Source organism: Streptococcus sp. SCPM-O-B-23252 (M501), from assembly GCF_058200355.1.
Genome location: NZ_JBYQGS010000001.1, coordinates 230,687 through 287,738, shown reverse-complemented (window position 1 = coordinate 287,738; position 57,052 = coordinate 230,687). Strand labels below are relative to the sequence as shown.

Below are 57,052 nucleotides of genomic sequence, written 5' to 3'. Positions count from 1 at the left end.
ATAGTCCAACTGTCTTTATCTCCCTATTTGCTACCATTGCCATCCTCCTCATCCTTGGAGGAATTGGTACCTTATTCAAGCCCAAAGATTTTCACATCTACGCCAAAGAAGGCGTTCTCATTGTGGCTTTGTGTTGGATCCTCTGGTCCTTCTTCGGAGCCCTTCCCTTTGTCTTCTCAGGACAAATCCCAAACATTATTGATGCCTTTTTCGAGATTAGCTCTGGTTTTACGACCACAGGGGCGACTATTTTAAATGACGTCTCTGTTCTCAGCCCTTCTCTTCTCTTCTGGCGTAGTTTTACCCACTTAATCGGAGGGATGGGGGTGCTGGTTTTTGCCCTAGCAATTATGGACAACAATAAGAACGGCCACCTCGAAGTGATGAAGGCAGAAGTTCCTGGCCCAGTATTTGGGAAAATTGTATCCAAACTCAAGAATACAGCTCAAATCCTTTATTACCTCTATCTGGCCCTCTTCTTCCTCTTTGTCATTATCTACTTCTGTGCTGGCATGCCCCTGTATGATAGTTTTATCATTGCCATGGGAACAGCAGGAACTGGTGGATTCACTGTCTTTAACGACGGGATTGCCCACTACCATTCAACTCTCATCACCTATCTGGTCAGTTTCGGAGTCTTGGTCTTTGGGGTTAACTTCAACCTTTACTACTACATCATGCTTCGCAAGTTCAAAGCCTTTTTCGGCGATGAAGAACTTCGTACCTATTTGATGATTGTCGGTGTTTCTTCCCTACTGATTGCCTGCAACATTTTGCATCTCTATCACAATTTTGCAGATAGTTTTGAAATGTCCTTTTTCCAAGTGTCCAACGTCATTACCACGACTGGATTTGGTTTTGGCAATACTGTTGATTGGCCGCTCTTTTCTCAGTTCCTCCTCCTCATGCTCATGGTGATTGGTGGATCGGCTGGGTCAACTGCCGGGGGGCTGAAAGTCATTCGTTTCTTAATTCTAGCTCGAATCGGGAAGAATCAAATTCGTTCGACCCTCTCACCCAATCGGGTGATGACCCTGCATGTGAATGGCACAGCCTTGGATAAGGATACCCAGCACAAAATCTTAAAATACTTCGTAGTCTATACCTTGATTATGATCTCTCTCATTGCGATTGTCAGCTTTGATAGCAATAATTTTATGACGGTCGTCAGCGCTGTCTTTAGTTGCTTTAACAATATCGGACCGATGATTGGAACAACGGATACCTTTGCTATCTTTAGCCCAATCTCTAAGCTCTTACTATCGATCGCCATGATTGCAGGACGGTTGGAAATCTACCCTATGTTACTGCTCTTTATGCCACGCACTTGGTCAGACCGCTAAAAAAACAAAAGAGGCTGGGACAAAAGTCCTAGCCTCTTTATTGTCTTTGGATTGTCGAGCAAGACGCAGTGGTTGTGTGGGCTCTACTACGCTGATTTCATCAGCTTTTACAGCCCTACTCAACTGTGCGGAGGTGGGACGACGAAATCGAATTCTAACCAATGACCGATTTCTGTCCCACTCTCTTTTTCTTTGCTCTGAGTGAGACTTTTGATTAAAGTATGTTCGATCTTAATTTTTGCCTTTCTCTTCCTCTTCTAGGTGGCTTTTCAGACTGAAATGATCTGGAACTGGATCCACTCCCGTCTTGCTCCAGGGATGGCAACGGAGAATTCGAGCAAGCCCCATCAGAATCCCTTTTAAACCATGCCGTTCAATAGCCTGAATCATATAGTTGGAACAGGTAGGATTATAGCGACAGGAAGGCGGAAAGAGGGGCGAAAGAAAGCGTTGATAGAGACGAACAAGTCCGATTGCACATTTCTTCATTATTTTTTCGTCTTTGTCACCGCAAGAGTATGCAATTGGCTGATTTCTTTTTTATTGAGTCGGCGGTATTCACCAGGGCGAAGTCCAGAAACGTCTAGATTTCCAAATTGGGTCCGAGACAATTTATCCACCAAAAGGCCAACAGCTTCAAACATCTTCTTGACCTGGTGATTGCGCCCTTCATGGATAGTCAATTGGACAACTGAGCGATTCTTTTCTGGGTCAACTTTTAGAATTTCATAAGTTGCTGGCTTGGTTTTTTTCCCATCAATGGTCACACCACGTGTCAAAGGACGCAAGTTTTCTTTATTCGCCAATCCCTTCACACGCGCAACATAAACCTTATCAATCTCATTACGCGGATGGATCATTTCATCCGTAAAATCACCATCATTGGTCAAAATCAGGACACCTGAAGTATCCCAGTCCAAACGACCGACAGGATAAATCCGTTCCTTGACTTGCGGTAATAAATCAATAACAGTTGGTCTCCCTTTATCGTCTGATACACTGGAAATGACACCTCTTGGTTTATTTAAGAGATAGTAAACCTTCTCTTCGTTGTAGATCGGTTGACCTTCTACTTCTACCTTGTCTCCAGACTTGATCGTCGTCGCCAATTCACGGACCACTTGACCATTTACAGTGACAAGGCCTTGCTTAATCAATTCCTCTGCTTTGCGGCGGCTTGCGACACCAGCATGAGCAATATATTTGTTAATTCTCATCAATTTCCTCAGTTCTTTCTGTAAATAATTGGCTTTCTTGACCGATTAACTCAGTCTCTTCAACAATTGGTAGCTCGTCTAAGTGGTTAATCCCCATGTAATCCAAAAAGTAATCTGTCGTCACATAGAGATTGGGTCTCCCAATGACTTCTTTCTTCCCATCTTCTCGAATCAACTCAAAAGAAAGTAATTTTGAAATAGCCCCACTAGAGTTCACTCCACGAATATCATCGACTTCAATCCGAGTAATCGGCTGTTTATAAGCAATGATAGACAGAGTTTCTAAGGCAGCACGAGAGAGACTTTGATTCATTGGTGACTTTGAATACTCGCGTAACAGCTCTGCATATTGGGACTTGGTCACTAATTTATAGGTTGACGCTGTCTCCAACAAAGCCATACTAGAATCCTGATCCTGCTCATACTTTTGGGCCATTTTTTCTAAACTTTGAATCACCCCTGTGGGAGGAAGGGATAGGAGGTCTGCAATCTGCCTCACCGTTAAACCATCTTCTCCTGCAACAAACAAGAGAGCCTCCATCTCTGCAATTTTACTCATTCTTTAATCCTACTAAAATAATATCTCCAAATGGTTCGTCTTGAAGAGCCTCAACTTCTTGTACTTTAATCAACTCCAAAGTTGCCAAAAAGACAGTAATCAGTTCGTTCACATCCTTGGCTTCTTCAAAAATATCTTGGAGCAAGATTCTCTTGCCAGGCTGACACAAGCGACGAACCTCATTCATCAGGTCTTCAATTTTATACTCATCTCGAACAATGGTCGTATGATTTTGTCGAAATTCTTCCTTCTTTTTCGTCAACAATTTTGAAAAGGCTAAGAAAAGATCAATCGTGGTCTTATCATGGACCAATTCTGCATCATCATAGACTAATTCCGTTTTGGGTTTTGAAAAGTACTGGGCTCTCTCCTCGTGTTGAAGGGCCATCTTTTCACCCAATAATTTAAACTTCCGGTACTCTTCGATTTGAGACAGGAGGTCCTGTTCTAAATCTTCTTCATCAGCTACTTGCTCCGCAATTTTTGGAAGGAGACGCCGACTCTTAATCAAGGTCAACTGACTGGCCATCAGCATGTATTCACCAGCGACCTCTAGGCGCATTGCTTGAAGGGTCGTCAGATAGGCCAAGTACTGCTCGATCACCTCAATCAGAGGAACCTCATAAATATCCATCTGGTATTTTGAAACGAGGTGTAAGAGAAGATCCAAGGGACCTTCAAAATCCTTTATTTTAATATCCATTACTTATACTTTTCTAAGGTTACTAGGGTTTTTAAACCTAGCTCTCGGGCGATGCTAAACAGATCCATCCCCTGTTCTCTTTGTTTTAAAATATATTGTTCCCGTAAGGATTGCGCCGAAAGATTTTCAAACCCTTTTTCCAATAGGAAAGACTCTAATTGACGGAAGCCCCACTGACGCGAATAGGCCTTGCCCTTGTTATCAAATAAATAAGTCCCAGTCATCAAATCTGTCAACTCTCCTAGAAGAGCATCCGGAATGCGCAAGACCCGTTTCTGTCCTTCTTTCCCTACTCGTAAAACCTGAAAATCGAGTTCAATATCAACGATTTTCAACTGAAGAATTTCACTAGGCAACAAGCCCATCTCGACAATCAAGAGGGCAATCAAGCGTCCTTGGGATTGGTCTGAGCCTTCCCACAAAAGGGATAAATCCAATAGCTCTTGATCGTGGCTCTTGGATACAGAGACTTTTGGAAGGACCAAGCGATGGTAATCCTCAATAACCTGATGTTGATAAAGATAAAATAGAAATTGATTGACGGCAGAAAGCTTCCGTTTTTGAACAGCTGGTTTAAAATCCTTAATCGAAGCTTGATAAATTCGAAGATTGGTATCTGAGACATGGTTATGAATCGTATCCACGAACTGATCCAAATCATAAGAATAGGCCGCCTGCGAATTTTCACTTAAGTCTTTTTCTTTGATAAAACTAGCTATGTATTCTTTCATATTTTCCTCATCTCATATTCATTTGAGAAATTGTGCATGAGGGAGTTGATGGCTTTTAAAATGGATTTTCGAGTAATGATTCCTTCAAAGACTCCATCCTCTGAAACAACCGGTAGAAAGGATTCCTCTACCAACTTATGCAAGACTTCTGTCACAGTATAATCTTTCCCTAAGCGCTCTCCATCCATTTTTGTCATATGAACGATGTCCATGGATGAAAAGACTTCATCAGAATAATCATGTTTCATTTGGTAAGAAAGAATGTCTGTTAAAGAAATCGTCCCTACGTACTTCATCTGATCGGTCACAACAGGAACACGAGTGTAGCTAATTTGACTGAGCACCAAGATGGCATGATCCACATTGTGCGTATCAATCAAGACAGCCAAATTGCGCGCTGGAGTCAAAAAAGTCTTTTCTTCTCGAAGAATAAATTCCTCAAATTCCTTAGCGATCATCGATCGAACTCCTTTGTAAGAGGTTCATAGACCTCATGTTTCCGATTTAAAAACTCAACTCGATAGGAATCTGCATCAATTTCCACTTTAGCATAGAGGCACTCTTGAATAGGCCCCCGCGGTAAACTGACTGACCCAGGGTTCAGAAAAAGGGTACGCCCCTCCTTCCAAGCATCCGGAATATGCAGATGGCCATAGAGGCAGATATCTGCATCTTCTTCCTGAGCCCACAAATCTAACTTTTGAAAACTAAAATTAATTTGGAAAAGATGGCCATGGGTTTGAATGATCCGAGTAGGACCCAATTGCGTCACCAGACGTTCAGGGTACTCCCCATAAAAGTCCATGTTCCCTTTGACAACATGAATGCCTTCCCATACAGGATCGGTACTTTCTAACTCAGAATCCCCGTTGTGAAAAATGGCATCGACCTTTCCTTTATAGTGGTTTTTGATCTCTTCTACGATCTGACGATCACCATGAGAATCACTCATGACGATGATTACTTGTTCTGCCATGCTGGGAATACCTCCACTAATTTCTTCACGGCTAAAGCTCGATGCGATTGTTGATTCTTTTCCTCTAGAGTTAGTTGGGCAGATGTCTTACCTGTTTCTCCAACTAGAAAGAGGGGATCATAGCCAAACCCGTTTTCACCTTTTGGTTCAAAATTGATATATCCTGGCCAATCCGCCTCAACAACCAGGCTTTCCTTACCAGGACTGGCAACGACTAAGGTTGTGTGAAATTTAGCTGACCGATCCTTCAATTCAAACACCATCGCCAGCTCATGTAAGAGCTTGGCATTGTTCTCTAAATCAGTCGCTCCCACACCTGCAAAGCGAGCAGACCAGACACCTGGTAAGCCCCCAAGGATGTCAACCATAAGGCCTGAATCATCCGCCAAGACCATTTTCCCTGTTAGCTGTGAAATCGTCTCAGCTTTTAGGCGGGCATTTTCTTCAAAAGTCATTCCTGTTTCAGCTACTTCTGGAAGATCAGGATAATCATTGAGATTCTCCACTTCAAAGCCCATTTGCTCAAAAATCTGACGAAACTCTTTTGTTTTTCCTTCATTCCGAGTAGCGATTAACAAGCGATCCTTGAGGCCTTCCTGGCCCAAAAAATCTGCAAGTGGAAGACCATTTTTGGGCAGATAAACGGAGAGCAATTGTTCTCCTTCTACAATGAGAAGGGCTCCTTGGCGTTGCACGATTTCAATTTTCCGGCCTAGTGTTTCCTCCACGATTTGAAAGAGGAAGGTTAAAAACTGCAAACTAGAGGCGTAACGGACAACTGTAACATTCAGCGGGAAACCCAAGTCTGTGTCTCCAACTAGTGATTCTACTAGGTCAACAAGCTCAGAAGCTTCTGAAGAGACTTCACTATATTCGTTATAGTCACTCCGCTCTCCCCATTCAGCTAGAAACCAATTTAAGGCATCTTTGTATTCATATATCTTTTGGTTCATAATTCTACATGCTCCACATGAACAACTTGCTGCAACCAAGTCTTGGCAATCGCTGCAAAACTGGCTGCATTGGCCGTTGTATAAAATTGATGGTGGCAATCCTCCAATTGACGACTGCGATTAATCTCAAAGTAGTTGAGTAAGACCGAGATATCCCGGACACACTCTGCCCCGCTATCAATTAATTGAACCTCTGGCCCCATGACATTTTGGATAATAGGGCGAAGGAGAGGATAATGGGTGCAACCCAAAACCAGCGTATCTACCTTCCCGGCAAGGGGTTTCAAGGTTTCATAGACGACTTTTTTTGTAACACTGGACTGCAACTCATTGGATTCAACCAAAGGGACAAATTTCGGACAAGCTAAACTCTCTACTGCCATTTCTGGTGACAGGCTTTGAATCTTCTTACGATAAATATCTGAGGCGACTGTCATCGGTGTCCCAATTACGCCAATTCGTTTGCTTCTCGTCGCCTTGATCGCTGCGGAAGCACCTGGTAAAATCACTCCTAAAACAGGGATATCCAAGGCTTCTTTTACCTCTTCCCATACAACAGCTGTCGCTGTATTACAGGCCAAAACAATCATCTTCACATTTTTCGTTAGGAGAAAACGAACCATCTCCCAAGTATAATCACGAATTTGATCTGCTGGTCTCGGGCCGTAGGGTGCTCTGGCGGAATCACCAATATAGACGACCTCTTCATGGGGTAGTTGTCGCATCAATTCGCGTACAACGGTTAACCCTCCGACACCCGAATCCAAAAAACCAATTGGTCGATTGTCCATCTGCCTTCCTTTCAAAACAAGGGACTAAGAAAAATCTTAAAGTCCCCCTACTTATTTTATTGTGTAATCAGTCTTGCTTTTATTTCTTCTTCGTATTCAAAGATGCTTTTTGTTGGTTCAAAATTTGACGGTAAACCTGTTGTACCTTCGCTTCACTTGGACGTTGACCGCTAGCTCCCAATAAGGTACGAACCGCTTCAACATTCAAACGTGGGTTTGATGCAAATTCTTTTTCAAACTGCTTGCGAAGTAGGTACATACCTGCCAACATCCCACCAAAGAAAGCAAGGATAATCAATAAAATTGTCAAAAATGTAGACATAAGTGTTTTTCTCCTAAATTCAATATTTACACATTTTCTATTATACCAAAAAGGCCCTATTTTTCAAAGTCAAAGCCATACAATGTTGCAAAGTAATCCTCTGGTTTTTCGGCCCGTCGGATGAGACGAGTTTGGCCCGATTCTTCTAATAAAATCTCGGCAGAGCGAAGCTTGGCATTGTACTGATAGCCCATGGAATAACCATGCGCTCCTGTATCATGGATGACCAAGAGATCCCCAATCTCAGAGATAGGAAATTCCCGATTCTTGGCAAATTTGTCATTGTTTTCACACAAACTACCAACAATGTCGACTACTTCTGTCTCACCTTCTGGACGATCGAGATTGGTGATATGGTGGTAGGCCCCGTACATAGCAGGACGGAGGAGGTTGACAGCCGAAGCATCTACTCCTAGATAGGTCCGATAAGTCTGCTTCTTATGGGTGACATGGGTGACTAACAAGCCATGTGGTGCCAACATGAAGCGGCCTAATTCCGTATAGATTTTCACTTGATCTAAACCAGCAGGAATTAAAATAGCCTCGTAAGCACGACGGACACCCTCTCCAATCACAGCGATGTCATTCGGCTGGTCTTCTGGTTTGTAGTTCACTCCAACCCCTCCAGAAAGGTTGACAAAATCCAAAGTCACCCCTGTCTTTTCAACAACTTCTACAGCCAACTGGAATAATTGCTTAGCCAATTCTGGATAGTAATCATTAGAGACGGTATTCGAAGCCAAGAGGGCATGGATTCCAAAGCGCTTAACCCCCAAGTCTTTTAACTCACGGAAGGCTTGGATCAATTGCTCCTTGGTCATGCCGAACTTAGCCTCCTCAGGGTGATCCATGATATCCGTTCCCAGTTCAAACACCCCTCCTGGATTATAGCGGCAAGAGATAACCTCCGGTAGAGTCGCAACTGACTGTAAAAAAGCTACATCTTCGTAGGCATCCAAGTTGATAGTCGCTCCTAGTTGACGAGCAAAAACCATCTCTTCAGCCGGCGTATTGTTGGAGGAAAACATGATCTCTTGACCTGTAAATCCTAATTTTTGTGCCATCAGCAACTCCACATAGCTAGCACAGTCCACGCCACAGCCTTCTTCTTTGAGGATTTTTAGGATGGCTGGATTCGGGGTCGCTTTGATAGCGAAATACTCCTTAAATCCTGGATTCCAAGAAAAAGCTTGATGGAGGGCACGGGCTGTCTGCCGGATACCAGCTTCATCATATAGGTGAAAGGGAGTTGGATAGGTTTCCGTAATTTGTTTTAATTTCTCTCTGCTAATAAATGGACGTTTCATGTGAAGCTTCTCTTTCTATCAATTTTCTTTAGTATATCACAAGTTTTCCAACAAAAAAAGCCGGTTCCCCGGCTCTTTTTCTTAATCGTTGCGTCCAAAAATACGTAGAATATTGATGAACAAGTTGATGAAATCAAGATAGAGTTCCAAAGCCAAAGCAACAACCCATCCATTGATTGGCTGACCATTGGATTGTTCATAGACATAACGAATCTTTTGGTTATCCCAAGCAGTCAAACCTGCAAAGATAATCACACAAAGAATGCTAAGGACATAATCCATACCAGAGCTTTGTAAGAAAATGTTCGCAATCGAAGCAATGATAATTCCAATCAAGGCTCCCATAAATGCTCGGCCCATTCCAGACAAGTCTTTTTTGGTCACACGACCAATGGCTGACATGATAAAGAACATCAAGGCACTAACGACGAAGGCTTTATAAACTGTCGCTTGAGCATAGCGTGCAATGATAAAACTCAAGGTAAACCCATTCAAAGCTGAATAAGTTAAAAAGAGAGGCAAGGCCATAGGATTGTTTTTCACTGATTGTCTAGAAGCGACAAGGACCAAAATCAATTCAACGGCAATAGCAATATAGTAGACCCATGGAGCCTGAGTTAGTATATATATGAAGGTTTCTTGGAAAAGGGTCATCATCAAAGCTGAAACAACAGCTGAGATTCCAACTCCAACTCCAACTAGAGAATAAATTTTGCTATAAAAGCTATTAATCCCACTTTGTTCGTGGATAACGGTTTGTTGATTCATGATCAATTATTCCTTTCAAACTTAAATTATTATGATTTTAACATTTTTCGATGGAAAAGTCTCCTCTTTGACCACTTTTTTCTCATTGGTTCTGAGGCTTCTTTGATAGCCCAGTACTTATCGACCATGGTCACGAGGAAAGATTCTTTGTAGCGTGGTGGAGCAAGCGTCAAGCCCCACATATGTTTGAGGATGATATCCTCTTCTTTTTTATTGAGGCTTGTTATCTTTTTTGCGTTTCGGACAGCTATCCGAGGATGTACCCAGGCATGGCTCTTGTTAAATTTGACCTGTCGCCAATCGTAGTAAAAAAGATCGTGTAAGAGTGCTCCCCTTGCTGTACTTTTGGTATCCCAGCCCATCTTCTTAGAAATACGGTAGCTGGTGTAGCTAACATGAATGGAATGCTCCAAGCGGTTGGAATGAATATGGTGGGGAATTTCCTTTAATTTTTGAAGTTTGGGATGCTGGATCAAATGTCCGACCTCAGCCATATATTCTTTGTCTTGTCGATACATGCGTCTCACCTCCTCACATCTGACTAGCGCACTATTCTTCAATCATAGAAAAGATCAAAATCCCAGCAGCAACAGCGACATTCAGGCTCTCTGCCTGACCTGGCATGGTGATATGAACTAGCTGATCTGCATTCTCAGCCATCTTGGAACTAATTCCTTGTCCTTCATTTCCCATGACCAGTACAAAAGCAGGGACTTTCTCCACTTGCTTATAGTCAACGGAGTTTTGGGACAAGGTGGTCGCATAGATAGGTAGCTGACTTTCTTCAATGGCTGTTAAGAGTTGCTCCTTAGGTAAACGGATAACAGGAAGATGAAAATGACTCCCCTGCATAGAGCGCAAGGTTTTCATATTATACAAATCTGCCGATTGATCGGTTAAAAGCACCCCGTCAAAACCTGCTGCATCGGCAGTCCGAATCATGGTGCCGACGTTGCCTGGATCTTGAACATCCTCTAACAATAAATACCGCCCTTGAGTCAGCTGAAGATGCTGGATGGGCTGTATCTTAATTTCTGCCACGATTCCTTGAGGGCTTTTGGAATCAGTAATTTCTGATAAAACCTCCGGAGTTACGATGGTTACCTTCGTATCGACCTTGATTTTATCAACAAACTCTTCCAGAACAAAGACTTGTTCAATCGGAGCCTGATGATTGACAGCTTCTTCATAAAGATGCCAGCCTTCAATCAGGTATGAGTCTGTTCGGTATTTTTTTTGATGAAGTTTTTTAACTTTTTTAATCCCATTATTGGACTTAGAGGTTATAATATTCATAAGACTATTATACCACATTCACAGGAGGAGCTTCTCCGTCCTGAGTAGGAATTCCATCACAAGGAGAACAAGCATGCAAAAAGTTAAAATGACAGCCCAAGGTCGGGTTCAAGGTGTTGGCTTCCGTTGGGGAGTTTATAGCTTAGCGTTAGAAATCGGAGGTATTACAGGTCGGGTCTGGAACAATGATGACGGCACCGTCACTATCCTTGCGGCCTGTGAAGACAATGCCCACATGGCCAAATTTATCCAAGAAATACGAAAAGGTCCTACTCCTTTTTCAAAGGTTTTTTATTTAGATGTTCATCTGGCAAACTTCGAATCCTATAAAGATTTTAAAATTTCAAATTAAGTCCAGAGAACTATTGTTAATTTGATAAAAAAACAGTAGAATAGAAAGGTATTATTTAAAATTAAAGGATTAAAACTCGTGAAAAAATATAAACGTTATTTACTTGCTGCTCTCAGCTTGTCTGCTCTCCTCCTCTTAACAGGATGTGTCAGCATCGACAAGACAACCAAACAACCAACCGGTTTCGTCTGGAATCTGATTGGAAAACCGATGGGGGAAGCCATCAATTTCTTTGCGACAGATCTTGGCCTCGGCTTTGGTCTAGGGATTATCCTCGTAACAGTGATCGTTCGAGTCATCATCTTCCCTCTAGGTATTTATCAATCATGGAAGGCAACCTACCAGTCTGAGAAGATGAACTACCTCAAACCGATCTTTGCACCGATTCAAGAACGTATCAAAAACGCAGAGACTCAAGAAGAAAAACTTCTTGCCAACTCCGAATTAATGAATGCCCAAAAAGAAAACGGCGTCAGCCCATTCGGCGGCATTGGATGCCTGCCTTTGTTGATTCAAATGCCTTTCTTCTCTGCCCTTTTTTATGCAGCTCAATACACTCCTGGTATTAGCAAGGACTCTTTCCTTGGCATTGGTCTCGGTTCAAAAAGTCTGGCTTTAACCTTAGTTGTTGCTGTTCTTTACTACATTCAAAGTATGCTCTCTCTCCATGGTATCGAAGATGAAAACCAAAGAGAAACCATGAAGAAAACAGCTCTTGTAAGCCCAATTATGATTGCAGTCTTCTCTTTGATTTCACCAGCTGGCGTCACTCTCTACTGGGTAGTCGGTGGTTTCGTACAGATTATCCAACAATTTGTCATCAACTACCTCATCCGTCCAAGATTGCGGAAACAAGTTGCTGAGGAATATAAAAACAATCCTCCAAAAGCTCCAGCATCCAATGGACGTCGCGTTAAAAAAGATATCACACCTACTAATCCAGCTAACGCTAATCGTTCCCTTCCAACTAACGGAAACAAAAAACGAAACGCTGGAAAACAACGCAACCGTAACTAACACTAGCAAAAAGGCCGAGATATCATCTCGGCTTTTCCATTACTACAAAAAAAATGAGAGTGACTCACTCTCATTTTTTATTCTGTTTTTTCAACGTTTAAGATTTTCACTTGGTAGCTTCCTGCTGGAGTTTCAATCGTCACAGTGTCCCCTGTTTTGTTACCAATTAAGGCATGACCGATTGGACTTTCATTTGAGATCTTACCAGCAAAAGCATCCGCTCCAGCTGAACCAACAATAATGTAAACATCTTCTTCGTCTTCGCCAATTTCTTGCACGGTAACTGTTTTTCCGATTGCTACTTCATCAACAGCGACAGCATCGCTGTCGACAATTTCAGCATAACGAATTTTTGTTTCTAGGCTGGAGATTTGCCCTTCAACAAAAGCCTGTTCGTCTTTAGCTGCTTCGTATTCACTGTTTTCTGAAAGGTCTCCGTAAGAACGAGCAATTTTAATCCGCTCTACAACTTCTGGACGACGAACTAATTTCAATTCTTCTAATTCTAGTTCTAACTTTTGCTTTTCAGCTAGGGTCATTGGATAGGTTTTTTCTGCCATATTTCTTTCTCTTTTCTATTATTTTTTCGAACTAAAAAGGTGTGGCATGCCACATCCTCCTTAGTTTGAGCTGCTTTCTGTTAATTTGCTATTCACGTGTTCTTCCACGTTTTTAGTGTGTTCCTCATAAGTTTTTGCAAAATAGACTTCCCCAGTCTCTACATTTGCTACAAAGTAGAGGTAGTCTGTCTTGCTTGGGTTAACGGCTGCTTCAATTGCAGATACCCCTGGACTATCTACTGGACCAGGCATCAAACCAGTATTCTTGTAGATATTATAAGGTGAATCGATATTGGTGTCAATCGTTGCGTCTTCTTTTAGTGTCGTCTTCTTGCCTAATTGGCCTTGTGCGTACAAGATAGCAATATTACTTTGAAGAGGCATATCTTGATTCAAACGGTTATAAAAGACGCTTGCAATATCCTTGCGGTCTTTATCGGTAGCACCTTCTTTTTCAATCAAAGAAGCCAGCGTCAATGCCTCATTGACATCAATATTTTTAGCTTCCATGGTGTCATAGTAGGCTGAAAGATTTTGGTCCATTGCAGCTAACATCTGGTCTACAAGATCTTCCATTTTACTATTTTTTCCATAGCCATAAGTAGCTGGGAAGAGATATCCCTCCAAGCGGTAGCGTACGCCACTTTCTTTGGACGGCAAGGTTGCTAGTAACTTAGGATATTTGGCTACCATCTTTTCAATAAAAGCATCATCTTGGATGACTTTTAAGAATTCTTCTTGCGTATATGGAGTCTTGGCACCAGATTTGGAGCTTGCATCCACAGATACCACTTTCGCGATTTGATCAATCGTGTAACCCTCAGGAATCGTAATTTTTCCTAAAACTGGTGGTTCTGGGGTTTTAGTCCCTTGCTCTTGCAATTTTTGAATAATAGTATCGAGATCCATACTCTTTTGTAGATTGAAATAACCGGATTGGAAGTTCCCATAATTCTTGAACTTGGTGTAATAGTTGAAGAACTGGCCATTCTTAATCAAGCCTTTTTTCTCCAAAATAGTTCCAATTTCACGATTGCTAGAACCAGCAGGTATTTCAACGGTTACAAACTCTGTAGCCTTGGCATCCATGGCATTTAAGTTAGATTGAACATAGGTCACTGCAAAAATTCCAGTTGCAATTATTAAAACTAAAAGAATTCCTAAAACCGTCAAGACAATCCGCTTCGCAATAGTATTCTGTTTTTTCTTTTTTTGAACACGTTGGTCACGATCCTTGCGCGAAACACTAGATACCGGTTTTTCTTTTCTCGAAACAGCTACAGGCTGACTTGAACTTTCTGCTTCTCGAGTTGGCTCTTCGATTGGTAGAGGTGTTTCTTCTTGGTTCTCTTCGGCTACTTCCTGAATTGCAGGGACCTCTGTAACCTCTGGCACTTCTACTCTTTCTACTTCCACTGGAATCTCTACTGTTTCCTGAACCTCAGACTCTTCTGACACAAGCTCTGGAAGCGTTCCTTCCGTCTCGCCTTCTTTTTTTTCTGGAATAGAGATTTCTTGAACAGGTAAGTCATATTCTTTTTCAGCTTGTAAAATCTGCTTATTGGCTTCTTCAAGATCACGGAGAATTCGCTCTTTAAAGCTTAATAATTTTTCATTCTCTTGTTGGTTATCAGTCAAATACTTGACCTCCCTTGTCATAATCCTTAATATTATATCTTAAAAGGGATAGAAAAGCAATAGGAACGAGGCTTGAGCGCCTCAAATCCTATTGATCAGTTACTTGATGGAACCTCCCATACTAAATCGTACCAAACTTCTCCAGCATAGTTAGAGTCCGAGCGTCCTTCGTTTACAAAGCCGTTCCTTTCATAATACTCAATCAAGTAATCATGACAGGTCAAACTAACCCCTTCCCGTCCTTCTTCTAAGGCAAGATTTTTCATGGCTTCAAGCAGGGCTTTCCCGACCCCTAAGCCTTGGACAGACGGGGAAATCGAAAGACTCGTAAGGGTAATATAACCTCCTGGTAGATGGGACTCGTCTTTTACGTCCGCTGTAAAAGAGCGGTCCTCGACATATCTAGTTTGTGTCACTGGGCCTTCTAAATAGCCTAGGAGTTGGCCATCCTTGTCAGCGACTAAAAAGCTATTATTAAACGTTTCAATATGTTTTGCAAGCACCGTCTTATCTATTGCCTCTTCTGGACTAAAATTTTCCAGTTCTATGGCAACGATGGCTTCTAAATCCTTCATAGTTGCACGACGAATGTTCATTTTTCTTCCTTTCTATAGGGATAGGTGCCACATTAGGTGATAGCCCTCCACTCCTTCTTCCTTATCCCCTATCTCTAGTTGAAAATCATTCATTTCAAAATACGGAATCAACTCCTCTTGGCAGGTCACATGAATCCCTAACAAGGATTCTTGAGCTACAAGAGACTTGAGTGTGGCGAGTAGCAAGGTGCCAAACCCTTGTTTTCTAAAGTCTGGAAGAATTTCCAACCACAATAATTTTAAAGAGGGATTTTCGAACTGCTCCTCCATCTGAATCAGGCAACTTCCAATCACTTGCCCTTCAAATTCCAAGACCAGGGTTCTAAATCCATTCAGTTCTTGCTGATCCGCTCTTTGAAAAGAAAAATTTTGGGACGTGATCTGTTCGATCTCATCCCAATCATTTTCTTTAGCAAACCGAATCCTAACGCTTGGTTGCATGGTATCTCCCTATTGAACGTTATTGGTCAAGTTCCCAAGCAAACGTTCAAATGAATATTCATAGGTCTGGATATCTCCTGCTCCCATGAAGACATAAACGGCATTGTCATGATCCAAGAGTGGAGAAACATTTTCAGCTGTAATCACACCGGATTTCTTAATAATTTTCGCTTCTAGATCTTCTACTTTGACATCCCCATGATCCACTTCACGAGCTGATCCATAAATCTGTGCCAAGTACACCGCATCTGCCTGATTCAAGGCATCCGCAAACTCATCCAAGAGGGCAATCGTCCGAGTAAAGGTATGAGGTTGGAAGACCGCTACGATTTCCTTACTTGGGTATTTTTGACGGGCCGCATCCAAAGTGGCAATAATCTCAGTTGGATGGTGGGCAAAGTCATCAATGATGACGGTAGCGTTGACAATCTTTTCTGTAAAGCGACGTTTGACCCCGCCAAATGTTTTTAAGTGTTCCCGAACCAAATCAAGATCGAATCCAGCGATATAAAGCAAACCAACGACCGCTGTTGCATTCATGATATTGTGACGTCCAAAGGATGGGATTTGGAATTGTCCCAAATCTTCTCCACGGAAGTGAACACTAAAGATTGATCCCGTAGTAGAACGCAAGAGATCACTGGCTACAAAATCATTACCTTCTTTTTCAAATCCATAGTAGTAAATCGGAGCCTTGGCTGTGATCCGACGAAGTTCAGGATCTTCACCATAGATGAACAAGGCTTTGGAAATTTGTTTGGCATAATCATTGAAGGCATTAAAGACATCTTCTAAGCCAGTAAAGTAATCAGGATGGTCAAAGTCAATATTGGTGATAATCGAATACTCTGGGTGGTAAGGCATAAAGTGACGTTCGTACTCGTCTGATTCAAAGACAAAGTACTTAGCACCTTTCGAACCACGACCAGTTCCATCCCCAATCAAATAGCTAGTATCTGTGATATTAGACAGAACATGAGACAAAATTCCTGTAGTAGAGGTTTTCCCATGAGCTCCTGCTACTCCCATGCTGACAAAATCACGCATAAATTCACCCAAGAATTCATGGTAGCGTTGATAGGTATAGCCTTGAGCATCTGCATAAGCAATCTCTACGTTGTTCTCAGGTTTAAAGGCATTTCCAGCGATCAAGATTTGATCTCCAGTAAGATTTTCTTCGCTGAATGGTAGGATGGTAATCCCTGCTTGTTCTAGACCTCTTTGAGTAAAGTAATATTTCTCTACATCAGATCCTTGTACAGTGTGTCCCATCTGATGGAGCATGAGAGCCAAGGCACTCATACCAGCTCCTTTTATTCCGATAAAATGAAATGTTTTTGACATAGTTTCTCCTCTCGCTAGTCCAGATTGGTCACATTGAGTTCTTGTTTAATGAGTCTCGTTGGAATGTTTTGTTGATCCTTGTTATAGATTTGACTCTTTTTCAAGAAATCATAATTATTTTTTTGGGGTTTCTCTTCTTGGTGGGATTCTTGAACTGGATGTTCCTCAGCACCTTCTAAAAGGATCAATTGCTCTTGTTTCAGTCTCTCGCCGTATTTGATCAATTCACCTGGGGTTTCTTTTTGAAATGGAGCTGTTGGCTTCACTTTTGGCATGAAAGAAGGGGTGAATTTCTTACGATTAGACTTAGATGCAATATCCGCCGTCAAATACGGAGCCGTCCGCTTCTTTTTCAAATCCGCACGCGCTGCTTCACGAGCTTCTTCTGCGTAGCGATTCGCCGGGCTCTTTTTATCAACAGGCTCCTTGAAATCAGGAGTCATTGGCTGCCTTCTTGACTTAGGCACTTCAAATGGTTTTTGAAGGGATTTTTGTAGATTTTTTTGATAAGGTTGCTCTGCTACCTTTCCAGTAGCAATCGGCTCCCATTCTAAATAGTTTTTATCTGTATACTCCCCAAGAATATTACTAATGAAGTCCCCATCATCATATAAATTCATATGGGGCATTTGAGTTAGCATCAATTCATCATCTGCTACTTGAGGAAAATGCTTATCCGTCATCCTATTTCTTCCTTTCGACACTCCATTAATTATAAACTATTCATTTTATTTTTCAAGTTATTCTACCGAAATACCCAAAATTTCCCGAATTTCTTCAATAGAAAGGCTGGAGCGCGTTTCGGTGCCATCTAATATGGTAGAAACTAAATGACGTTTGCTAGTCTGGAGCTCTTGAATTTTTTCTTCGATGGTCCCTCGAGTAATCATCCGGTAGACCTCAACATTCTTATCTTGTCCCATTCGATGGGCACGGCCAATGGCTTGATCTTCTACCGCAGGGTTCCACCATAGGTCAACCAAAATAACCGTGTCAGCACCCGTCAAATTCAAGCCAACTCCACCTGCCTTCAAGGAAATGAGAAAGGCATCCCCTTGACCGGAGTTAAAGGCGTTGGTCATATCTTGGCGCTCATTAGCTGGCGTAGATCCTGTGATTTTAAACGAAGTCATCTTCAGAGCATCCAACTCTTTTTCAATGATATCCAACATGCCCCTAAATTGTGAGAAGATCAACACTCGTTGGTTTCCATCTTTGATCTGCTCTAGCAATTCTCGAAGGCTATCCAGCTTCCCACTTTCTCCAGTATAGTCCTCTAAAAAGAGGGATGGTGTATCACAAATCTGACGAAGACGCATCAAACCAGATAAGATTTCCATCTTACTGCGATTAAGTTCCTCTTCAGAAGAGCTTAGAATGCGGTCTTGCATTTGTTTCAACTGGGCTAAATAGATCGTTTTTTGATCGTCAGCCAATTCATTCTTATAGGTCATCTCAATCAAATCTGGAAGCTCCTGCAAGACTTCACTTTTTTTCCGTCTCATGATAAAGGGCTTGACGTATTGAGAAATAGTCGCTGGACTCAATTGTTTAAATTCTTTTTTACCCGGAAACAAACCAGGAAGAACAATTTGGAAAATCGACCAGAGTTCCTCTACATGGTTTTCTATTGGCGTTCCCGACAAAGCAAAGGTATGAGGAACATCGAATTTCCGTAAGTATTGAGCAATCTTGGTTTGGGAATTTTTCATGACCTGGGCTTCATCCAAGATTAAATATTGGTACTGATTTTTTTCGTATTGCTCTACGTCCTGGCGGAAGGAAGCGTAACTGGTAATCGCTACCTGAGGATTGCTTGCAATCACCTCGTCGCGACTTGCTTTGAGGCCATAGATGACCTCCACTTCCATTTGTGGAGCAAACTTTTCGAACTCCTCTTTCCAATTATAGATTAGACTAGATGGGGCTAAAATCAAAATCTTAGAATCCGCTGTCGCAACACTTGAGAGAAAGGCAATGGTCTGGAGGGTCTTTCCAAGTCCCATATCATCTGCCAAAATCCCCCCAAAGCCATAGTGATTAAGCATGGATAGCCAGCGGACTCCGACTTCCTGATAATCTCGAAGTTTAGCTGTCACTTGCAACTCACCCAAAGGAAATTGTTCTGGATGAATCAAGTCATGAGCCAAGCGACGAAACTCTTCAGAAAATTGGACATTGTCAGCTGACTCAAATAACTGGGAAAGCTGGAAGGCTGCAATGCGATTGGTTTGTAACTGACCTGTTTTTGTCTTCTTTGCACGAAGATTCAATAAAGTCTGACTAATCCGCTTGGTTTCTTCATCAAAGATTAGAACCTTTCCTGATTGACTGATATAATAGTCATTCTTCTCAATCAAGGCACTCATCACTTGCTCAACCTCAGAGGGATCAATGGAGTCAAATTCAAAACCAATCTCAAGGAGACGACCACTGGTTTGAATGGCAATCTTTGGCTTTTCAACCTGATACAGATCTAACAACTTATCCGAAACTTCGACCTCTCCCAGTTCTTCAAACAAGGGAAGGGTCTGCTGAAAGAAGGGATAGATCTGCTTGGGAAGGAGAGGAGCTCGTTTTGTTTGAAATTGATTGGTAAAGCCAGCTGTCAAGATGGTTTCAAAAACCAAACGTTCCTTATCAAAATTACTGGAATAAGGCAGATCCTTAAGTTCTTTCTCTGAGCGAACGATACGGTCCTCGTAGACAAAAACTAGATCCAGCAGCACTTCTCCTTGCTCCGATAAATCAAAAGCAAAGTGAGGTTGAAAATCGTGAATATAGAAATTACTTGGTGCTTTCACCTCACCAATTTTCCTGAATTGCTCTAAGCTATAGGTTAATTTGGTCTGATCAGACAAATCAAATTGAACATGTCTTTTCTGATCACTGGAGAGGGGTAAACTCTGCACAGCCTCAATCAAAATCTTTTGAAGCGGTGATATTTGATAAAAATGGCCATTTGCCAAAAGAAAGCGACCTTCCACCATTTTATAGGAAGCCACTTGGACCTGTAGTTCGATAAACTCCTTCATTTCCACTACTTGGAAAGAAAACAAGCCGGAATCTTCCTGGAGTTCTTGAAAGAATACTTCCTGATAGGTATCCAGTCCGACTTCAAGGGTAAAGGACGGTAAGTCCATCAATAATTGCACAGCTTCTTCAAAGAAGCTCATTGAAAAGTAAAGATGACGACCCCCATTTGGAAAGAAGAGGGCATCATGCACCGTATCTCCCGATAACAAGCCTTCTAAGAATCGAATTAAGGCACGACTTTCAGGGTCAAAGGCTGCATAGGAAATCGGCTCGTAATAACTTTTTCCAATCGCAAAATGGGACTGTTTTCTGATGGCTTGCAAAAAAGCTACAACATCCCGCACCACATAAGATCTCTCATCCGGTCTGCGATAGATACGAAGGGTCCACAAAAACTGACCGGAATAGTCGTCTACATGACCGGTTGCTGAAAGACCAAAACGGACTTCTTTGCTTTCAATTTTTGGTAGGACTTGATCTAAAAACAAACTTCCAAAAGATACTTTTTCCTTTGTTTCTTGACTTTCTGTTGCATCTTGCTCCAAACCAAGCAAGAGTTCCTTCCCTTCTTCATCATTTTTTAAAAAGGCTTCTCCTGCGGCTAAATGCACACAGAATTTTTTCTTCTGGAAAAACTCACAACTACAAAAAATTGCTTGATCATCTAGACTATAGCGGAGGGACTCATTGTCAATTCTGAAATAGAGGTACTGATTCTTCATTTCCTGTAGGGATACTTTCCCGTTTTCATAGAGAAGGATTCCTTCTGAACGGATTTTACCAGGAATTAATTTTGCCATATTTACCACCTTATGTTTATCCCTTTATTATATCATATCCCCTCTAAAATAGAAAAAAAAGACAAAGAATTGTAAAGAATTCAATACCTGATTTTACTATCACCTACTCTACTTTTCTTTTTCCATTCAAATTAAAGAAGAGGTATTCTTAGAAACTTCCCGTAGGTGAGTACGGACGTCAGCGAACTTCTATGAAGTTCCATGACTTAGTTTTGGACCTAAGGTTCCAAAACTCCCGAGTGCTAGAAACAATCTTGTTTCTAGCACTTTTCTCACGGCGGAAAGTTTCAGATCTACTTGAATGACTCCAAAAATAAAAGTCATTATTTGAAATATAGCTAGCTATTTTATGTTAAAAATGGTTTGTTTAGATTCTAAAAGGAACACCAAGTGTGTTCCTTTTATTTTATTCTCTTATAGCCTTCTTTTTTGAAATTTTTGATATGTTCTGAATAGTTGGCCAGTTCTCCAAACGTTTTTTTCTCATCGTTGGCTTTATTTAAGGCTTCAACATCTAAGTCTTGGTAGACGATCTTGGTATGAATCATCAGTCCACCCTCTTTCGTCCGACTCACATCTGTTGTATAGCCCGAAATTCCTTTTTTAGGTTCAACAATTTCTTTTTTAATATATTCGAACTCAGAGTCATCTTCAATATTTACATTAAAATTATCAGCCCAAAACTCTTCAGAGATCATTTGATTGGCTCTATGTCGAATCGTCACTCGAAGAAGAATGTCTTTATCTTTTTTCTCATAGGTTTCTTCTCTTTCAATGCTACAAGCTGTTAGTCCTAGAAACACAATGAATGGGACAGCCAACATGAGTCCTTGTTTCAAAATTTTCATAAATACCTACTTCCGTTTCCGAGCAATCAAATGGATTGGGGTTCCTTCAAAGACAAAGGCTTTCCGAATTTGATTTTCCAAGAAACGAAGATAAGAGAAGTGCATGAGCTCTTCTTCATTGACAAAGACCACAAAGGTTGGTGGTTTGGTAGCAACCTGAGTCGCATAGAAGATTTTTAGACGTTTTCCTTTATCTGTCGGTGTCGGATTAATGGCAATGGCATCCATGATGACATCGTTCAAGACAGCTGAAGGAATCCGTGTATTTTGGCTTTCACTGATCTGCTTGATCATATCTGGTAACTTGTGCAAGCGTTGTTTGGTCAAAGCAGAGACAAAGATAATAGGTGCATAAGATAAGTATTGGAATTGATCTCGAATATCATCTTCCCATTGCTTCATGGTGTGGTTATCCTTTTCAAGGGTATCCCACTTATTGACCACGATGATCATCCCTTTCCCAGCTTCATGGGCAAATCCGGCAATCCGCTTATCGTACTCGCGGATTCCTTCTTCTGCGTTCAAGACCATCAAGACCACATCCGAGCGATCGATAGCCCGCATAGCCCTCATCACAGAATATTTCTCTGTATTTTCATATACTTTACCAGATTTTCGCATTCCGGCTGTATCAATCATGGTGTACTCTTGGCCTTCTGCATCGGTGAAATGGGTGTCAATCGCATCCCGCGTAGTCCCTGCTACAGGACTGGCAATGACGCGGTCTTCCCCAAGGATGGCATTGATCAGACTAGATTTTCCGACATTTGGGCGGCCAATCAAGCTGAACTTAATGACATCTGGATTTTCTGGCTCCCGATCCGTCGGAAGGTTTTCAACAATAGCATCCAAGACATCCCCTGTACCAATCCCGTGCACAGATGACACTGGCAAGGGTTCTCCCAAGCCAAGAGCATAGAAATCATAGATGTCAGTTCGCATCTCTGGATTATCGACTTTATTGACTGCTAAAATGACTGGTTTGTGGGTCTTGTAGAGCATCCGAGCCACATACTCATCTGCATCGGTAATCCCTTCTTTTCCAGATACGACAAAGACAATGACGTCTGCTTCATCCATGGCAATCTCCGCTTGGTGCTTGATTTGCTCCATGAAAGGTGCGTCCACGTCATCAATCCCGCCAGTATCAATAATACTAAATTGATGGTTGAGCCACTCAGCCGTTGCATAAATACGGTCCCGAGTAACCCCTTCGACATCCTCGACAATGGAAATCCGCTCACCGGCAATCCGGTTAAAGAGCGTTGACTTCCCGACATTTGGACGTCCTACAATGGCAACAGTAGGTAAAGCCATGGTGTCCTCTTTTCTCTTATTTTTCTAGTTGGTGTTTCTTTAATAATTCTGCCGTAGCAGCTGGTTCTTCCTGTCCAAATTGGGCAGCCAAACGTTGGCTCCAAGTATCCGTTGCCCGTGCCCCAGCATAGGCAGTCTGTACTCGATCAAAGGCTTCAATCACTTCAGGAGTCTGCTCCTGGTAACTTTCTTTGAAGACAACAGCTTCCAAAGGAAGGCGGGGCTTCACAGGATGGTTCTGATTTGGCACTCCTAAAGCCATCCCAAAGACAGGATAGGTGTAGTCTGGTAAGTTAAATAGTTTCGCCACTTCAGCTGCTTCATACCGAACCAAACCAATAATGACTCCTCCGTAGCCTAGACTTTCAGCAGCCAGCAAGGTATTCTGACCTGCCAAGGCAGCATCTACAGAAGTAATCAATAAATTATCTGGTCCTTCTGGATGGAATTGATCCGTATGCATCCGAACCCCTTTTTCAGCTCGGTTGAGATCTCCTACAAACAGTAAGAAAACAGAGCATTGACGAATCGCCTCCTGAGGGACGAATTGGTAAAGCGCCTCTTTCTTTTCCTGGCTTCTCACTAAGATAATGGAATAAGACTGGAAGTTCTTCCAAGAGGAAGCCATCTGTCCTGCTGTTAGGATCGCTTGAAGGTCATCCTCTTTGATGTCCTCCTCCTTAAAGCGACGGACAGAAGAATGAGATTTCATCAAATCAATTATAGTATTCATCGGCGATTTTCTCCCTCTAGGCGGACTTCTTTAGCAAGGAACTTAATTCGCTCCATGACACGTTTGGCTTGCCAAGTCTCATCTCCATTCCGTGATGTAGCAAAATGACGTTCTAAATCTTCAAAATTGAAATTCGAAGTAAAGAAGGTTGGAAGAATCTCCTGCATCCGGTGTTGCAAAATCACTTGCAAGACTTCATCCCGGACCCAAGGCGACATCTGCTCCGCCCCAATATCGTCTAGAATCAAGATTTCAGCCTTCTTGACCTGATCCAACATCTCTTTAACTTGCCCTGTGTTGATGGCATTTTTGACATCGATGACAAAGCTTGGAAAATGCAAGAGGGTTGAAGAAGCCTGCCGTTTTTCAGACAAGTCATGAGCAAGAGCTGCCATCATATAGCTTTTCCCAACTCCGAAATCTCCGTATAGAAAAATTCCTTTACGAGCTTGAGGATAGGAAGCAACAAAATTGGCCAACTCTTCAAAGGCTCCAAAACGTCCCCGATCATCCAAGTCGACTTTCGCTAAGGAAGCTTCCTTCAAGGTACTTGGCAAGTTAATCAACTGCAAGCGTTTATTGATAGCAGCTTGTTTTTGTGCCTCAATCAACTCAGGTGTCTCTTCATAGGAAACATCCGCATAGCCCTCATTCATGACCAATACAGGCTTATACCCTCTTGCAATATAATCTTCATCCCCTAGGACAAAACGATTCCGTTCACTGATGTATTGGTTAAATTTGGAAATGCTGCGACGGATTTCTGCTTCCGACAAGGCTTCCTTTTGAATAAAGTTTGCAATCTCAGGTTCGGCGAGAATTTGAGCTACCAATTCTTCATAATTGAACTGCTGTGATCGATTCATCTGGGATATGGTTTTCCCTACGCTCTCCATTTACTCCCCTCCTTGATTTAATTTCTCGAGCAAGGCCCGTTTTTGTTGTTCCAAATCAGCCTGTTCTTCCTGGCTGGTCTGATTGGTATAGTTAGGCTGACTCCACTTAGGAACATTGGTTTTTCCAGTCGCTTGTCCACTCTTAGTTGCTTTCTCTTTTGCTTTTTGTGTATGAGAGTCTTGGCGCTGGCGGATCTTCAGGACAGCCTCCTCGGCCGTTTTAATCCCCTCATACGCAAAATCATTCCCAACCTTTAAAGCATATTTTTCATTGAGATTGGCAGAAGCAACCTTATTAAAGGTCAAGAGCAAAATCACGTTTATGACTTCATCTAAGAGACCTAACTGGGCCAAATCAGAAATCACCTTACGCTCAGATTGGGTCACGACAGCCTTACGCGCTTTTTTAATTCCTGCTAAAAATTGGAGACTAGTCCTATTTTTAGCTTCTCGGATAATGGCTCTTTCCTGCGGAGTGAACTCATCCTTACCGTTTTCCTGTGGTTGTTGGGTTAGTTTCTGTCTCATCCGCTTGGTCGAAATGATCAAATTAGCCGCTGTCTCCTTGGCCAAGAGATAGGTCTCATACCAAGTCCAATTCTTCTCTTCTGTGATGGCATAGAGAACCAAGAGGTCTTCTTGTTCGTTCTCAAAACGGAGACCATCTCGCGCCATTAATTGTTTAAAGTGCTCCAAACTGAAGGAAGATGTTTTCTTCTGATGGGTCGAAACTCCATCAATCCCAAAGACAGAGGCAAAGTTCACCTTCCGTTTTTCGCCCTCTGGTTTTTCAGGAAGCAAGTCACGAACTGCCGCTTCTCCTATTTTTTTCTCCAGCAATTTCTGATAAGCAACATTGGCAAAAAATTGATCTGCTTCTAGCGGAGCCAAAAATCGGAACTGAAGTCCTTCATCTGTCTCAAAAACCTCTAGTAAATTCATGGCAATCAAACGGTCTAGACTTTCGAGAAAATGAGCGAACCCTAGATCCAAATGATTTAAAACAACAGCAATCAGCCGTTTTTCTTTCCCCTGATCATAGAGACTCAGCAGAAAAGTATATAATTGACTTGCTTGAACACCTAATATTGGTCCATACAGATGCGTGAAAGAGGCTCCTGTAGGCGCTAAATAATTATTCTTCAAGAAAGAAAATGAAGTATTGGGCTTCATCTATTTTTCCTTTTTCTTCTTCGTTCCTTTGGTAATCTGCTTTAAGAGACTTTCCAATTCACCAACATCCTTGAAACTACGATAGACACTCGCAAATCGAACATAGGTAATTTCGTCCAATTCTGCTAACTCGTCCATGACAAGTGATCCGATATAGTCACTCTGGATCTCATTTTCACTCTGACTACGAATCTTTTGTTCGATTCGCCCCACAATTTCCTCAATTTCGTCACTCGACACGGGACGTTTCTGAGCAGATCGAATAATCCCATTAAATATTTTATCTCTAGAAAACTGTTCCCGGGTGCCATCTTTTTTCACCACAACAAGAGTCCGCTCTTCTACTCGTTCATAAGTGGTGAAGCGATGATGACATTCATCACATTCTCTTCTTCTACGAATCGTTTTCCCGTCTTCTGCCTGGCGACTATCTACAACACTAGACTTATTTCCGCCACATTTTGGACACCGCATGGACACCCTCCTTATCGTTTCTTAATACTTTATTCTATCATATTTAGGGCTAAAGTGAAAGCAAGGGAAATAAAGAAAATCCCTAGCCTCCTGGAGGGATAGGGATTTGAATATTATGGTAAATACAAGTCAGCTGACAAACCATAATGGTCGCTAACGAGAGGCTGACTAGAACCATCAAACACAACTTCTAGCCGTTCGATAACCCATTCTTTTGAGGTGAAAATATAATCAATCCGCAAGGGTACTTGATTATCATCCCATCCATCAATTCCAGGACCTACAGTGTAAGTCCCCTTGGTCTGGCGAGCTTCAATAAAGCTATCTTGAAGAGCTAGCGGGCTCGCTAAAATGGCTTCATAACCTTCTTGCCCAGCTGGATTATTAAAGTCCCCAGCTAAAATCAAAGGCTTTTGCAATTGGCTAAAGCGTTCTTCTAAACGCGCCCACTCTTGCTGGAAGCCTTTGTCCCACCAAGAGAGGTGAACACTGGCAACAGCAATGTCTTTCCCATCAACTTGGGTTTCTGCAATGGCAATCCGTCGTGTATGATAATCTGTTGGATCATTCACATCTGAAACCAAGAGTTCGCTTGCCTGGATTGGGGTACGCGATAGAATCGCCACGCCTTCATGATAACGGTCATAGCCGATATGGTTATAAGCCCATGTCCAGTGGTAGCTCAATCCTTCTTCTTCTAATTTTTCAACTAAACAACGAACATAGTGATCCTGATGGATCGGCTCCGCAGAAGGAGTTGGATGGTACAAGTCATTAACAGGAACAACTGGACTTTCGATGGTCTGATTTATTTCTTGGAAACAAATCACATCGTATTGCTTTGCAAGAATGTCTTTTAATAAGTCCTCAAATTTTTGTTGGGGATTTTCTTCCATCCAACTATGAGTGTTTAAAGTTAAAAATTTCATGATCCTACTCTCCTAATAGAGAATTCCCTGTATCCAATAGATACAAGGAATAACTCTCATAGATTATAATTCAACCTTAGCAACCACAGCATCTGCTGGAAGTTGACCAGTTTGTGTAAGAGTGACAGATTGAATAGCTGCACCATTTGTGAAGACTACAACTGTTGTAGTTGCACGTCCAGCTTCACGAATAGCATCCAAATCTGCTTCTACCAATAGGTCTCCCGCCGCCACTGTTTGGCCTTCTTCTACCTTCACTGTGAAAGGTTTACCTTCCAGACTTACAGTATCAAGACCGATGTGAACGAGGACTTCAAGACCAGATTCTGTTACCAAACCAAGCGCATGTTTGGTAGGGAAGACGCTTGTCACCTTACCAGCTACTGGTGAAACAATCTGACCATTTGCTGGTTCAACTGCAAATCCGTCACCCATCATTTTTTGTGAGAAGACTGGATCTTGAACTTTTTCTAATTCAATGACTTGTCCTTCAGCAACTGAGTGAACTTCTTCCGTCACCCCTTTAAAGGCAACTTCTGCTTGTTGAGCCGCTGTCTTTTGACTTGGAAGAGTTTCAGGAATCACTTCACCTGAGTCTAACAAATCTTGGATATCTGATTTCAAGACGTCCGCTTTTGGACCGTAAATCGCTTGGACACCTTGTCCTTTCATGACAAGTCCCATTGCTCCTTCAGCCTTCCATTGTTCTTCTGTTCCGACTTTTGTTTCGTCTTTAACAGTCACACGAAGACGAGTCATACATGCATCTACATCGACGATATTGGCACGACCACCAAGAAGGTTGATCACGTTAACTGCTTGAGAAGCAGCGGCCACTTTACCTGAACCTGAAGTTTCAGATGCATCTACATCTCCTTCAGCTTGTTCGTAGTTTCCATTACGTCCAGGAGTTGCGTAGTTAAATTTCTGGATCATGAAGTTTGCAATGAAGTACATGATCACAGCAAAGAGAATCGTTACCCAAATGAAGTTAAAGATGTCCATACCAAGGCCAGCTTTAATGGTCATTGGTGTACGAGTCAAGAACTCAATTGATCCAAATGAATGGACACGGAGATTGACGATATCTGCCATCGCGAAGGCTGCACCTTGTACCACTGCATAAACGAGGTAAAGAGGCATTGCTACGAACATAAACATGTACTCGATTGGTTCTGTAACCCCTGTGAGGAAGGTTGCAAGAGCAGTCGCAATCATCATCCCTTTGTATTTGTGTTTCTTATCAGGGTCTACATTACGGTAAATGGCAAGGGCAACCCCCATCAAGATACCGAATGAACCGATCATTTGTCCCACTTTGAAACGAGCAGGTGTGACAGTATCCAACAAGTGTTGGTAAGTAGCAGGGTCAGAAACTTTTGTATTTCCTAAGTCTGTAATCCAAGCCAACCAAAGTGGATCTTGACCAAATACTTGAGTGCCTTTTGCTGCACCAGTTAACACTTCATAAGTACCACCCAATTGTGTGTAGTTGATTGGGATAGTCAACATGTGGTGAAGACCAAATGGAAGCAAGAGACGTTCCAAGGTACCGAAAGCAAATGGTGCTAAGATTGGAGCAGTCTCTTTTGAGTTAGCAATCCAAATACCAAAGTTGTTAATTCCTGTTTGGACTACTGGCCATAAGAATGACAAGATAAGAGCCACAATTGCAGAACGAAGGATAACGACAAATGGAACAAAGCGTTTCCCGTTAAAGAATGATAGGGCATCTGGTAACTTGCGGTAGTTGTAGTATTTGTTAAAGGCTGTTGCCCCTACAAAACCGGCAATAATCCCAACGAAAACTCCCATATTCAAGGCAGGTGATTCTAACACACTCGTGAAGTAATCAGCAACCTTGATAGATCCACCAAGAAGTGTTTTCACCTTCGCTTCTGGATCTTTCAGCATATCTCCTGTTACACCGAACATCACACCAGTGATCCGGTTAATCAGGATAAAGGATAGACCTGCTGCAAAGGCCCCACCCGCACGTTCTTTCGCCCAGCTACCACCGATAGCGAGAGCAAAGAGGATGTGGAGGTTTCCGATAACCCCCCAACCGATCTGTTCAAGAACACCACCGGTAGTTACCAAGAAACCAAGTTCTGGATTAATCATTGCAATGGTTTTACCAAGACTGATCATCAGACCTGCCGCCGGCATAACTGCAATGACCACCATCAACGCTTTACCGAATTTTTGCCAAAATTCAAAGCTTAATAGACTTTTGAATGATTGTTTATTCATCATTCGACCTCCTTATAAAATTGAAATGCCCGCAATACGAGAAAACGTTTGCATATTTCACTTACTATTATACCACTTTTTTTTCTTTTGTAAAGCCCTTACATGTAAATTTTTAATTCACAAACATTATATACAAAGGCCTTGGGAATACTGTAATCCAGGCAAACGTTTGCTTCTTTCACAAGATTTTAAAAAAATTTTTTTAAAAATTTTTCTTTCTTCTTTTTTGACAAACAAAAAAATCCCTTTGAGATTTCTCATCAAAGGGATTGTTGTTATTCTTGCATTTGGTAGCCGACACCTCGGACAGTTTTGATATAGCTCTTTTGTCCTGGAAGATCTATTTTCCCACGAAGATAGCGAATATAGACATCAACGATATTGGTTTCTGCTGTACTCTCATATTTCCACACCCGCTCTAAGAGTTGCTCCCGACTAAGGACATGTTTGCTTCCCATCAAAGTTGCTAATAAATCATATTCACGACGTGTCAGATCAATTACTTCTTCTCCCCGATACACCATATGATTCTCGACATCAATTCGCAAATTCCGATAGGAAGTGGGAACTTTCATCTGATTACAATGTTGGTCAATAAAATCACGGCCTCTAAAAATAGCGACGATTTTCTCAACCAAATCACTGATCACGAATGGTTTGATGACATAAGATACCGCAAATCGTTGGATACTCTCCATATGCTCTGAAATTTTCTCACGACTATCTAAGACAATCAAGACTGCTGCAGGACGAATCTTGCTCAGACGCTGGGCAAACTCTTCCCCACTCATATCTTCTAGTTCGTAATTGAGAAGAATTAAATCATATTCTGTAGCCTGCAGGAGTTTCAAGGCCATTTCCCCTTGTTCTACCAAATCAACTACATAGCCTGCTTTCTGAAGTTCTAAATCAATAAAGCGCGCTAAATTCTTTTCATTTTCTACTAGTAATATCCGCTTTGTCATAACCTACAATTATTTTTCGTCGTACCAAGAATAGTGGAAGGTACCTTCTTTATCCTTACGTTGGTATGTGTGAGCACCGAAGTAGTCACGTTGTGCTTGGATCAAGTTGGCTGGAAGATCTGCTGAACGGTAGCTATCAAAGTAAGTGATGGCTGCTGAGAAGGTTGGGACTGGCACACCAGCTTGAACCGCAAGAGCTACGATATCACGAACAGATTGTTGATACTTAGCAGTGACATCCAAGAAGTACTCATCCAAAAGAAGGTTAGCAAGGTCTGCATCACGGTTGTATGCATCCGTGATCTTTTGCAAGAAACGAGAACGGATGATACAGCCATCACGCCAGATAGAAGCGATGTCTGCAAATGGCAAGTTCCAGTTGTTTTCTTTAGATGCAACACGCAATTGTGCAAAACCTTGTGCGTATGAAATGATTTTTGAGAAGTAAAGGGCTTGACGGATCTTTTCGATCAACTCAGCCTTATCACCTTCAAATTTAAAAGCAGCTGGTTTTGGAAGCACCTTGCTAGCGTGTACACGTTCTTCTTTGTATGTAGAAATGTAACGTGCAAATACTGACTCCGTAATGAGTGACAATGGCACACCAAGGTCAAGCGCTGATTGGCTAGTCCATTTACCAGTTCCCTTGTTTCCTGCGGCATCCAAGATGTAGTCTACGATTGGGCCATCTTGACCTTCATCATCTTTACGTCCAAGGATGTCCGCAGTGATTTCGATCAAGTAGCTGTCCAATTCGCCCTTGTTCCACTCAGTGAAGATTTCAGCCATGTCTGCAGCTGAAAGTCCAAGCAAGTGTTGCATCAAATCATAGCTTTCTGCGATCAATTGCATATCACCGTACTCAATACCATTGTGGACCATTTTCACATAGTGACCAGCTCCATCAGGACCGATGTAAGTCACACATGGTTTACCATCTTCTGGTGCTTTTGCAGAGATTTCTTCAAGAACATCTGCTACCAATTCATAAGCTTCTTTTTGTCCACCAGGCATGATAGAAGGACCTTCAAGGGCACCTTTTTCACCACCAGAAACACCTGTACCGATAAAGTTGATACCTGAGTTCGCCAACTCTTCATTACGACGGATTGTATCTTTGTAGAACGTATTTCCTCCGTCGATCAAGATATCGCCTTTGTCCAAATGTGGAAGAAGGGCTTGGATAGTTGCGTCAGTACCAGGTCCTGCTTGAACCATGAGCATGATCCGACGTGGTTTTTCGATTGAATTTACGAAGCTTTCAATATCATAGCTTGGCACGAAGTTCTTTTCAGGATGGCAAGCAACAACATCTTCTGTTTTTTCTTTACTACGGTTATAGATAGCAACTGTGTATCCACGAGATTCAATATTAAGGGCAAGGTTACGACCCATTACGGCCATACCAACAACACCAAAGTTTGCTTTTGTCATGTGACACTCCTCTTTATAGTTTGCCTATATTCTACCATTTTTTGACATCAAATGAAAGTAGAAAATCATCCCCTGCCCCTTCATGTAGAAAGATAGCTCCTATCTACTTTGAAGCAAAGAACAAAAAGTGCCTGAGTTACAGTTCTCAGACACTTTCCAATCGATTCTACTCATCGGCTTTAGAAGTTCATTCATTGGCTTCAAGAATTCTCACTACTTGTTGACCTGCATCATTTCTAGCTTCGACTTACTGCCAGAAAAGGACATTCAATTCCTGTTCCAGCACCCTATCTTCACCTTCCTTCAGCGAGCCTCTTGTCAAAGATTATTCTTCTCCGTCAAATAATCCTTGAAGACCAGCAAAGGGACTATTTTCTTCTTTCTTAATCGCTTGAGCTTCTTGGTACTCTTCCTCTGTCATGATCTTCCAATCATTGCCTTCGATAAACCCTTGTCCAGCCTCCTCTTCTGGAGTGAGGACCTTGAGAGGAATATTAAGCAGGATATTATCCGCTACGCTTTCACTCAGGTCAATTCTGCCCCCTTCAATAGGAAGAATCAGATCTTCCTCAAGAGCCTCGATATCTGCATCAGACTGTACATCCTCAGCGAACACCTCTGTCACAGGGTAGCTTTCTTGGAGTTCAACAGGTTCCATGCTTCGACTAGATGCCAAAACGATGGTGTAGTTCAACTGGTAATCCAAGACATAAAGACCTGTATCATGAGCTACTCGACCTGTCGCTGTCACATTCTTCAAATCAAGAATTTCTGGATTACGCTTTTGCAATTCTCTTAACAAATCCAACTCTTGAGCAAATGCTAGTCCTTCAGGATTTTTACGGATTTCTTGTGTAAATAAATTCATTCTATTGTCCTCAAATCTTCTAGATACTACTAGTATATCATGAAGCTGTCCCTTCAACCAAGATGTCTCCTCAAAAATTTGTTATAATCATGAAAAAGATACAGAGACTAGGCAAATTGGTGTTGTACACAAGGGTCCCACATCTCTTGAACAAAAGATGGTCACTTGCTAGGGCATTGATCAATGTTAGATAGAGGAGAATTCATGAAAGAAATCGGAGCAGTTTTTCGGCAAATACGTGAAAGTCGCCACATCTCTTTAGAGGAGGCTACAGGTGGTGAATTTTCGCGCTCCATGTTATCTCGATTTGAAAGGGGGGAAAATGACCTGACGACGCAACGGTTTTTTCAGGCCCTTCAACAAATCAAAACCAGTCTCAGTGAGTTTTCCCATCTAGCTGGAATCGATCAGCACTCTTTTATTCCCAAATTGTTGAAAGAGCACTATGAAAACATGAGCTTGGAACATGATCAAGCCTTGTACCAAAGCTACCAGCTAGCCTATCAGAAAGATCACAAAAAAGAAGACTTATTAGCCAGCATTATTCTCAAGGCCCAAATGCTTGGCAACTATCCTGAGGTAGAGTTGGCCGCTAGCCAAGAGGAACTAGATTTCCTCTATGACTATCTCTTCTCTGTCATGATCTGGGGAAATTTTGAGTTAAGCCTATTTTCACTGACCTCTCCTCTTTTCTCTAGTCAGCTCTATCGACAATACACAGAGGAATTGGTCCAACGGGAGGACTTCAAGCTTCTCCTAGACTCTTCTCTGCCTGCCCTCAACTCTATTTTTCTCAATGGTTTTTTTCTGGCCATTAGTTCAAAAGAATTTGAAGATGCAACCTATTTTGATCAGCTGATCAAGGACCACTTTTACTCTGAAAACGAAGCCTACCTTCGGACGGTTTATCTCTATGCCAAAGGGGAACTTCTTTATCGAAAGGGAGAAAAAGAAGCTGGTCTAGAAAAGATGGAGCAGGCCATTCAGGTTCTATCCATCCTTGATTGCAAGGTTAGTGCCAACTACTACAAACAGGGTATGCAAGAACTTATCAAGGAATCCTGAAAAGAGAGTGGGACAGAAATCGGTAATTCGTTAGAATTCGATTTCGTCGTCCCACCTCCGCACAGTTGAGTAGGGCTGTAAAAGCTGATGAAATCAGCGTAGTAGAGCCCACTCAACCACTGCGTCTTGCTCGACAATCCAAAGACAATTGAGAGGCTAGGACTTTTGTCCCAGCCTCTTTTTGTTGAAAATATGCAACATTTTGATTTTCTTGTTTTTGAGGTCTACAATAGAACCATCAAGCAAAGAAAGAAGGTTCCTTCCATGATGACCAAACTAAAAAGATACTTCCTTCATTTGTTTCTCAAGCATACCAGCGTCTACCTAAAAGATCAGAAACTTCTTCTCTCTGAAGAGGAGAAATTGGAGGTCTTTAAACAGATTGTTCGATCCATCAAACAAGTCCTAGCAACTGTTCACACGAAGGGGGAAGGTTTATGAAACTCTTAGCTCGTAATAAAATTTTTGCCTTACTCAGTCTTTCTCGCTTTTTGAATACCCTTGGTGCTGCCATCTACAATCTGGTCTTTGTGGTCTTTGCTGCCAGCATGCCGCAACCGAGTCTGGCAGTTGGCATTGCCAATCTCATTGTGTTTATTCCTAGCCTCTTTAGCATTTTTGTTGGGATGAAGGCTGACCATACGAAGAAAAAAGCTAACTGGTTGATCCGCATCGGCTTTCTCCAAGCCATCCTCTTCATCCTTATTGCTCTCATGACCAAGATTCCAGGTTACCTGGCCTTTTCGATCGTTTGCTTCTTGAATATTGTGTCAGATTGTTTCAGTGATTATCGCGGGGGCTTGCAACTTCCCATTATGCAGAAGAACATCCCTAGCGAGGATTTAATGGAAGCTTATTCCTTTAATCAACTGCTTAGTATGGTCTGCTCGATTTCTGGACAAGCTCTAGGAGTTTGGCTTCTAGCCATCAGCCATCAAAATTTTGCACTAGTCGCTTCGATCAATGCTCTGACATTTCTCCTTTCTTCCACTTGTCTTTTCATCCGACGCAGTCAACTGACCCACGAACCTATTCAAGTGGAATCTAGTAAGAACGTTTCTTTCCTTCAAGAATGTCGAGACATGTATCGCAATGTCACCACTATCTTTGCAGACGAAGAGGTTCACAATTTTGGAAAACTTCTCCTATCCTTAATTTTTATCAATGCCTTAGGGGGATCCATCTCTGGGATCTACAATTTGCAACTGCTTCACTCTCCCTTCTTTCATTTGAGCTTCAGCCAATCTCTCTTGATTTTAGAAGCTGTAACGATCTTAAGTATGGTCTGGGCTAGCCTGACACCCCATGACTATTTTTCCAAGCAATCGCTCCATCATATCCTACTGTGGATTGCAAGTGGCCTGAGCATCCTTGGCCTCACAAATATTTTGGTGCGCTGGGATATCCTTTCCCTTTTACTCATCACTTTCCTCGGTTATCTTGTTGCAAAAATAAATCCAAAAGTTTCCAGTCTTTTAATGAGCAAACTGCCAGCTGAAAAATTAGCTTCTACCTCTAGCTTTTTGGGACTGATGGTAAGCTTTGCCATGCCACTTGGAACAGCCCTTTTCTCTAGCTTAGCTATCTGGAACCTCTCTCTTGCTTGGGGAATATTTGCCTTCCTTGGTTTCACTACCCTCCTCTTAACAACTAAATAAAAAACCCACCATTGGGTGGATTGAGCTTAAAGACAAAATTATCTTTTATACAATTCTATTAACTTCTATAAAGATAAATACTTTTTATTCTTTAGAGTTATTCAATCATCTACTGAAACTTTCCGCCGTGAGAAAAGTGCTAGAAACAAGGTTGTTTCTAGCACTCGGGAGTTTTGGAACCTTAGGTCCAAAACTAAGTCATGGAACTTCATAGAAGTTCGCTGACGTCCGTACTCACCCAAGGAAAGGTTCTAAGATGATTGTGTCTTCAATCTGAATCCACTGTTTGGTGGATTTTTTTACATATTTCTTAATCTTTCAACCCGCTCAGCAATGGGTGGGTGGGTATAAAAGAGCTTTTGAAAGCCGGATTCTTTTTTAGGATCGTTGATAAAGAGAGCACTACTTGCACTATCAACTTCTCGTTGCATAGGCACACTGTTATCCAGCTTCAAAAGAGCATTAATCATCCCTTGAGGATTCCGTGTTAATTCAACACTGGAGGCATCCGCTAGGAACTCCCGTTGACGAGAAATGGCTAACTGAACCAAAGTCGCCGCTAATGGCGCTAAAACGATAGCAATCAAGGAAAGGATCAGAATAATAATTTCTAAACCACTGCCCCCTTCGCGATCATCATCCCGTCTACGGCCACCGCCCCACCACATCATACGGCCACCAATACTAGAGAGCATGGTGATGGCACTAGCAAGGGCAACCGCAATCGTGGAGATGCGGATATCGTAATTGCGAATATGGCTGACTTCGTGTCCGATGACTCCCTCCAATTCCTCACGGTTCATCACAGCTAGAAGACCTGTCGTTGCTGCAACAGCAGCATTTTGAGGATTGGATCCTGTCGCAAATGCATTCATCGAAGGATCATCTACAATATAAACTCGAGGCATAGGGATTTGAGCTACCATAGCCATATCTTGGACAATATGGTAGAGTTGAGGGGCTTGCTCTTCGGTCACCTCACGCGCTCCGTTCATCCGCATGACGACCTCGGTTGATTGGAAAATCATGCTAAAGGCATAAATCCCACCAATAATCAAAGCTAGGATGACGCCACCAAGTGAGGAGCCTAACCAGAGGTAGCCAACGGCTGCTCCGATGAGAGCCAAGAGTATGAAAAAAGCAATAAGGAGAATCCAGGTTCTCCTTTTATTGCTTGCAATTTGGTCAAAGAGCATATTAGTCTCCTAATCCGCTAAAGTCCACCTTTGGTACTGCTTTTTCTTCTTCAGGCACTTGAAGGAACTCGGCTTGTTTGAAGCCAAACATTCCAGCAATCACATTTGTTGGGAAAGTTTCCAACTTGACATTGTAGTTGCTTGTGACACTGTTGTACAATTGACGAGCATAAGAAATTTTGTTTTCTGTGTTAGTCAATTCTTCTTGCAATTGCATAAAGTTGGTGTTGGCTTTCAAGTCTGGGTAGTTTTCAGCCACCGCAAAGATACCTGCCACTTGACGTGAAAGAGCATCACTTGCTGCCATGGCTTCTGCAGGTGAAGAAGCTTGCGCTACTTGTTGGCGAAGTTGAGTCACTTTTGCTAGTGTATCTCCTTCGTACTTGGCATAGCCTTTAACGGTTTCGATCAAGTTTGGAATCAAGTCATTCCGACGTTTCAATTGTACATCAATTTGACTCCAAGCTTCACGAGTCTGCATGCGGCTTTTCACCAAACCGTTGTAAACTCCAACAATTAAAAATGCGAGGACCACAAGGACCCCAAGAATAATCCAAATCATTTTATTGAATTCCTTTCATTTCTTTAGTACCAGTATATCAAATTTCCCTTATTTTGTGGTAAAATTATCTTATGAAACCAGAAGAATTTTATGTCCGTTTAGCCGACCTTGGCTTCCCATTAACTAATCGACAAAAAGAGCAATACGAACGCTATTTCGAGCTCCTCGTGGAATGGAATGAGAAAATTAATCTCACTGCCATCACAGAAAAAGACGAAGTCTATCTCAAGCATTTTTATGATTCTATCGCTCCCATTTTACAAGGTTTGATCGAAAATCAACCCATCCGTCTCTTGGATATCGGAGCTGGTGCTGGCTTTCCCAGCCTACCAATGAAGATCCTATTCCCTGAGCTAGATGTGACCATCATTGATTCCCTCAATAAGCGAATCAATTTCCTTCACTTGCTGGCTGAAGAGTTGGGCTTGAGCGGAGTACATTTCTACCATGGACGAGCTGAGGACTTTGCACAAGACAAGGCCTTTCGTGCCCAATTTGATATCGTAACTGCCCGCGCGGTTGCCCGCATGCAGGTTCTCTCTGAACTGACCATCCCTTACCTGAAAGTAGGGGGACGTCTCCTCGCTCTCAAGGCCAGCAATGCTCCAGAAGAATTGGAAGAAGCCAAAAATGCCCTCAATCTGCTATTTAGTAAGGTTGAAGACAATCTACAATATGAATTACCAAATGGGGATCCACGCTATATCACTCTTGTAGAAAAGAAAAAAGAAACCCCCAACAAATACCCAAGAAAAGCAGGTATTCCCAACAAGCGACCATTATAAGATGATACTAAAAAGAAGCTGACAGTTGTCAGCTTCTTTTTGAATAAACTAATTTTTTTAACTCTTGCTCTAGGGTATGGTAGTGATGGCGTTCTAAATGAACTCCCTTGGTCGCCACAACCATACTTGCAAAACGGTTGGCAAAAGTTAAGGCATTCTCCACATCTAGCCCTTTCAAAGATGCCGCTATAAAGGCTCCCAGATGACTATCTCCTGCTCCTACAGTATCAACGACTTCTGTCGGAAATCCGGCCACCTCGTAGAACCTACCATCGTATGCGATCGCTCCTTTTTCTCCCAAGGTGACGATGACTAACTGCCCCGTTCTTTGGTAGAGCTTCTTAGCTGCGTCAGCAATCTCTTCACAAGCCGAAAAAGCCTTGGCTTCTGCCTCATTGACATGGAGAATGGGGTGGAGATCATAGATGGCTTCCAAACGCTCCTCGGGAATCAAGAGTCCTCGAGGTCCTGGTGCAAAGATGACTTGACCTTTGATTTTTGACACAGATTGAATCAGTTCCAATCCAGTCGGCTCTTCTACTTCAAGGCCACAGAGATAAATAAAATCGTAGCTTTCCTGCTCCAGAGACTGGAGCCATTCCTTCTGAAAACTATATTCTACTCCATGATCTGATAAAAAGGACCTCTCACCATCCGACTCAATAAAGCAATAACAACAACCATTTGCTCCGGTTACTGAGATTGGAGTCTGGATACCCAGCCTCTCGAGTTCTGCCTTGACAAAGTCCCCGTAGACACCTGTCCCCACTGGCGAGATGAAATCAACATTTTGACCTAAAGCATGAAGCACTGAAGTGACATTAAAGGCACACCCTCCAAGTGACCAAGTCTGCTCATGGATATGGGCGTCTCCTTCACGACTCGGTAGTCGATCCAGATAGACCATAACATCACAAACAGTTGAACCAATCACTAAGGCTTTTGACATGGTTTTCCCCCTCCTATTCTCTATCCTCAACATGGAAAAATAACCAGCACCGGATCGTACTGGTTAGTAAAACTAATCACCCCGATAGATCGGTTGCGGTCCAAATGTTTGGGAAACCGGCATGATTTCAATGCGGTTGACATTGACATGCTTGGGTTGTTGGATGAGCCAAGCCACAGTGTTGGCAATGTCTTCAGGCTGAATGGCATGGGCATCTCGATAGAGAGCTTCTACCCGTTTTTCATCTCCTTTAAAACGAACCTCCGAAAACTCGGTCCCTTCGCAGAGACCAGGCTCAATATTGGTCACCCGAATTCGTTTTCCAGCTAGGTCCGCTCGTAGGTTTAGAGAGAATTGTTTAACGAAGGCCTTGGAAGCACCATAAACATTGGCCCCTGGATAAGGCACCGTCCCTGCAGTTGATCCCATATTGATGACATATCCATCATTTCGTTCCACCATTTGGGGGAGGATTTTCCGGGTCAAATAGGTCAGACCGATAATATTGGTCTGAATCATGGTCAACCAATCTGCAAGCTCTGCTTCATGAGCTGGGGCGAGGCCTAGGGCCAAGCCAGCATTATTGACCAAAACATCCACTCTCTCCCAAGCTTTTGGCAAACTGGCAAGTGCATGATCCACCTGAGAAAAATCCGTCATATCCATTTGAAGGGGATAAAAAGCTTCTCCCAGCTCTTCTTGAAGAGCCTGTAGTTTTTCAATGCGTCTAGCAGCGCCAATCACGCGATGCCCATCGGCAACTAAGCGGTGACAAATGGCTTGGCCAAAGCCAGCAGATGCTCCCGTTACTAAAATTGTTTCTGCCATTTTCTTACCTCCAAGGATTATAGAAGCGACCTTTGTTTACCCAAATCAGGACGATACTCAAGATCACCATGAAGATTGACCCCAAGATAATCAAGCGATCACGAGTGGTCATCTCCTGATAGGTGTACCAGGTCCGTTTTTTATTTTTTCCAAAACGACGCAGTTCCATGGCCGTAGAGATCGTTTCAATCCGCTCCAAAGAACTAAAAATCAAGGGAGAAATCATCTGAAGATTTCCCTTCACCCGTTGGACAAAGTTGGCCTTTTTGGACAACTCCAAGCCTCTTGCTTCTTGCGAGAGCTTGATAATCTGGTATTCCTCCTGCACATCTGGAATATAGCGCAAGGTCAAGCTCACTGAGTAAGCAATCTTGTAGGACACCCCAATCTGGTTGAGACTCGAAGCAAACTGACTGGGATGGGTGGTCATCAAGAAAATGAGAGCTAAGGGAATGGTACACACATACTTCAAAGCTAGGTTGAAGAGATAAAATAACTCTTGGGCTGTAATACTATATGCCCCTAAACCATCTAGAAGAACTGTCTTTGCTCCATAGATTTCTACCCCATATTGAGGGGCAAAAAGATAGACCATCAAGACATTTAGCAGGGCAAAAGCTAAGGCAAAACTCAGAACAAAGGAGATGTCTTTCAAACGAATGCCTGAGGTTGCAAATAAGGAGAGGGCACCTAGACCAATGACCAACAATAAGCGAGTATCGTAACTCAACATGGCAGCTAATGATACCAACAATAAGAAAAGAAGCTTGCTAGCGCCTGATAGGCGATGCAGAAAACTGGTTCCGGCATGGTAGCCGACTAAGCGATTATTCATGACCTTCCCCCTTCTGATTCATATAAAACTGGGTCAAGGCAAGAGGATCGACACCAAGTCGATTTGCCAAGGCGAAAATAGATGTTTCTTTCAAATTAGCCCGTCTCAAAATTTCTGGTTGGGTCAAGAGCTCTGCCGGTGTCAAATCAGCCAAAACCTGCCCATCCATGACCACGACTGCCCGGTCCGAATAATCCAGCATGAGCTGCATATCATGGGTAATCATGACAATGGTATGGCCTTTTTGATGGAGTTCATCAAGGAAATCCATAATTTCCGTATAGTTTCGTTGGTCCTGACCAGCCGTCGGCTCATCGAGGACCAGAACATCTGGTCCCAAGACAAGGATAGAGGCAATGGTCACCCGCTTTTTCTGGCCATAAGACAGAGCAGAGATCGGCCACTTACGAAATTCGTAGAGACCACAGGTTTTCAAGGCTTGATGGACACGACTTTCGATCTGGTCCTCTGGAACATTTCTCAAGCGAAGACCCAGGGCCACCTCATCAAAAATCATGTTGGTCGAGATCATCTGGTTAGGGTTTTGCAGGACATAGCCCACGCGCTCTGCCCGCTCCTTGACACTATCCCCCTTGATATCCTCTCCCTTTGAGAAATAGGTTCCTTCCGTCTGGATGAAGCCACAAATCGCCTTAGCAAGGGTTGATTTTCCAGCCCCATTTTTACCAACAATAGCCAACCGTTGGCCTTTTGGAATGGTTAGAGAAAGATCTTTTAGAATGGGCTGGCTTTCTCGATAGGCAAAGTTCAAATGACCAAGTTCTAGGATTGTCTCTGCCTCTGCTCCTTTTTCAAAATGAGGAGTTGGGATATCCACTGATAAATCCCCAAGTGGTAATTTTTCTACCTTGTCCAAATGCGGTAGCTTGCTGATATCCTGGCCTAACTGGCGAAGAGTCGTTAAATAGAGGGGTTCACGAATCCCATTTTCAGCCAGCAGTGTGGTCCTCAACAACTCATCTGGGCTCCCATTAAAGAGAACTTGCCCTTGATTGATCAAGATGACCCGATCAATGGGACGGTAGAGTACATCCTCCAAACGGTGTTCGATAATAATGGTTGTCGTCCCCTGCTCTTCATGAATCTGATCAATCAGATCTATGATATCCTGACCCGATTTGGGATCTAGATTAGCCAATGGCTCATCAAAGAGCAGGATCGGACTTTCGTCAATCAGGACACCCGCCAAGCTAACCCGTTGTTTTTGCCCACCAGATAAATCTTGAGGCCGATTGCCCAAGAGCTTGCTCAAATCTAAGCGCTCCGCCCAGGTATGGACCCGGGATTTCATGCTTTCCAGCTCCACCATATCGTTTTCAAGGGCAAAAGCCAAGTCTTCTGCAACACTGAGACCAATAAACTGACCATCTGTATCCTGCAAGACCGTACTGACCAAATGAGATTTCTCATAAATACTGAGATCAAAGGCTTCTTTCCCCTGAATGAGGAATTGCCCACTACTGGTTCCCTTATAGATATTAGGGATAATCCCATTTAAGCACTGGCCAATGGTTGACTTTCCAGAGCCAGATGGCCCGACAATCAGGACCTTTTCCCCCTTATAAATGGTTAAGTTGATATTTTTCAAAGTTGGCTCAGACTGTGCCTTGTATTGGAAGGAAAAATCCTTCAATTCAATCATTGTTTCTTTCATTTAGTTCGCCTTTTCCCATAAGAGCGCAAATTGGATGGCCAAATCCGCGATTCGATCCTTGCTATCTAAATCCTCATGACTAGATAAGGTTCGGATATCCCATTTTTCTTCCGAGAGGTGGTCTGCTGCGTAGAAGAAATGGCAGAGCTCAAAGTCCCGAAAAGCTGCTAAGGCAGCTACTGCAGAACACTCCATATCCACACAGATAGCTCCTGCTTCCATTCGTCGCTTCATCTTGTCGATGGTTTCCCGATAGGGAGCATCTGTCGTCCACACTTTTCCTGACTGATAGGAAACCTTGTGACTATCCAGAAAAGCTTGGAAGAGAGGAAGACTTTCCTTATTTACTTCCACTTCATCACTAGCTGGAAGATAGTGGTAGCTGGTCCCTTCGTCGCGAAGAGCAGCCGTTGGAATGATGATGGAGGTCGCCTCAATATCTTGGTCCAAAACCCCACAGGTCCCAAAGAGCACCAGTTTTTCCATCCCAAATTGAATCAAATCCTCTATAATCCCTACACAGGAAGCAGCCCCAACTGGTGCATTAAAGACAGCAACCTGTTGGTCTCCAATCGTAATCCCATAGACAATGACTTCAAAGTTGGCCATGGAAGTTCTTGTAATGACCTCATGTTCATAATTTTCAAGGAGGCGCGCAAAAGTTACTCTTGAAAAGCAAGAGATGACTACTTTTGGAAATCCTTCAATGGGACCATGTAGGTCTTGTGGGTTGATAATCGCCTGTCGATTGGCATCAAATTCTTCTAACAGCATCTCTGACTTCTCTTTCATTCATTCTACTTCTAGTCCTCTATTATACCACAAAATCGGCCTCTTTCCTTCTAACAAAGGGGAAAGCAAGCTCACTTGTTCGCCTTTTGTAGTAGAAAATGATACCGAATCTCTCCAAAAGTAAAAGAAAATGGGCCGCTCAACCACTGCGTCTACCGTTGACCTCTTTTATGATGAAAATAGATAACTCTTACTAACTCCTACCTCGCTTTTTTATTTCTTGGCTCGGGAAAAGGGAGAGGGACAGAAATCGATTACCATTTAAAACGACGGTTTCGTCGTCCCTCCCCCGCAAAGTTGAGTAGGCCCGTCCAAGCGAGAATTAGAGCGTGGGAGGGGCCACTCAACCACTGCGTCGATCGTTAACCTCTTTCCTGATACAAAAATGAGAACTTCAATGATTCCCTCCTCGCTCTCTCGTTTCTTGGCTCGGGAAAAATTCGTTTACAAAACGAATTTTTTCTGCTATACTTCTTAGAAGCAAAGGTTTTTAATGTCATCCTGTGAGGTGACAAAGACACAGAATATGAATAATCTGAGGGCCCTTGCTATGCAAAAAATTCATGGGCTCTTTTTTGGTGCCCAAAAGTGAGGTTATTATGAAAGAAGAATCAACTGTTGATTTGCTCCTGGATGTCGATCAAAGTCCGGCACCCCTAAAAGGAATCTTATTAAGTTTCCAACACGTTTTCGCCATGTTTGGGGCAACCATCCTGGTACCACTCATCTTGGGCATGCCCGTATCCGTTGCCCTCTTTGCATCAGGGGTTGGGACACTGATCTATATGACTTGTACCGGCTTTAAAGTCCCTGTCTACCTCGGCTCTTCCTTCGCCTTCATCACAGCCATGGCTTTGGCAATGAAGGAAATGGGAGGAAAAGTCGATGCAGCCCAAACAGGGGTTATCCTGACCGGTCTGATCTACGTGCTAGTCGCTGCAGGGGTTAAAGTAGCAGGCACTCGCTGGATTGACAAATTGCTTCCTGCCGTTGTCATTGGACCTATGATTATCGTTATTGGTCTTGGACTTGCAGGATCAGCCGTTAAAAACGCTGGTTTTGTCGAAGGGGGAGATTGGAAAAATGCCCTTGTTGCTGTCGTGACCTTCCTGATTGCCGCCTTCATCAACACCAAAGGAAAAGGTTTCTTCAAAATCATTCCTTTCCTTTTCGCCATTATCGGTGGTTATGTCTTCGCAGTTTGCTTGGGCTTGGTGAACTTTGATCCGGTCCTCAAGGCTAACTGGTTTGAGATTCCTGGTTTCTATCTTCCTTTCAATACGGGTGGGGCCTTCAAACAATACAACTTGTATTTCGGTCCTGAAACCATCGCTATCTTGCCAATCGCTATCGTAACTATTTCAGAACACATCGGTGACCATACGGTGCTTAGTCAAATCTGTGGCCGTCAATTCTTGAAACAACCGGGACTTCATCGTACCCTTCTTGGTGACGGGATTGCTACATCTGTTTCGGCCTTTCTTGGTGGTCCAGCCAATACCACTTACGGTGAAAATACAGGCGTTATTGGGATGACTCGCATCGCTTCTGTTTCCGTTATCCGAAATGCAGCCTTGATTGCTATTTCCTTGAGCTTCCTTGGTAAATTTACTGCTCTCATCTCTACCATTCCAAACTCTGTTCTCGGTGGGATGTCCATCTTGCTCTATGGGGTTATCGCAAGTAATGGTTTGAAAGTCTTGATCAAAGAACGCGTTGACTTCAGCTTGATGCGCAACTTGATTATTGCAAGTGCCATGTTGGTTCTTGGACTTGGTGGAGCAATTCTGAAACTTGGTCCAGTGACCCTATCAGGAACAGCCCTCTCCGCTATGACAGGAATCATCCTTAACTTGATCTTGCCACATGAATCAAACTAAAAGAAAAAGTTCTCAACACTGAGAACTTTTTTTATTAGAGTTGGGCTAATTGCAACAAGCGTTCTTTGGACAATTTTTTAATTTCAATTTGATTAGCATCCAACAATTCAAATTCACTCGAGTCCAAAGCATCCAGTAGGGCTTCTAAATTCACAGCAGCCACCGGCTTATAACTCTCTGGCATATCAGGATTTCCAGTGATTTCCACTAGGTTCACTTTCCAGTCGATGACCTCATCCATATTGACCTTCTCTACAAACTCAGCAGGTACAAAAGGCACACGTGGCAAGACAGTATCCGTATCTTCTGTTAGACTGTAACTGCCAATAATGCCTCCCGTTTCGTTCTGACGGTAGAAACGAACTTGACTAAAGAAGGCGGAGCTGTATTGAACCTTTTTAACCACTTGACTGAACTCCTCTAAAGGTTGAGCGGAGTCTAAAATTTTACGAAGGAGCTCACGATCCAAGATCACAGAATGAGCAAATCCCTGAAGTTGATATTGATGAAGGTCTGGATCTTTTTCTAGATTCTGTAGATTCTTCAGCAAATAGTTCTCATAGTCAAAAGAGAAAATAGAATCTGCGTCATAGCTGGTTCCTAAATTATCGTGAATCTCATTTCCCAACTGGCGAGCTAGGGCACTGAGCCATTCCAAGATGAGTCGCCAATCTTCAAGGGTGGCAAAATCTGCAAGGATGAACTGATAAGCATGCTCTTGATCCAGATAACGAAGGATGATCGGCAAGCAACTCTTGCCATAGCGGATACACATCATGGCTGGAAAATCTTTGAGAGAGCGACCAAGCATGGCTTCCTCAAAACTGTAGGTAAGAACTCCCTCCACCAAATTCAATACATCTTTAGCTGGCATCACTTTTTGATAGCCAAACATACTCTTTTTATTTCGAATTGAAAACACAACTGACATTTGTTTTCTCCTTTTTGTAATCGCTTACCAAATTATAGCACAAATTTTCATGACTTTCCATAGAAAAAAACAGCCAAAAGGCTGCTTTTGAATGTAGACAAATTATTGTGCTACATTAAACAGCTAGATGACTTTCAAAACATGACTTTTATTTTTTAGTCATTAAAGAAGATGAAAAACTTTCCGCTGTGAGAAAAAGTGCTTGAACCAGTGTAGTTCAAGCACTCGGGAGTTTTGAAACCTTAGGTTCAAAACTAAGTCATGGAACTTCGTAGAAGTTCGCTGACGTCCGTACTCACCTAAGGGAAGTTTTTCAAAAGACTTTATCTTCAATCTGAAATAGCCAAAAGGCTGTTTTTAACTTATGCAAGAGTTCCATCAAGCGTCTCACCGATAACGGCCAAACGTTCAGCAACCTCTGCTTGTGACAAGTTGTATTCTTCGACATAACGATTGCGTGGATGAACACGACACTCATGGGAGCAGCCACGGAGGTACTTGTCTTCGTTCTCTTCTGAAGTCAAGATGCGACGGTTACAGAAAGGATTTCCACAGTTGACATAGCGTTCACATGGTGTTCCATCAAACCAGTCTTTTCCAACAACGCTTGGATCGACATGGTTGACATCGACAGCAATCCGCTCGTCAAAGACGTACATCTTCCCATCCCATAGTTCTCCTTGAACTTCTGGGTCTTTTCCGTAGGTTGCAATTCCGCCGTGCAATTGACCGACATCTTTGTAGCCTTCACGCACCATCCAACCTGAGAACTTCTCACAACGGACGCCACCTGTACAGTAAACTACGACACGCTTGTCCATGAATTTTTCCTTGTTATCACGGACCCATTGTGGCAACTCACGGAAATTGCGGATATCTGGACGAATAGCGCCGCGGAAGTGTCCAAGATCGTACTCATAGTCGTTACGAGTATCAAGGACAACTGTATCCTCGTCTAGAAGAGCTTCTTTAAATTCTTTTGGAGACAAGTAAGCACCTGTCGTTTCAAGGGGATTGATATCGTTATCGAAGTTATCATCCTCTAATCCAAGGTGGACAATCTCTTTCTTATATCGTACAAACATCTTCTTGAAAGCTTGCTCTTCTTCCTCATCAATCTTGAACCAGAGGTCTTCCATACCAGGAAGGCTGTGAACATAGTCCATGTATTTTTGCGTCGTTTCGTAATCACCAGAAACGGTTCCGTTGATTCCTTCATCAGCAACTAGGATACGTCCCTTGAGCCCGATTGATTTACAGAAAGCCAAATGATCAGCCGCAAATTGTTCTGCGTTTTCGATGGGAACATATTTATAGTAAAGTAAAACACGAATAGGTTTTGCCATAAGATTCTCTTTTCTAAGATTAAATTATCAGAATTTTTCATTCAACTATACCAGTATACTCTCCCGAGAAAACGAATGCAATTTATTTGACTGAAAAATAAAAGCCTGGGGTTCCAGACTTTTACACGACGAAAATAAGACTCCGACTACCTACTCTTCCTTTTCCAACTGGTCTAGATAGGCTTCATAGCGTTTTTTCTCTACTTTTGCAAGGAGCATCACAAGGGAATTCATCCCCCATACAATCGGAAGATTCAGGAGAAATGTGATAGGAAGCACCAGCAAAAATTTTGAATGAAAGGGATTATTGTGATAGATTGCTTGGTTTAATTGAAAATTTTGAGCCCAGATGAATAAGGAGAGAACACAAGTTACAGTAATAATCCCCATTAGATTGAGGTAACTATAGCTGATAAACCGTACACCCAATCGTTGACAACGAACCGAATAATACAATCCTGAAACAATGAGTAAGGTTACGACCATGATTGGACTCAGTCCAGGATTGGTCGTAAACATAGATCCCACACTAAAAACTGCTAAGGCGAGGAATAGAAAACTAGCCGTTTCAGCACCAGCCTTATTGGCCAGTCCTTCTTCTCGTTCATCTATAATTTGTTTGTTCAACAATTGTAATCTCATTTATTCCTCCTCTAACTCTGCCTCGATCTTCTTTTGTTTTTTCCGATTGATAAGAGCAAGTGGTTTCTCTAACAGATAAGTCAAAAGGGCAAAGACTAAAATAGCAAGGACGATTTTGAGCAGATACTTGGGACTGAACATAAAGCTCATCGTTTCGCGCTTCCCAATCACATCCGTTGCGATCACAAATAAGGAAAATAAGACGCCTGCCCCGATGCGGCTGAACCAGCTATCTTTTTCTAACATATCTCGAATGTCGATCCCTGAGCTGATCCTTCTCACAAAGGCATAAACTCCCATGACAATCAAGAGAATAAGTTCGGGAATATAGGCTACTAGCTCTAAGTCCAGAATACTAGCTTTCACAAAGGCTGATAAGGCGATAAAGCAGGTCATTCCTAGAACAAGTTCCCCCGCAATTTTTCCATCAAGCAGCATGGTCCGTTCATCTTTTACAATTGGTTCTTTCTTTTGTTTCATATGTTTCCTCTTTCTATTGTTAAAACTGTTACTCCCAGAACAGTTGATCCAGCGTCTTATCCAAGGTCTTACAAATGGCTAGGCAGAGGCTGAGGGTTGGATTGTACTTCCCTGCCTCGATCAGGCCAATGGTCTGACGTGTCACCCCGATGGCATCTGCAAGATCCCCCTGGGTCATATCATGCTCGACCCGGGCCATTTTTAATTTGAGATTTTTCGTCACATGCTTTTCCTTTCTTGTTTTTATAACTCTATTATACACTATATTTTCTATTTTGCAACATATATTTTACATTTTGTAAAAAATATTTTTGGTAAACAAAAAAAGCCTGGTTTCCCAGACTTTATCTTCTTATTTATGATTAGTCTTTAGACAAACTTCCATCTTTTGTTTGAGTCCGTGCATAAGCAATCAAGAGAAGAGAACCTGCAATAGCTACAACTAAAGCATTGACAGAACCTGCTACAACACCTTGTAGGAAGACCTTGTTTGCACTTTCTTTGTAGATCATCACATCCCCAATCGGAGCAATCAATCCCCAAATAAGCAAGTTGGCAATGACTTGTACGACGTTAAAGACGATCAATTCTTTCTTGGTCACTTCTCCTTTTAGGTTACCGATTTGCTTGCGGAAGATACCAACAAAGAGTCCAAACAAGCCACTAGAAATGATCCAAGTCCACCAGAGGCCATAAGTCATCGCATCTTTAATGGCATGTCCGATAAAGCCCATTAAGAAACCAACAATCGGACCAAAGATCACACTAAAGAGGGCTTGAAGAGCGTATTGCAATTGAATGTTGGTATTTGGAGCTGGCGCTGGAATTGGGATCATCGCAATGACCACAAAGAGGGCCGCTCCAACCCCGATGGCTACAACATCCTTAATTGTAAAAGCTTGTTTTTGTTTCATATTTTATCTCCTATTAATTTTCCATTTTTCTAATTTCGATATGCCAAGAAGCCCCAACTCCTACATTATAGGCCTTGGCAAAGGATCCCTGGTTGATAGCAAGACCAACACGGTAGAGGGAATTGATATAAAGGATTGGCTGTCCAATCCGCACGTCAGCGAAAGACTTGCCGTAGGTTACTTGGTTTTGGTAAACCAGCATGTCATTGTTATAGATGGTCACTTCAAAGCGTTCCCCAAATTCAGGTTCCAAATGATTGAACTCTTCTCGAGTAATCGAAGTCCAGAGAGAACCAAAGCGTACATCCAAGATGTCAACTGCTCCTTTGACAAGATTGTCCTCCATAACAGTTTCCACCACAGGGATTTCTACAATGTGTTCGACACTGAGTTCTGGTCCCACTTCCTCAAAGCTGATATGGCCACTGGCTAACTTAGCTCCTGTATAGGCATAGACATCACGCCCATGGAAGGTATAAGAAAACTCTGTATTGGCCCGGCGGTTCTTCACCTCTGAAATCTCACGGATAGCAACAATCCCTACATGTTTTTTGATGAAAGAGAGGGTTCCATTATCTGGAGTAACAATGTATTGATTCTTCGCCGTTTTAGCTACCACACTCTTTCGTTTGGATCCAACACCTGGATCGACGACCGAAACAAAAGTTGTCCCTTCTGGCCAGTAGTCTATCGTCTGAAAGAGGCGGTAACTTCCTTCAAAGATATTGTAAGGGGTAATGTCATGGGTCAAGTGATGAATCTTAAGGGTGGGTGATTCCTCTAAAGCAACCCCGATCATAGCAGAGACAGCCCCATCCACCAGACCGAAGTCTGACTGAAGAACTAGTAAATTATTGTGCATATTTTTTCTCCATCATGTCATTTTCTATCTAGCTTTTGATAGACCAACTGTCCCAGAAGATAACCTAGTAGAGCTCCAAGAAGAAGGGTCAATAAAAACCAGCTCACCGTCTCCATATTTGACGGTACCATAACGCGTTCAATATAATCCATCGACTTCCCACGGGCTAGTAAAGAAGCACGGTAACTAGCTGGTTGGATCCACATCATGAGAATGGGGCCTGTCGTCGTAAAGGAAAAGAAGAGGAAGGAAAGCGCATTGCCTAACTTCGACTGGTAGTGGCCACGAGCTGCGACCAATTCAGCCAAAAGCCCCCCAACAAGAGCAGGAAGAAAGGCTCCAGCTCCATGACGAGTGAAAAGGAAAAAAGCACCAATCACAAGAGCAACTACTTGAATAGCTCCTGTCCGTTGAATTTTCTCAACATAGACGCGATAGATTCCTCCACCAACTAGGGCAGAGAAGGCTGGAGCATAAAACATATTCCCTCGATGGTCAACCAGACTTCCAAGCAGGACGCCTAAACCAATGGCAAGAAAATACAAGCCTGCAAAGGCTGCAACCTGCTTAAATTGATGTTTCTGTATCATGTTCATATACCTAACCCATCCTTACCGGTGACTAATTTTCTTGGTCAAGAAATCACCGATAAACTGAATAAAGAAGATCAAAAGCAGAATCAAGAAGGTTGCTAGCAAGGTGACATCATTATTAAAGCGTTGGTAACCATAGGAAATAGCCACGTTTCCGAGACCACCGGCTCCAATCGCACCCGCCATGGCTGTTTCACCAACCAAGGAAATAAGAGTAACAGTTGTGACACGAATCAAATCTGGAAGACCTTCACGAAGATAGACACCTACAATATCCCAGAAGGTCGCTCCACTTGCCTGTGCTGCTTCAATCACACCTCGGTCAAGCTCAGATAAAACGACTTGAACTTGGCGGGCAAAGAAAGGAAAGACGGCTAAGGATAGGGGAACTAAGGCTGCTGTAGGACCGATCCCAGTTCCGACAATCATACGAGTGAAGGGATTGATCAAGGCTAGCAAGATGATAAATGGAATGGCACGGAAGATGGAAGTGATTTTATCCAAGATATGGAAAACCAATTTATTCTCGATAATCCCGCCTGGTGCTGTCAAGACTAATAATAAGCCTGCAATGAGTCCCAACAAACCACCAATCACAAAAGAGATAAAGGTCATGTAAAGGGTCAGATAAATCGCTGTTCCCCATCCAGCTTGGCCACTCCAGCCCATCCGGTAAACATTTGGTAGATAGGTTTGAATAAAGTCAATCATGCATTACTCCCTTCTTTTAAGACACGAACAGAAACACCTGCCGCTTGTAAATCCCGTTGGGCAGCAGATAGATTCGCTGCTTCTCCAGTCAGGATAACAACCAACTCTCCAACAGGGGTATGATCCAAAATTTCAATATTCCCGTGTAGAATATTTGCAGACACTTGGTACTGTTTATAAATATCGTTGATAATCGCCGTGTCTGTCACCGAACCAGAATATTTCAAATGGGCCAAAACAGAATCCGCTGGCAATTGCTTAACAATTTGTTGCTGGTTGATTTTCACCATAGCTTCATCGATTCCTGTTGCTGTTGTGATGAAGTCTTGCGTTAATTCATTCTTAGGATTTGAGAAGATATCTAAAACAGAACCTTCTTCAATCAATTCACCATTTTGCATAACAGCAACCCGATTGGCAATGTCTTTGACAATTTGCATTTCGTGGGTAATCAAGACCACTGTCAAGCCCAACTTCTGATTCAGCTCTTGCAGAAGAGCAAGGATTTGTTTGGTCGTTTTTGGATCTAGGGCAGATGTTGATTCGTCAGAAATCAAAATCTTTGGATCGTTGGCGAGCGCACGCGCAATCGCCACCCGTTGTTTTTGACCACCTGACAACTGAGCAGGATAGTTGTCCGCCCGATCTGACAGTCCTACTAGTTCCAACAACTTAGCTACTTTTTCAGCCTTTTGCTCTTTAGACAAATTTGAATGCTTAAGGGCAAAGGCCACATTTTCAGCAGCGGTCATTTGGGCCATTAGATTGAAGTGTTGGAAAATCATACCAATGTCTCGGCGTTTTTGGCGTAAAGCCGCAGCATTCAAGGTCACCTGATCTTGATAGATGACATCACCATCTACGGTGATAGTACCTGCTGACGGTACTTGCAAGAGATTGATGACCCGTACAAGCGTTGATTTCCCTGCACCAGAATATCCAACAATCCCGTAAATATCCCCTTCATTGATATGAATGGTCACATCCTTCACGGCTGCAATTTCACGTTTTTTCTGATGAAAGGTAACATCGATATGGTCCAGTTTGATAATTTCTTTACTCATAACTTGTGATTAACTCCTTAATTAATTCAATATGGGTATAGTAGTCTGCAATTTTCACATTTTCATCCCCACCATGATCTCGACTATTGGCATTTCCGATACCAAAGGCAGCCATTGGAACTTGCAAGGCCTCAAAGACCGTATGCATGGGACCAGTGCCTGCAGTTGTCGGAAGAACACAGACCCCTTCTGGATAAAAGCGTTTGGCCAGATCAATCACATTGAGAATGGACGGCGCACTCATATCACTCCGATAGCTCATTTCCCCTAGTGTGAAAACAAGTTCAATCTTCTCAAAGCCATTCTGATCCAATTGTTTACGAATCAACTCCAAGACTTGTTTAGGCTCCAAGCCTGGCACCAACCGAACTTCCATCTTGGCTCGAGCTTCTGCAGGGAGAATCGTCTTGACTCCTTGTCCCTGATACCCTGTTCCCAAGCCTTCAATGTTCATAGCTGGCTCAAAATAAAAACGTTTTAAAAACTCACTTCGTTCTTCTTTCAAGATAGGCAATTGGAGATTGTAGATTTCTGTCACATCGTCCGCCGTTTTATTAGCATAACGATCAATCAGGGCCAGTTCCCGCTCGTTAGGCTCCTCAATCAAGTCGTAGAGTCCATCCACCAAGATGCGACCGTCTTTATCTCGAAGACTGGACAAACCATTGAGCAGATACCAAGATGCTGATTCCACCACTCCACCATAGCTGGAATGGATATCCACATCTGCACTTTTGACCACCATGTCAAAGGTAACAATCCCCTTGTTGCCACCGGAGATTTCCAGTTCCCCTTGTTGGTTACGAGTCCCTTGTTCCCAGACTAAGAGATCTGCCCCACGCAAGTGTTTTTTGTGTTTGGCTAGATACTTATCCAGGTCGGTCGAAGCAGATTCTTCTGCTCCTTCGATGATAAAGGTAATGTTGACTGGCAGGTCGCCATTCTCACGGATATATTTGCGAATAGCCGTTAACCGTGCTGTAATATGCCCCTTGTCATCATCTACCCCTCGACCATACATGGTCCCGTAATGGACCGACAGCGTAAAGGGATCACTTGTCCAAGGTTGGTCGCCATCTGCTGGAACAGTATCGTAATGGTTGTAGAAAATGATGGTCTTGGCATCCGGATTGGGTGAAACAAATTTAGCAATGACAAATGGCGCTGTGTAACTGTCATCCACAGTTACCTTAGCTCCTGCAGCTGTGAAAATTTCTCCCAAATAGGTCGCTACTTCCTTTAAGCCAATCTGCTGGGCAAAAATGGAGCGTTTGGAAATGAGGGTCCTCAGGACTTCAAAATAATGTTGAGCCACCTCATCATTTTCAAATTTGCGTATTTGTTCTGTCTCTCTTGGATTGGACATCATTTCCTCCTACTATACACGATAAGAGGTAGAGAAAACCTTCTCCACCTCTCTATTCATCCTATCAATTACCAAATTGGTTGGTCCATACCGTCTGAAGATTCTTCGATGACTTTCTTCACGTTGTCAGTATGGTAGGCTTTAATAATGGCTTCGATTGCTTTTGCTTTATCAGATGATTTCCAATCTTTCTTAGCTGCAATCAAGTTGTACCATTGTTTAGAGTTGCTGTTTGCTTTTTCTACAAAGAGAGCTTTCTTGTAATCAATACCTGCTTCACGAACAAAGGTGTTATTGATGATTGCTGCATCAACTGATGGAAGTGAAGAAGCTGTTTGAGAAGCGTCCAACTCAGAAATTGTCAAGTTCTTTGGATTGTCTTTGATGTTGCTGATGGTAGCCAATTCCCCATCTTTTGTATCCAACTTGATCAAACCAGCTGATTCCAATACATACAAGGCACGGCTTTCGTTTGTTGGGTCGTTTGGTACTGCAATGGTACCTTTTTCAGGAATGTCTTTCACATCTGTGTATTTGTTCTTTCCATCTTTTGTACCAGAGTAAAGACGGATTGGCGCAATATAAGTATCTGCTACAGAAACTAGATCTGCGCTGTTTTCTTTGTTCCAGTTTTCAAGGTAGTTGTAATGTTGGAAAGCGTTGATATCCACATCTCCATCACGAACAGCTTGGTTTGGTTGTGAGTAGTCTGTAAACTGAGTGAATTCCAATTTGATGTTTGCTTTTGCATCATCTAAGTTCTTTTGCACTTCTTTCCAACGAGCTTCTTCTGTATCACTTAAGTTCATCACCCCAACTTTAACAGTTGTCACACCATCTTTATCAGATGATTTAGATGATTTTGAAGAACCACATGCTGCTAAAGCAAATGTTGCAACGGTAGCAAGAGCTGCTACTCCAAAAAGTTTTGTTAATTTCATATTCTTTTCTCCTTATGATGTTTTTAAATAACCTTATTTAATATCAGAAGCTTCTGGAAGGAAAGTTCCACCAAAGTACTTCTTAGACAATTTTTCAAGTGTCCCATCTTCGTACAATTCTTTGATTCGTTTGTTGACGAAGGTTTCCAATTCTTTTTCACCTTTGGCAAGGATTGGGTAAACGTATGGTTGTTGATCACTTGGAAGTTCAATCACTTCCAAATTATCCAACCCTTGGTCCTTGATCAAAGCTTCAACGGTCAAACGTTCAAAAATCTTATAATCTGAACGGCCATCGCTCAAATTAGCAAGAATAGATTGAATCGTTCCATCTGTATATTTGAGCTCTGTTGGATTATCCTTGTGCTCTTCATTGTATGCTTCCAATTGTTTCGCTGTAGAAGTTCCTTGGATGACCTCTGTAGACTTGCCACCGATATCATCCAGTGACTTGATCCCTGAATCTTTGCGAACCACTAAGACCACTGGGTTCTTTGCGTATGGATTTGGGTACAAGTATTTTTCCGCACGTTTTTTATCGTAGCTAAGGTTGCTGACACCGATTTGGTAACGATCGCCGTCTAAGCCAGCAAAGATAGAAGACCATTCTGTCTTATTAAAGTTGACTTCATACATATCTGAACCTTTGAAGATTTCACGCATGACTTCGATTTCATAACCAGTCAATTCTCCGTCCTTATCATAGGTGAAGGGTTTGGTTGTTCCAACTGTTGCGACTTCAATGGTCCGTTTTCCGCTTGATTTACTTGATGACTTGGATGAGCAGGCTACCAAAGTCCCAACTGCTACTAAGCCCACAAGACTCAAACCAACATATTTGATGAATTTATTCAATTTCATTTGTTCTCCTTTTTCACTAAAATTGTTTATTCCTCTTTAAAAAAACAGCTTTTTCCATCATATCAAAATTCCTGACTCTTGGGTATTATATTTTCTTTATGGCAGTGATAAGTTTTACCTATCACGTCTCATTTGGTTGAAAATTTTTTCAGCAAAGCGAGGGCATTTTCTACGTAATATGGAACTGATACTGCAAAAGCAGCATCATCTATGACCATGCTATCATGGTGGAGATCCGGTGCATCCGCTGCACCATTCGATCCGATAAAAGCAAAGACTCCTGGGATTTTCTCTTGATAGAAAGCAAAATCTTCACCCGCTGTCGATGGCTGGGCCTCGACAACTTCTGCAAAAGACTTGGACCAGCGAAAAACTTTTTTAGCCAGGGCCTTATCATTATAGGTAACCGGTGGTGTCTTGCCCCAATCAAATTGGACCATGACTCCGGTACTGTTAGAGATTTGCTCAATCACGCGAATGAAATCCGCCTTGAGGCGTCTCTGGAGATCCGGATTAAAGGTTCGAATGGTTCCTTCAAAGTAACCATACTTGGGAAGAACATTCCAGGTTGAACCAGCTTCGATATGGGTCACCGATAGGACAGCTGTCTCAAATGGCGAAACCGTACGCGAAACCAAGGTCTGCAACTGCTGGACCATACTAGTGATTGCTACAACCGTATCCAAACCGAGATCCGGTCGAGCTGCATGACTGCTCACCCCAGTGACAGTCACCTTGAACTTTTCAACACCCGCCATCATGGCGCCTGGACGCAGGGCCAACTGACCCGCAGGCAATGACGGCATGTTGTGAAATCCAAGGATGGCCTGTACATTCTCTAGGAGCCCGGTCGCTAATACCGCAGATGCTCCTTCAGAAGTCTCCTCAGCCGGCTGAAAAATCAACCGAACCGTTCCCTTTAAGTCTGTTTCCATACCTTTTAGGACTTCTGCAGCCCCTAATAGGCTCACCTGATGGAAATCATGGCCACAGGCATGCATGACACCAGGGTTTTGACTTTGGTAGTCGAGACCCGTGTTTTCCTGAATTGGAAGGGCATCAATATCTGCGCGAAGGGCAATGACTGGTTGACCGCTTCCGATCTCAGCAATCAGACCGGTCTTTAATCCACTGTTTAAAATGCGTACACCTAGCTTTTCCAAATAGGCTTTGAGATAAGCTGTGGTTTGGTATTCTTGTCCAGATAACTCTGGATGCTGATGCACGTAATGCCGAATGGGCACTAGATGTTCATAGGAAAATGATACCATTTCTCGTCCCCTTTCTAGCATAGTTCTATTCTATCACTGCCTCCCCTATTCGTCTAATTCCTATTTTTTTCTCTCAGTTATAGCCAGGAACTATATCGTTATTGTTGTGTCCTCTGCTTTCCTTCCTAAAAATGCCAAACCTCAAGAAAAAAACCTTTGAAGAAATTATCTTCAAAGGTCTATTTCTATTAGAATCCATCCACGT

General features: G+C 42.6%; 61 protein-coding genes and 2 pseudogenes (2 of these 63 cut by a window edge). 8 read left to right on the top strand and 55 right to left on the bottom strand.

Annotation, left to right across the window (positions count from 1 at the left end; translation table 11 throughout):
- On the top strand, nt 1-1,343 hold the 3' portion of the coding sequence (locus AC3E6G_RS01375; protein ID WP_490700282.1) for a TrkH family potassium uptake protein. Its footprint begins 118 nt before the window's first position; 1,343 of the gene's 1,461 nt are visible here — the last part of the coding sequence; its start codon lies beyond the left edge, outside the window; the stop codon is at nt 1,341-1,343.
- Between the two features lie 231 nt (nt 1,344-1,574).
- Here the strand turns inward: AC3E6G_RS01375 and yidD are convergent, their stop codons facing one another.
- From yidD to AC3E6G_RS01305, 14 genes are all read right to left on the bottom strand, one after another.
- On the bottom strand, nt 1,575-1,832 hold the full coding sequence (yidD, locus tag AC3E6G_RS01370) for a membrane protein insertion efficiency factor YidD (RefSeq protein WP_219074573.1): 258 nt from the start codon (nt 1,830-1,832) through the stop codon (nt 1,575-1,577).
- Complete coding sequence (locus tag AC3E6G_RS01365) at nt 1,832-2,560, bottom strand: pseudouridine synthase (protein WP_023024093.1); 729 nt, start codon at nt 2,558-2,560, stop codon at nt 1,832-1,834. Before AC3E6G_RS01365 ends, yidD begins: the two co-directional genes overlap by 1 nt.
- Nucleotides 2,550-3,119: an SMC-Scp complex subunit ScpB gene (gene scpB / locus AC3E6G_RS01360; protein ID WP_125374417.1), complete on the bottom strand. Its 570-nt coding sequence runs from the start codon at nt 3,117-3,119 to the stop codon at nt 2,550-2,552. The genes AC3E6G_RS01365 and scpB overlap by 11 nt, the downstream gene beginning before the upstream one ends.
- Nucleotides 3,112-3,822: a segregation/condensation protein A gene (locus AC3E6G_RS01355; RefSeq protein WP_125374418.1), complete on the bottom strand. Its 711-nt coding sequence runs from the start codon at nt 3,820-3,822 to the stop codon at nt 3,112-3,114. Before AC3E6G_RS01355 ends, scpB begins: the two co-directional genes overlap by 8 nt.
- Entirely contained in the window at nt 3,822-4,553 is a 732-nt protein-coding gene (gene xerD / locus AC3E6G_RS01350; RefSeq protein WP_219074576.1) for a site-specific tyrosine recombinase XerD, read from the bottom strand. The genes AC3E6G_RS01355 and xerD overlap by 1 nt, the downstream gene beginning before the upstream one ends.
- On the bottom strand, nt 4,550-5,011 hold the full coding sequence (gene cbpB / locus AC3E6G_RS01345) for a cyclic-di-AMP-binding protein CbpB (protein WP_219074577.1): 462 nt from the start codon (nt 5,009-5,011) through the stop codon (nt 4,550-4,552). The genes xerD and cbpB overlap by 4 nt, the downstream gene beginning before the upstream one ends.
- Nucleotides 5,008-5,529 (bottom strand): metallophosphoesterase, encoded by a 522-nt coding sequence (locus AC3E6G_RS01340; RefSeq protein WP_048688308.1) that lies wholly within the window; start codon nt 5,527-5,529, stop codon nt 5,008-5,010. The genes cbpB and AC3E6G_RS01340 overlap by 4 nt, the downstream gene beginning before the upstream one ends.
- A complete protein-coding gene (locus tag AC3E6G_RS01335) occupies nt 5,514-6,482 on the bottom strand; it encodes a nucleoside-triphosphate diphosphatase (protein ID WP_490700281.1) in 969 nt (322 codons plus the stop codon). Before AC3E6G_RS01335 ends, AC3E6G_RS01340 begins: the two co-directional genes overlap by 16 nt.
- Nucleotides 6,479-7,273 (bottom strand): glutamate racemase, encoded by a 795-nt coding sequence (gene racE / locus AC3E6G_RS01330; RefSeq protein WP_023027153.1) that lies wholly within the window; start codon nt 7,271-7,273, stop codon nt 6,479-6,481. Before racE ends, AC3E6G_RS01335 begins: the two co-directional genes overlap by 4 nt.
- Nucleotides 7,274-7,352: 79 nt before the next feature.
- Nucleotides 7,353-7,595, bottom strand: a complete 243-nt coding sequence (locus AC3E6G_RS01325) for a YneF family protein (protein WP_006595782.1) — start codon at nt 7,593-7,595, stop codon at nt 7,353-7,355.
- A gap of 56 nt (nt 7,596-7,651) precedes the next feature.
- Entirely contained in the window at nt 7,652-8,902 is a 1,251-nt protein-coding gene (locus AC3E6G_RS01320; protein WP_490700280.1) for a diaminopimelate decarboxylase, read from the bottom strand.
- Between the two features lie 81 nt (nt 8,903-8,983).
- Nucleotides 8,984-9,670, bottom strand: coding sequence for a Bax inhibitor-1/YccA family protein (locus AC3E6G_RS01315; protein ID WP_490700279.1), 687 nt, complete (start codon nt 9,668-9,670; stop codon nt 8,984-8,986).
- A gap of 29 nt (nt 9,671-9,699) precedes the next feature.
- Nucleotides 9,700-10,188 (bottom strand): HDIG domain-containing metalloprotein, encoded by a 489-nt coding sequence (locus AC3E6G_RS01310; protein ID WP_048715413.1) that lies wholly within the window; start codon nt 10,186-10,188, stop codon nt 9,700-9,702.
- A gap of 31 nt (nt 10,189-10,219) precedes the next feature.
- Nucleotides 10,220-10,966: a TrmH family RNA methyltransferase gene (locus AC3E6G_RS01305; protein ID WP_490700278.1), complete on the bottom strand. Its 747-nt coding sequence runs from the start codon at nt 10,964-10,966 to the stop codon at nt 10,220-10,222.
- A gap of 73 nt (nt 10,967-11,039) precedes the next feature.
- Here AC3E6G_RS01305 and AC3E6G_RS01300 point away from each other — a divergent pair, with 73 nt between their 5' ends.
- Together AC3E6G_RS01300 and yidC are read left to right on the top strand one after the other, a co-directional pair.
- The gene (locus AC3E6G_RS01300) at nt 11,040-11,318 is read left to right on the top strand and encodes an acylphosphatase (protein ID WP_490700277.1); all 279 of its coding nucleotides are present in this window, start codon (nt 11,040-11,042) and stop codon (nt 11,316-11,318) included.
- A 78-nt stretch (nt 11,319-11,396) separates the two neighbouring features.
- A complete protein-coding gene (gene yidC / locus AC3E6G_RS01295; protein ID WP_490700276.1) occupies nt 11,397-12,335 on the top strand; it encodes a membrane protein insertase YidC in 939 nt (312 codons plus the stop codon).
- A 77-nt stretch (nt 12,336-12,412) separates the two neighbouring features.
- Here yidC and greA read toward each other — a convergent pair whose 3' ends face one another.
- The 18 genes from greA to AC3E6G_RS01205 form a co-directional block, all read right to left on the bottom strand.
- Nucleotides 12,413-12,895, bottom strand: a complete 483-nt coding sequence (gene greA / locus AC3E6G_RS01290) for a transcription elongation factor GreA (protein ID WP_048688326.1) — start codon at nt 12,893-12,895, stop codon at nt 12,413-12,415.
- 60 nt (nt 12,896-12,955) lie between these two features.
- Nucleotides 12,956-14,566 (bottom strand): endolytic transglycosylase MltG, encoded by a 1,611-nt coding sequence (gene mltG / locus AC3E6G_RS01285; protein ID WP_443032518.1) that lies wholly within the window; start codon nt 14,564-14,566, stop codon nt 12,956-12,958.
- Nucleotides 14,567-14,628: 62 nt separating this feature from the next.
- On the bottom strand, nt 14,629-15,129 hold the full coding sequence (locus AC3E6G_RS01280) for a GNAT family N-acetyltransferase (RefSeq protein ID WP_048789528.1): 501 nt from the start codon (nt 15,127-15,129) through the stop codon (nt 14,629-14,631).
- Nucleotides 15,130-15,141: 12 nt separating this feature from the next.
- Nucleotides 15,142-15,570: a GNAT family N-acetyltransferase gene (locus tag AC3E6G_RS01275; protein WP_048789527.1), complete on the bottom strand. Its 429-nt coding sequence runs from the start codon at nt 15,568-15,570 to the stop codon at nt 15,142-15,144.
- Nucleotides 15,571-15,579: 9 nt separating this feature from the next.
- A complete protein-coding gene (gene murC / locus AC3E6G_RS01270) occupies nt 15,580-16,914 on the bottom strand; it encodes a UDP-N-acetylmuramate--L-alanine ligase (protein WP_125334823.1) in 1,335 nt (444 codons plus the stop codon).
- Between the two features lie 14 nt (nt 16,915-16,928).
- On the bottom strand, nt 16,929-17,597 hold the full coding sequence (gene zapJ / locus AC3E6G_RS01265) for a divisome accessory protein ZapJ (protein ID WP_285338256.1): 669 nt from the start codon (nt 17,595-17,597) through the stop codon (nt 16,929-16,931).
- Between the two features lie 57 nt (nt 17,598-17,654).
- Nucleotides 17,655-20,750 (bottom strand): pilus expression-regulating Snf2 family helicase, encoded by a 3,096-nt coding sequence (locus AC3E6G_RS01260; protein WP_314836945.1) that lies wholly within the window; start codon nt 20,748-20,750, stop codon nt 17,655-17,657.
- Between the two features lie 401 nt (nt 20,751-21,151).
- Nucleotides 21,152-21,598 carry a hypothetical protein gene (locus tag AC3E6G_RS01255; protein ID WP_048789523.1) on the bottom strand — a complete coding sequence of 149 codons (447 nt, stop codon included), beginning with the start codon at nt 21,596-21,598 and terminating at the stop codon, nt 21,152-21,154.
- Between the two features lie 6 nt (nt 21,599-21,604).
- On the bottom strand, nt 21,605-22,915 hold the full coding sequence (gene der / locus AC3E6G_RS01250) for a ribosome biogenesis GTPase Der (RefSeq protein ID WP_006595767.1): 1,311 nt from the start codon (nt 22,913-22,915) through the stop codon (nt 21,605-21,607).
- Nucleotides 22,916-22,931: 16 nt separating this feature from the next.
- The gene (locus AC3E6G_RS01245) at nt 22,932-23,648 is read right to left on the bottom strand and encodes an NADPH-dependent oxidoreductase (RefSeq protein WP_125334831.1); all 717 of its coding nucleotides are present in this window, start codon (nt 23,646-23,648) and stop codon (nt 22,932-22,934) included.
- The gene (gene dnaI / locus AC3E6G_RS01240) at nt 23,645-24,544 is read right to left on the bottom strand and encodes a primosomal protein DnaI (protein ID WP_048789522.1); all 900 of its coding nucleotides are present in this window, start codon (nt 24,542-24,544) and stop codon (nt 23,645-23,647) included. Before dnaI ends, AC3E6G_RS01245 begins: the two co-directional genes overlap by 4 nt.
- The gene (locus AC3E6G_RS01235) at nt 24,545-25,717 is read right to left on the bottom strand and encodes a replication initiation and membrane attachment family protein (protein WP_125334833.1); all 1,173 of its coding nucleotides are present in this window, start codon (nt 25,715-25,717) and stop codon (nt 24,545-24,547) included. It lies immediately after the preceding gene.
- The gene (gene nrdR / locus AC3E6G_RS01230; protein WP_006595763.1) at nt 25,718-26,191 is read right to left on the bottom strand and encodes a transcriptional regulator NrdR; all 474 of its coding nucleotides are present in this window, start codon (nt 26,189-26,191) and stop codon (nt 25,718-25,720) included.
- A gap of 113 nt (nt 26,192-26,304) precedes the next feature.
- On the bottom strand, nt 26,305-27,120 hold the full coding sequence (locus AC3E6G_RS01225; protein ID WP_023024137.1) for an endonuclease/exonuclease/phosphatase family protein: 816 nt from the start codon (nt 27,118-27,120) through the stop codon (nt 26,305-26,307).
- Between the two features lie 63 nt (nt 27,121-27,183).
- Complete coding sequence (locus AC3E6G_RS01220; protein WP_117744892.1) at nt 27,184-29,373, bottom strand: PTS transporter subunit IIBC; 2,190 nt, start codon at nt 29,371-29,373, stop codon at nt 27,184-27,186.
- 275 nt (nt 29,374-29,648) lie between these two features.
- The gene (locus AC3E6G_RS01215) at nt 29,649-30,338 is read right to left on the bottom strand and encodes a response regulator transcription factor (protein WP_117744587.1); all 690 of its coding nucleotides are present in this window, start codon (nt 30,336-30,338) and stop codon (nt 29,649-29,651) included.
- 9 nt (nt 30,339-30,347) lie between these two features.
- Nucleotides 30,348-31,772 (bottom strand): NADP-dependent phosphogluconate dehydrogenase, encoded by a 1,425-nt coding sequence (gene gnd / locus AC3E6G_RS01210; RefSeq protein WP_125334835.1) that lies wholly within the window; start codon nt 31,770-31,772, stop codon nt 30,348-30,350.
- Between the two features lie 325 nt (nt 31,773-32,097).
- Nucleotides 32,098-32,640, bottom strand: coding sequence for a YceD family protein (locus tag AC3E6G_RS01205; protein WP_048789517.1), 543 nt, complete (start codon nt 32,638-32,640; stop codon nt 32,098-32,100).
- 204 nt (nt 32,641-32,844) lie between these two features.
- Here AC3E6G_RS01205 and AC3E6G_RS01200 point away from each other — a divergent pair, with 204 nt between their 5' ends.
- The 3 genes from AC3E6G_RS01200 to AC3E6G_RS01190 all read left to right on the top strand — a co-directional run bounded on the left by AC3E6G_RS01200 (nt 32,845) and on the right by AC3E6G_RS01190 (nt 35,363).
- Nucleotides 32,845-33,705, top strand: coding sequence for a helix-turn-helix domain-containing protein (locus tag AC3E6G_RS01200; protein WP_061564258.1), 861 nt, complete (start codon nt 32,845-32,847; stop codon nt 33,703-33,705).
- A gap of 264 nt (nt 33,706-33,969) precedes the next feature.
- Nucleotides 33,970-34,146, top strand: a complete 177-nt coding sequence (locus AC3E6G_RS01195; RefSeq protein ID WP_185759929.1) for a hypothetical protein — start codon at nt 33,970-33,972, stop codon at nt 34,144-34,146.
- Nucleotides 34,143-35,363 carry an MFS transporter gene (locus AC3E6G_RS01190; protein WP_414280099.1) on the top strand — a complete coding sequence of 407 codons (1,221 nt, stop codon included), beginning with the start codon at nt 34,143-34,145 and terminating at the stop codon, nt 35,361-35,363. Before AC3E6G_RS01195 ends, AC3E6G_RS01190 begins: the two co-directional genes overlap by 4 nt.
- 299 nt (nt 35,364-35,662) lie before the next feature.
- On the opposite strand, the gene htpX is transcribed toward AC3E6G_RS01190, so the two are convergent.
- A complete protein-coding gene (htpX, locus tag AC3E6G_RS01185) occupies nt 35,663-36,559 on the bottom strand; it encodes a zinc metalloprotease HtpX (RefSeq protein WP_048716550.1) in 897 nt (298 codons plus the stop codon).
- Between the two features lies 1 nt (nt 36,560).
- Nucleotides 36,561-37,121: a LemA family protein gene (locus tag AC3E6G_RS01180; RefSeq protein WP_048789513.1), complete on the bottom strand. Its 561-nt coding sequence runs from the start codon at nt 37,119-37,121 to the stop codon at nt 36,561-36,563.
- A 71-nt stretch (nt 37,122-37,192) separates the two neighbouring features.
- Here AC3E6G_RS01180 and rsmG point away from each other — a divergent pair, with 71 nt between their 5' ends.
- Nucleotides 37,193-37,906: a 16S rRNA (guanine(527)-N(7))-methyltransferase RsmG gene (rsmG, locus tag AC3E6G_RS01175; protein WP_048789512.1), complete on the top strand. Its 714-nt coding sequence runs from the start codon at nt 37,193-37,195 to the stop codon at nt 37,904-37,906.
- 28 nt (nt 37,907-37,934) lie between these two features.
- Here rsmG and AC3E6G_RS01170 read toward each other — a convergent pair whose 3' ends face one another.
- The 6 genes and pseudogenes from AC3E6G_RS01170 to AC3E6G_RS01145 form a co-directional block, all read right to left on the bottom strand.
- Nucleotides 37,935-38,855 (bottom strand): carbohydrate kinase family protein, encoded by a 921-nt coding sequence (locus tag AC3E6G_RS01170; RefSeq protein WP_314837113.1) that lies wholly within the window; start codon nt 38,853-38,855, stop codon nt 37,935-37,937.
- Between the two features lie 72 nt (nt 38,856-38,927).
- Nucleotides 38,928-39,683, bottom strand: coding sequence for an SDR family oxidoreductase (locus AC3E6G_RS01165; protein ID WP_048789510.1), 756 nt, complete (start codon nt 39,681-39,683; stop codon nt 38,928-38,930).
- A gap of 4 nt (nt 39,684-39,687) precedes the next feature.
- On the bottom strand, nt 39,688-40,518 hold the full coding sequence (locus tag AC3E6G_RS01160; protein ID WP_048789509.1) for an energy-coupling factor transporter transmembrane component T family protein: 831 nt from the start codon (nt 40,516-40,518) through the stop codon (nt 39,688-39,690).
- Nucleotides 40,511-41,314 (bottom strand): annotated as a pseudogene (locus tag AC3E6G_RS01155) (energy-coupling factor ABC transporter ATP-binding protein); the annotation flags it as partial. The gene AC3E6G_RS01160 and the pseudogene AC3E6G_RS01155, both read right to left, overlap by 8 nt.
- Nucleotides 41,315-41,341: 27 nt before the next feature.
- A pseudogene (locus tag AC3E6G_RS01150) lies at nt 41,342-42,193 on the bottom strand (ATP-binding cassette domain-containing protein); the annotation flags it as partial.
- Complete coding sequence (locus AC3E6G_RS01145) at nt 42,194-42,967, bottom strand: nucleoside phosphorylase (RefSeq protein WP_125335173.1); 774 nt, start codon at nt 42,965-42,967, stop codon at nt 42,194-42,196.
- A 617-nt stretch (nt 42,968-43,584) separates the two neighbouring features.
- Here AC3E6G_RS01145 and AC3E6G_RS01140 point away from each other — a divergent pair.
- Nucleotides 43,585-44,865: a uracil-xanthine permease family protein gene (locus tag AC3E6G_RS01140; RefSeq protein ID WP_009731544.1), complete on the top strand. Its 1,281-nt coding sequence runs from the start codon at nt 43,585-43,587 to the stop codon at nt 44,863-44,865.
- A 34-nt stretch (nt 44,866-44,899) separates the two neighbouring features.
- Here the strand turns inward: AC3E6G_RS01140 and AC3E6G_RS01135 are convergent, their stop codons facing one another.
- The 15 genes from AC3E6G_RS01135 to AC3E6G_RS01065 all read right to left on the bottom strand — a co-directional run.
- A complete protein-coding gene (locus AC3E6G_RS01135; RefSeq protein WP_048789840.1) occupies nt 44,900-45,796 on the bottom strand; it encodes a DUF4299 family protein in 897 nt (298 codons plus the stop codon).
- A gap of 362 nt (nt 45,797-46,158) precedes the next feature.
- Nucleotides 46,159-47,142, bottom strand: coding sequence for an oxygen-dependent tRNA uridine(34) hydroxylase TrhO (gene trhO, locus AC3E6G_RS01130; protein WP_048789839.1), 984 nt, complete (start codon nt 47,140-47,142; stop codon nt 46,159-46,161).
- 150 nt (nt 47,143-47,292) lie between these two features.
- Entirely contained in the window at nt 47,293-47,784 is a 492-nt protein-coding gene (locus AC3E6G_RS01125) for a DUF6773 family protein (RefSeq protein ID WP_048789838.1), read from the bottom strand.
- Entirely contained in the window at nt 47,785-48,264 is a 480-nt protein-coding gene (locus AC3E6G_RS01120) for a DUF6773 family protein (protein ID WP_048789837.1), read from the bottom strand.
- Nucleotides 48,265-48,292: 28 nt separating this feature from the next.
- Nucleotides 48,293-48,487 carry a helix-turn-helix transcriptional regulator gene (locus AC3E6G_RS01115; RefSeq protein WP_048691669.1) on the bottom strand — a complete coding sequence of 65 codons (195 nt, stop codon included), beginning with the start codon at nt 48,485-48,487 and terminating at the stop codon, nt 48,293-48,295.
- A gap of 139 nt (nt 48,488-48,626) precedes the next feature.
- On the bottom strand, nt 48,627-49,178 hold the full coding sequence (locus tag AC3E6G_RS01110; RefSeq protein ID WP_048691672.1) for an ECF-type riboflavin transporter substrate-binding protein: 552 nt from the start codon (nt 49,176-49,178) through the stop codon (nt 48,627-48,629).
- Nucleotides 49,179-49,191: 13 nt separating this feature from the next.
- Nucleotides 49,192-50,040 carry an SAM hydrolase/SAM-dependent halogenase family protein gene (locus AC3E6G_RS01105; RefSeq protein WP_048789835.1) on the bottom strand — a complete coding sequence of 283 codons (849 nt, stop codon included), beginning with the start codon at nt 50,038-50,040 and terminating at the stop codon, nt 49,192-49,194.
- 17 nt (nt 50,041-50,057) lie between these two features.
- Complete coding sequence (locus AC3E6G_RS01100; protein WP_048789834.1) at nt 50,058-50,636, bottom strand: MptD family putative ECF transporter S component; 579 nt, start codon at nt 50,634-50,636, stop codon at nt 50,058-50,060.
- Between the two features lie 15 nt (nt 50,637-50,651).
- Nucleotides 50,652-51,344, bottom strand: coding sequence for a methionine ABC transporter permease (locus tag AC3E6G_RS01095; RefSeq protein ID WP_006595735.1), 693 nt, complete (start codon nt 51,342-51,344; stop codon nt 50,652-50,654).
- The gene (locus AC3E6G_RS01090) at nt 51,341-52,408 is read right to left on the bottom strand and encodes a methionine ABC transporter ATP-binding protein (protein ID WP_048789833.1); all 1,068 of its coding nucleotides are present in this window, start codon (nt 52,406-52,408) and stop codon (nt 51,341-51,343) included. Before AC3E6G_RS01090 ends, AC3E6G_RS01095 begins: the two co-directional genes overlap by 4 nt.
- Nucleotides 52,401-53,774, bottom strand: a complete 1,374-nt coding sequence (locus AC3E6G_RS01085; RefSeq protein WP_125334839.1) for a M20/M25/M40 family metallo-hydrolase — start codon at nt 53,772-53,774, stop codon at nt 52,401-52,403. Before AC3E6G_RS01085 ends, AC3E6G_RS01090 begins: the two co-directional genes overlap by 8 nt.
- A gap of 68 nt (nt 53,775-53,842) precedes the next feature.
- The gene (locus AC3E6G_RS01080) at nt 53,843-54,715 is read right to left on the bottom strand and encodes a MetQ/NlpA family ABC transporter substrate-binding protein (RefSeq protein ID WP_125334841.1); all 873 of its coding nucleotides are present in this window, start codon (nt 54,713-54,715) and stop codon (nt 53,843-53,845) included.
- A gap of 33 nt (nt 54,716-54,748) precedes the next feature.
- The gene (locus AC3E6G_RS01075) at nt 54,749-55,576 is read right to left on the bottom strand and encodes an amino acid ABC transporter substrate-binding protein (RefSeq protein WP_125334843.1); all 828 of its coding nucleotides are present in this window, start codon (nt 55,574-55,576) and stop codon (nt 54,749-54,751) included.
- Between the two features lie 128 nt (nt 55,577-55,704).
- Nucleotides 55,705-56,847, bottom strand: a complete 1,143-nt coding sequence (locus AC3E6G_RS01070) for an amidohydrolase (protein ID WP_125334845.1) — start codon at nt 56,845-56,847, stop codon at nt 55,705-55,707.
- 188 nt (nt 56,848-57,035) lie between these two features.
- Nucleotides 57,036-57,052, bottom strand: the end of a protein-coding gene (locus tag AC3E6G_RS01065) for a YebC/PmpR family DNA-binding transcriptional regulator (protein WP_006146163.1). 700 nt of this gene lie beyond the right edge of the window; only the last 17 of its 717 coding nucleotides appear in the window; its start codon lies off the right edge, out of view; the stop codon is at nt 57,036-57,038.

Coding starts and splice junctions, on each gene's coding strand:
- yidD (WP_219074573.1), bottom strand. CDS start 1,832: ATGAAGAAATGTGCAATCGGACTTGTTCGTCTCTATCAACGCTTTCTT.
- AC3E6G_RS01365 (WP_023024093.1), bottom strand. CDS start 2,560: ATGAGAATTAACAAATATATTGCTCATGCTGGTGTCGCAAGCCGCCGC.
- scpB (WP_125374417.1), bottom strand. CDS start 3,119: ATGAGTAAAATTGCAGAGATGGAGGCTCTCTTGTTTGTTGCAGGAGAA.
- AC3E6G_RS01355 (WP_125374418.1), bottom strand. CDS start 3,822: ATGGATATTAAAATAAAGGATTTTGAAGGTCCCTTGGATCTTCTCTTA.
- xerD (WP_219074576.1), bottom strand. CDS start 4,553: ATGAAAGAATACATAGCTAGTTTTATCAAAGAAAAAGACTTAAGTGAA.
- cbpB (WP_219074577.1), bottom strand. CDS start 5,011: ATGATCGCTAAGGAATTTGAGGAATTTATTCTTCGAGAAGAAAAGACT.
- AC3E6G_RS01340 (WP_048688308.1), bottom strand. CDS start 5,529: ATGGCAGAACAAGTAATCATCGTCATGAGTGATTCTCATGGTGATCGT.
- AC3E6G_RS01335 (WP_490700281.1), bottom strand. CDS start 6,482: ATGAACCAAAAGATATATGAATACAAAGATGCCTTAAATTGGTTTCTA.
- racE (WP_023027153.1), bottom strand. CDS start 7,273: ATGGACAATCGACCAATTGGTTTTTTGGATTCGGGTGTCGGAGGGTTA.
- AC3E6G_RS01325 (WP_006595782.1), bottom strand. CDS start 7,595: ATGTCTACATTTTTGACAATTTTATTGATTATCCTTGCTTTCTTTGGT.
- AC3E6G_RS01320 (WP_490700280.1), bottom strand. CDS start 8,902: ATGAAACGTCCATTTATTAGCAGAGAGAAATTAAAACAAATTACGGAA.
- AC3E6G_RS01315 (WP_490700279.1), bottom strand. CDS start 9,670: ATGAATCAACAAACCGTTATCCACGAACAAAGTGGGATTAATAGCTTT.
- AC3E6G_RS01310 (WP_048715413.1), bottom strand. CDS start 10,188: ATGTATCGACAAGACAAAGAATATATGGCTGAGGTCGGACATTTGATC.
- AC3E6G_RS01305 (WP_490700278.1), bottom strand. CDS start 10,966: ATGAATATTATAACCTCTAAGTCCAATAATGGGATTAAAAAAGTTAAA.
- AC3E6G_RS01300 (WP_490700277.1), top strand. CDS start 11,040: ATGCAAAAAGTTAAAATGACAGCCCAAGGTCGGGTTCAAGGTGTTGGC.
- greA (WP_048688326.1), bottom strand. CDS start 12,895: ATGGCAGAAAAAACCTATCCAATGACCCTAGCTGAAAAGCAAAAGTTA.
- AC3E6G_RS01280 (WP_048789528.1), bottom strand. CDS start 15,129: ATGAACATTCGTCGTGCAACTATGAAGGATTTAGAAGCCATCGTTGCC.
- AC3E6G_RS01275 (WP_048789527.1), bottom strand. CDS start 15,570: ATGCAACCAAGCGTTAGGATTCGGTTTGCTAAAGAAAATGATTGGGAT.
- murC (WP_125334823.1), bottom strand. CDS start 16,914: ATGTCAAAAACATTTCATTTTATCGGAATAAAAGGAGCTGGTATGAGT.
- zapJ (WP_285338256.1), bottom strand. CDS start 17,597: ATGACGGATAAGCATTTTCCTCAAGTAGCAGATGATGAATTGATGCTA.
- AC3E6G_RS01260 (WP_314836945.1), bottom strand. CDS start 20,750: ATGGCAAAATTAATTCCTGGTAAAATCCGTTCAGAAGGAATCCTTCTC.
- AC3E6G_RS01255 (WP_048789523.1), bottom strand. CDS start 21,598: ATGAAAATTTTGAAACAAGGACTCATGTTGGCTGTCCCATTCATTGTG.
- der (WP_006595767.1), bottom strand. CDS start 22,915: ATGGCTTTACCTACTGTTGCCATTGTAGGACGTCCAAATGTCGGGAAG.
- AC3E6G_RS01245 (WP_125334831.1), bottom strand. CDS start 23,648: ATGAATACTATAATTGATTTGATGAAATCTCATTCTTCTGTCCGTCGC.
- dnaI (WP_048789522.1), bottom strand. CDS start 24,544: ATGGAGAGCGTAGGGAAAACCATATCCCAGATGAATCGATCACAGCAG.
- AC3E6G_RS01235 (WP_125334833.1), bottom strand. CDS start 25,717: ATGAAGCCCAATACTTCATTTTCTTTCTTGAAGAATAATTATTTAGCG.
- nrdR (WP_006595763.1), bottom strand. CDS start 26,191: ATGCGGTGTCCAAAATGTGGCGGAAATAAGTCTAGTGTTGTAGATAGT.
- AC3E6G_RS01225 (WP_023024137.1), bottom strand. CDS start 27,120: ATGAAATTTTTAACTTTAAACACTCATAGTTGGATGGAAGAAAATCCC.
- AC3E6G_RS01220 (WP_117744892.1), bottom strand. CDS start 29,373: ATGAATAAACAATCATTCAAAAGTCTATTAAGCTTTGAATTTTGGCAA.
- AC3E6G_RS01215 (WP_117744587.1), bottom strand. CDS start 30,338: ATGACAAAGCGGATATTACTAGTAGAAAATGAAAAGAATTTAGCGCGC.
- gnd (WP_125334835.1), bottom strand. CDS start 31,772: ATGACAAAAGCAAACTTTGGTGTTGTTGGTATGGCCGTAATGGGTCGT.
- AC3E6G_RS01205 (WP_048789517.1), bottom strand. CDS start 32,640: ATGAATTTATTTACACAAGAAATCCGTAAAAATCCTGAAGGACTAGCA.
- AC3E6G_RS01200 (WP_061564258.1), top strand. CDS start 32,845: ATGAAAGAAATCGGAGCAGTTTTTCGGCAAATACGTGAAAGTCGCCAC.
- AC3E6G_RS01195 (WP_185759929.1), top strand. CDS start 33,970: ATGATGACCAAACTAAAAAGATACTTCCTTCATTTGTTTCTCAAGCAT.
- AC3E6G_RS01190 (WP_414280099.1), top strand. CDS start 34,143: ATGAAACTCTTAGCTCGTAATAAAATTTTTGCCTTACTCAGTCTTTCT.
- htpX (WP_048716550.1), bottom strand. CDS start 36,559: ATGCTCTTTGACCAAATTGCAAGCAATAAAAGGAGAACCTGGATTCTC.
- AC3E6G_RS01180 (WP_048789513.1), bottom strand. CDS start 37,121: ATGATTTGGATTATTCTTGGGGTCCTTGTGGTCCTCGCATTTTTAATT.
- rsmG (WP_048789512.1), top strand. CDS start 37,193: ATGAAACCAGAAGAATTTTATGTCCGTTTAGCCGACCTTGGCTTCCCA.
- AC3E6G_RS01170 (WP_314837113.1), bottom strand. CDS start 38,855: ATGTCAAAAGCCTTAGTGATTGGTTCAACTGTTTGTGATGTTATGGTC.
- AC3E6G_RS01165 (WP_048789510.1), bottom strand. CDS start 39,683: ATGGCAGAAACAATTTTAGTAACGGGAGCATCTGCTGGCTTTGGCCAA.
- AC3E6G_RS01160 (WP_048789509.1), bottom strand. CDS start 40,518: ATGAATAATCGCTTAGTCGGCTACCATGCCGGAACCAGTTTTCTGCAT.
- AC3E6G_RS01145 (WP_125335173.1), bottom strand. CDS start 42,967: ATGCTGTTAGAAGAATTTGATGCCAATCGACAGGCGATTATCAACCCA.
- AC3E6G_RS01140 (WP_009731544.1), top strand. CDS start 43,585: ATGAAAGAAGAATCAACTGTTGATTTGCTCCTGGATGTCGATCAAAGT.
- AC3E6G_RS01135 (WP_048789840.1), bottom strand. CDS start 45,796: ATGTCAGTTGTGTTTTCAATTCGAAATAAAAAGAGTATGTTTGGCTAT.
- trhO (WP_048789839.1), bottom strand. CDS start 47,142: ATGGCAAAACCTATTCGTGTTTTACTTTACTATAAATATGTTCCCATC.
- AC3E6G_RS01125 (WP_048789838.1), bottom strand. CDS start 47,784: ATGAGATTACAATTGTTGAACAAACAAATTATAGATGAACGAGAAGAA.
- AC3E6G_RS01120 (WP_048789837.1), bottom strand. CDS start 48,264: ATGAAACAAAAGAAAGAACCAATTGTAAAAGATGAACGGACCATGCTG.
- AC3E6G_RS01110 (WP_048691672.1), bottom strand. CDS start 49,178: ATGAAACAAAAACAAGCTTTTACAATTAAGGATGTTGTAGCCATCGGG.
- AC3E6G_RS01105 (WP_048789835.1), bottom strand. CDS start 50,040: ATGCACAATAATTTACTAGTTCTTCAGTCAGACTTCGGTCTGGTGGAT.
- AC3E6G_RS01100 (WP_048789834.1), bottom strand. CDS start 50,636: ATGAACATGATACAGAAACATCAATTTAAGCAGGTTGCAGCCTTTGCA.
- AC3E6G_RS01095 (WP_006595735.1), bottom strand. CDS start 51,344: ATGATTGACTTTATTCAAACCTATCTACCAAATGTTTACCGGATGGGC.
- AC3E6G_RS01090 (WP_048789833.1), bottom strand. CDS start 52,408: ATGAGTAAAGAAATTATCAAACTGGACCATATCGATGTTACCTTTCAT.
- AC3E6G_RS01085 (WP_125334839.1), bottom strand. CDS start 53,774: ATGTCCAATCCAAGAGAGACAGAACAAATACGCAAATTTGAAAATGAT.
- AC3E6G_RS01080 (WP_125334841.1), bottom strand. CDS start 54,715: ATGAAATTAACAAAACTTTTTGGAGTAGCAGCTCTTGCTACCGTTGCA.
- AC3E6G_RS01075 (WP_125334843.1), bottom strand. CDS start 55,576: ATGAAATTGAATAAATTCATCAAATATGTTGGTTTGAGTCTTGTGGGC.
- AC3E6G_RS01070 (WP_125334845.1), bottom strand. CDS start 56,847: ATGGTATCATTTTCCTATGAACATCTAGTGCCCATTCGGCATTACGTG.